The organism is Streptomyces sp. x-80 (assembly GCF_046549095.1).
Taxonomy (GTDB): Bacteria; Actinomycetota; Actinomycetes; order Streptomycetales; family Streptomycetaceae; genus Streptomyces; species Streptomyces celluloflavus.
This window is the reverse complement of record NZ_JAJPWM010000034.1, coordinates 1-56158: the sequence shown is the minus strand read 5'-3', so window position 1 is coordinate 56158 and position 56158 is coordinate 1. Positions and strand designations below refer to the sequence as shown.

The 56158-nt window shown below is 70.9% G+C and carries 45 protein-coding genes, 1 rRNA gene, 1 pseudogene and 1 riboswitch; of the genes and pseudogenes, 31 read left to right on the top strand and 16 right to left on the bottom strand.

What is annotated here, in order from left to right; genetic code table 11:
* The first annotated feature begins 3 nt into the window (after positions 1-3).
* The 11 genes from rrf (at position 4) to ACLJWH_RS39100 (ending at position 10371) form a co-directional block, all read left to right on the top strand.
* Positions 4-120 (top strand): 5S ribosomal RNA (gene rrf, locus ACLJWH_RS39150).
* Positions 121-269: 149 nt separating this feature from the next.
* Positions 270-878 (top strand): CDP-alcohol phosphatidyltransferase family protein, encoded by a 609-nt coding sequence (locus tag ACLJWH_RS39145; protein WP_411146584.1) that lies wholly within the window; start codon positions 270-272, stop codon positions 876-878.
* Positions 879-997: 119 nt separating this feature from the next.
* Positions 998-3493, top strand: a complete 2496-nt coding sequence (locus ACLJWH_RS39140) for a sugar phosphate nucleotidyltransferase (RefSeq protein WP_411146583.1) — start codon at positions 998-1000, stop codon at positions 3491-3493.
* Positions 3494-3567: 74 nt separating this feature from the next.
* Complete coding sequence (locus tag ACLJWH_RS39135) at positions 3568-4500, top strand: DUF881 domain-containing protein (protein WP_411146582.1); 933 nt, start codon at positions 3568-3570, stop codon at positions 4498-4500.
* Positions 4497-4829, top strand: coding sequence for a small basic family protein (locus ACLJWH_RS39130; RefSeq protein ID WP_052854423.1), 333 nt, complete (start codon positions 4497-4499; stop codon positions 4827-4829). Before ACLJWH_RS39135 ends, ACLJWH_RS39130 begins: the two co-directional genes overlap by 4 nt.
* A gap of 5 nt (positions 4830-4834) precedes the next feature.
* Positions 4835-5785, top strand: coding sequence for a DUF881 domain-containing protein (locus tag ACLJWH_RS39125; protein WP_411146581.1), 951 nt, complete (start codon positions 4835-4837; stop codon positions 5783-5785).
* A 118-nt stretch (positions 5786-5903) separates the two neighbouring features.
* Complete coding sequence (locus ACLJWH_RS39120) at positions 5904-6764, top strand: FHA domain-containing protein (protein ID WP_411146580.1); 861 nt, start codon at positions 5904-5906, stop codon at positions 6762-6764.
* 16 nt (positions 6765-6780) lie between these two features.
* On the top strand, positions 6781-7530 hold the full coding sequence (locus tag ACLJWH_RS39115; RefSeq protein WP_411146579.1) for a MerR family transcriptional regulator: 750 nt from the start codon (positions 6781-6783) through the stop codon (positions 7528-7530).
* 53 nt (positions 7531-7583) lie between these two features.
* Positions 7584-8057, top strand: a complete 474-nt coding sequence (locus ACLJWH_RS39110; RefSeq protein ID WP_006606439.1) for a bifunctional nuclease family protein — start codon at positions 7584-7586, stop codon at positions 8055-8057.
* Positions 8058-8242: 185 nt separating this feature from the next.
* Positions 8243-8848 (top strand): MerR family transcriptional regulator, encoded by a 606-nt coding sequence (locus tag ACLJWH_RS39105; RefSeq protein ID WP_052854417.1) that lies wholly within the window; start codon positions 8243-8245, stop codon positions 8846-8848.
* Positions 8849-8916: 68 nt separating this feature from the next.
* Complete coding sequence (locus ACLJWH_RS39100; protein WP_411146578.1) at positions 8917-10371, top strand: DNA polymerase IV; 1455 nt, start codon at positions 8917-8919, stop codon at positions 10369-10371.
* On the opposite strand, the gene ACLJWH_RS39095 is transcribed toward ACLJWH_RS39100, so the two are convergent.
* Positions 10275-10664, bottom strand: coding sequence for a PRC-barrel domain-containing protein (locus ACLJWH_RS39095; protein ID WP_411146577.1), 390 nt, complete (start codon positions 10662-10664; stop codon positions 10275-10277). The two genes, ACLJWH_RS39100 and ACLJWH_RS39095, sit on opposite strands and share 97 nt — an antisense overlap.
* A 114-nt stretch (positions 10665-10778) precedes the next feature.
* A riboswitch (glycine riboswitch) is annotated at positions 10779-10877 on the top strand.
* Between the two features lie 189 nt (positions 10878-11066).
* On the opposite strand from ACLJWH_RS39095, the gene gcvP reads away from it, so the two are divergent.
* Complete coding sequence (gene gcvP, locus ACLJWH_RS39090; RefSeq protein ID WP_411146576.1) at positions 11067-13952, top strand: aminomethyl-transferring glycine dehydrogenase; 2886 nt, start codon at positions 11067-11069, stop codon at positions 13950-13952.
* Positions 13953-14039: 87 nt separating this feature from the next.
* On the opposite strand, the gene ACLJWH_RS39085 is transcribed toward gcvP, so the two are convergent.
* The gene (locus tag ACLJWH_RS39085; protein WP_367429581.1) at positions 14040-14246 is read right to left on the bottom strand and encodes a DUF5999 family protein; all 207 of its coding nucleotides are present in this window, start codon (positions 14244-14246) and stop codon (positions 14040-14042) included.
* A gap of 312 nt (positions 14247-14558) precedes the next feature.
* Positions 14559-15170 (bottom strand): hypothetical protein, encoded by a 612-nt coding sequence (locus ACLJWH_RS39080; protein ID WP_411146575.1) that lies wholly within the window; start codon positions 15168-15170, stop codon positions 14559-14561.
* A 566-nt stretch (positions 15171-15736) separates the two neighbouring features.
* On the opposite strand from ACLJWH_RS39080, the gene ACLJWH_RS39075 reads away from it, so the two are divergent.
* Both ACLJWH_RS39075 and ACLJWH_RS39070 read left to right on the top strand, forming a co-directional pair.
* Positions 15737-17275, top strand: a complete 1539-nt coding sequence (locus tag ACLJWH_RS39075; protein WP_411146574.1) for a glutamate-cysteine ligase family protein — start codon at positions 15737-15739, stop codon at positions 17273-17275.
* Positions 17276-17728: 453 nt separating this feature from the next.
* Positions 17729-18547 carry a CPBP family intramembrane glutamic endopeptidase gene (locus tag ACLJWH_RS39070; RefSeq protein ID WP_411146573.1) on the top strand — a complete coding sequence of 273 codons (819 nt, stop codon included), beginning with the start codon at positions 17729-17731 and terminating at the stop codon, positions 18545-18547.
* A 159-nt stretch (positions 18548-18706) separates the two neighbouring features.
* Here ACLJWH_RS39070 and ACLJWH_RS39065 read toward each other — a convergent pair whose 3' ends face one another.
* Positions 18707-19528 (bottom strand): PhzF family phenazine biosynthesis protein, encoded by an 822-nt coding sequence (locus ACLJWH_RS39065; RefSeq protein WP_411146572.1) that lies wholly within the window; start codon positions 19526-19528, stop codon positions 18707-18709.
* Positions 19529-19685: 157 nt separating this feature from the next.
* Between ACLJWH_RS39065 and ACLJWH_RS39060 the strand changes: the two genes are divergently transcribed.
* The 4 genes from ACLJWH_RS39060 (at position 19686) to ACLJWH_RS39045 (ending at position 25230) form a co-directional block, all read left to right on the top strand.
* Complete coding sequence (locus ACLJWH_RS39060) at positions 19686-20444, top strand: TnsA-like heteromeric transposase endonuclease subunit (RefSeq protein WP_411146571.1); 759 nt, start codon at positions 19686-19688, stop codon at positions 20442-20444.
* Positions 20432-22513, top strand: coding sequence for a Mu transposase C-terminal domain-containing protein (locus ACLJWH_RS39055; protein ID WP_411146570.1), 2082 nt, complete (start codon positions 20432-20434; stop codon positions 22511-22513). The genes ACLJWH_RS39060 and ACLJWH_RS39055 overlap by 13 nt, the downstream gene beginning before the upstream one ends.
* Positions 22510-23532 carry a TniB family NTP-binding protein gene (locus ACLJWH_RS39050; RefSeq protein WP_411146569.1) on the top strand — a complete coding sequence of 341 codons (1023 nt, stop codon included), beginning with the start codon at positions 22510-22512 and terminating at the stop codon, positions 23530-23532. Before ACLJWH_RS39055 ends, ACLJWH_RS39050 begins: the two co-directional genes overlap by 4 nt.
* Positions 23533-24612: 1080 nt before the next feature.
* Positions 24613-25230 (top strand): PadR family transcriptional regulator, encoded by a 618-nt coding sequence (locus ACLJWH_RS39045; RefSeq protein WP_411146568.1) that lies wholly within the window; start codon positions 24613-24615, stop codon positions 25228-25230.
* 192 nt (positions 25231-25422) lie between these two features.
* Here the strand turns inward: ACLJWH_RS39045 and ACLJWH_RS39040 are convergent, their stop codons facing one another.
* A complete protein-coding gene (locus tag ACLJWH_RS39040) occupies positions 25423-25851 on the bottom strand; it encodes an SRPBCC family protein (RefSeq protein ID WP_411146567.1) in 429 nt (142 codons plus the stop codon).
* A 662-nt stretch (positions 25852-26513) separates the two neighbouring features.
* Between ACLJWH_RS39040 and ACLJWH_RS39035 the strand changes: the two genes are divergently transcribed.
* From ACLJWH_RS39035 to ACLJWH_RS39025, 3 genes are all read left to right on the top strand, one after another.
* Entirely contained in the window at positions 26514-27044 is a 531-nt protein-coding gene (locus tag ACLJWH_RS39035) for a Clp protease N-terminal domain-containing protein (RefSeq protein ID WP_411146566.1), read from the top strand.
* A gap of 49 nt (positions 27045-27093) precedes the next feature.
* On the top strand, positions 27094-28161 hold the full coding sequence (locus tag ACLJWH_RS39030; RefSeq protein ID WP_411146565.1) for an EamA family transporter: 1068 nt from the start codon (positions 27094-27096) through the stop codon (positions 28159-28161).
* 332 nt (positions 28162-28493) lie between these two features.
* Entirely contained in the window at positions 28494-29465 is a 972-nt protein-coding gene (locus tag ACLJWH_RS39025; RefSeq protein WP_411146564.1) for a DMT family transporter, read from the top strand.
* 240 nt (positions 29466-29705) lie between these two features.
* Here the strand turns inward: ACLJWH_RS39025 and ACLJWH_RS39020 are convergent, their stop codons facing one another.
* Both ACLJWH_RS39020 and ACLJWH_RS39015 read right to left on the bottom strand, forming a co-directional pair.
* On the bottom strand, positions 29706-30362 hold the full coding sequence (locus tag ACLJWH_RS39020) for an FMN-binding negative transcriptional regulator (RefSeq protein ID WP_411146563.1): 657 nt from the start codon (positions 30360-30362) through the stop codon (positions 29706-29708).
* 10 nt (positions 30363-30372) lie between these two features.
* Complete coding sequence (locus tag ACLJWH_RS39015) at positions 30373-31035, bottom strand: pyridoxamine 5'-phosphate oxidase family protein (RefSeq protein ID WP_411146562.1); 663 nt, start codon at positions 31033-31035, stop codon at positions 30373-30375.
* Positions 31036-31070: 35 nt separating this feature from the next.
* On the opposite strand from ACLJWH_RS39015, the gene ACLJWH_RS39010 reads away from it, so the two are divergent.
* Positions 31071-32402: an aminotransferase class I/II-fold pyridoxal phosphate-dependent enzyme gene (locus ACLJWH_RS39010; protein WP_411146561.1), complete on the top strand. Its 1332-nt coding sequence runs from the start codon at positions 31071-31073 to the stop codon at positions 32400-32402.
* A gap of 42 nt (positions 32403-32444) precedes the next feature.
* On the opposite strand, the gene ACLJWH_RS39005 is transcribed toward ACLJWH_RS39010, so the two are convergent.
* Positions 32445-33530 (bottom strand): DMT family transporter, encoded by a 1086-nt coding sequence (locus ACLJWH_RS39005; RefSeq protein WP_411146560.1) that lies wholly within the window; start codon positions 33528-33530, stop codon positions 32445-32447.
* A gap of 74 nt (positions 33531-33604) precedes the next feature.
* On the opposite strand from ACLJWH_RS39005, the gene ACLJWH_RS39000 reads away from it, so the two are divergent.
* On the top strand, positions 33605-34510 hold the full coding sequence (locus ACLJWH_RS39000; protein ID WP_411146559.1) for a LysR family transcriptional regulator: 906 nt from the start codon (positions 33605-33607) through the stop codon (positions 34508-34510).
* A 19-nt stretch (positions 34511-34529) separates the two neighbouring features.
* On the opposite strand, the gene ACLJWH_RS38995 is transcribed toward ACLJWH_RS39000, so the two are convergent.
* The 3 genes from ACLJWH_RS38995 to ACLJWH_RS38985 form a co-directional block, all read right to left on the bottom strand.
* Positions 34530-35912 (bottom strand): carboxyl transferase domain-containing protein, encoded by a 1383-nt coding sequence (locus ACLJWH_RS38995; protein ID WP_411146587.1) that lies wholly within the window; start codon positions 35910-35912, stop codon positions 34530-34532.
* Positions 35913-36072: 160 nt separating this feature from the next.
* The gene (locus ACLJWH_RS38990) at positions 36073-37533 is read right to left on the bottom strand and encodes an acyl-CoA synthetase (protein ID WP_411146558.1); all 1461 of its coding nucleotides are present in this window, start codon (positions 37531-37533) and stop codon (positions 36073-36075) included.
* Between the two features lie 662 nt (positions 37534-38195).
* On the bottom strand, positions 38196-39305 hold the full coding sequence (locus ACLJWH_RS38985; RefSeq protein ID WP_411146557.1) for an FAD-dependent oxidoreductase: 1110 nt from the start codon (positions 39303-39305) through the stop codon (positions 38196-38198).
* A 127-nt stretch (positions 39306-39432) separates the two neighbouring features.
* Between ACLJWH_RS38985 and ACLJWH_RS38980 the strand changes: the two genes are divergently transcribed.
* A complete protein-coding gene (locus ACLJWH_RS38980; protein WP_411146556.1) occupies positions 39433-40026 on the top strand; it encodes a TetR/AcrR family transcriptional regulator in 594 nt (197 codons plus the stop codon).
* Positions 40027-40707: 681 nt separating this feature from the next.
* Here the strand turns inward: ACLJWH_RS38980 and ACLJWH_RS38975 are convergent.
* Entirely contained in the window at positions 40708-41139 is a 432-nt protein-coding gene (locus ACLJWH_RS38975; RefSeq protein WP_411146555.1) for a pyridoxamine 5'-phosphate oxidase family protein, read from the bottom strand.
* 276 nt (positions 41140-41415) lie between these two features.
* Here ACLJWH_RS38975 and ACLJWH_RS38970 point away from each other — a divergent pair, with 276 nt between their 5' ends.
* Positions 41416-42060 (top strand): cysteine hydrolase, encoded by a 645-nt coding sequence (locus ACLJWH_RS38970; protein WP_411146554.1) that lies wholly within the window; start codon positions 41416-41418, stop codon positions 42058-42060.
* A 36-nt stretch (positions 42061-42096) separates the two neighbouring features.
* On the opposite strand, the gene ACLJWH_RS38965 is transcribed toward ACLJWH_RS38970, so the two are convergent.
* Complete coding sequence (locus ACLJWH_RS38965; RefSeq protein WP_411146553.1) at positions 42097-44259, bottom strand: prolyl oligopeptidase family serine peptidase; 2163 nt, start codon at positions 44257-44259, stop codon at positions 42097-42099.
* Between the two features lie 683 nt (positions 44260-44942).
* Positions 44943-46454 carry a glycoside hydrolase family 3 protein gene (locus ACLJWH_RS38960; RefSeq protein ID WP_411146586.1) on the bottom strand — a complete coding sequence of 504 codons (1512 nt, stop codon included), beginning with the start codon at positions 46452-46454 and terminating at the stop codon, positions 44943-44945.
* Positions 46455-47382: 928 nt separating this feature from the next.
* Here ACLJWH_RS38960 and ACLJWH_RS38955 point away from each other — a divergent pair.
* From ACLJWH_RS38955 to ACLJWH_RS38935, 5 genes are read left to right on the top strand one after another with little or no spacing between them, the layout of a single operon-like run.
* Positions 47383-48447 (top strand): YbiU family protein, encoded by a 1065-nt coding sequence (locus tag ACLJWH_RS38955; protein ID WP_411146585.1) that lies wholly within the window; start codon positions 47383-47385, stop codon positions 48445-48447.
* Positions 48429-49760 (top strand): DUF6271 family protein, encoded by a 1332-nt coding sequence (locus tag ACLJWH_RS38950; RefSeq protein ID WP_411146552.1) that lies wholly within the window; start codon positions 48429-48431, stop codon positions 49758-49760. The genes ACLJWH_RS38955 and ACLJWH_RS38950 overlap by 19 nt, the downstream gene beginning before the upstream one ends.
* A complete protein-coding gene (locus tag ACLJWH_RS38945; RefSeq protein WP_411146551.1) occupies positions 49757-51004 on the top strand; it encodes a type III PLP-dependent enzyme in 1248 nt (415 codons plus the stop codon). Before ACLJWH_RS38950 ends, ACLJWH_RS38945 begins: the two co-directional genes overlap by 4 nt.
* Positions 51001-51570 (top strand): GNAT family N-acetyltransferase, encoded by a 570-nt coding sequence (locus tag ACLJWH_RS38940; RefSeq protein WP_411146550.1) that lies wholly within the window; start codon positions 51001-51003, stop codon positions 51568-51570. Before ACLJWH_RS38945 ends, ACLJWH_RS38940 begins: the two co-directional genes overlap by 4 nt.
* Positions 51570-52742 (top strand): MFS transporter, encoded by a 1173-nt coding sequence (locus ACLJWH_RS38935; protein ID WP_411146549.1) that lies wholly within the window; start codon positions 51570-51572, stop codon positions 52740-52742. The genes ACLJWH_RS38940 and ACLJWH_RS38935 overlap by 1 nt, the downstream gene beginning before the upstream one ends.
* Positions 52743-53180: 438 nt before the next feature.
* Here ACLJWH_RS38935 and ACLJWH_RS38930 read toward each other — a convergent pair whose 3' ends face one another.
* Together ACLJWH_RS38930 and ACLJWH_RS38925 are read right to left on the bottom strand one after the other, a co-directional pair.
* The gene (locus tag ACLJWH_RS38930; RefSeq protein ID WP_411146548.1) at positions 53181-55181 is read right to left on the bottom strand and encodes a beta-N-acetylhexosaminidase family protein; all 2001 of its coding nucleotides are present in this window, start codon (positions 55179-55181) and stop codon (positions 53181-53183) included.
* Positions 55178-55612 (bottom strand): hypothetical protein, encoded by a 435-nt coding sequence (locus ACLJWH_RS38925; protein ID WP_411146547.1) that lies wholly within the window; start codon positions 55610-55612, stop codon positions 55178-55180. Before ACLJWH_RS38925 ends, ACLJWH_RS38930 begins: the two co-directional genes overlap by 4 nt.
* A 313-nt stretch (positions 55613-55925) precedes the next feature.
* Here ACLJWH_RS38925 and ACLJWH_RS38920 point away from each other — a divergent pair.
* Positions 55926-56158: pseudogene (locus ACLJWH_RS38920) on the top strand (hypothetical protein); the annotation flags it as partial.

Genomic DNA, 56158 nt, shown 5'->3' with positions numbered 1-56158 from the left:
TGTTTCGGTGGTTATTGCGTTAGGGAAACGCCCGGTTACATTTCGAACCCGGAAGCTAAGCCTTTCAGCGCCGATGGTACTGCAGAGGGGACTCTGTGGGAGAGTAGGACGCCGCCGAACAAATTTTGTTTGGAAGCCCCGTAGGGAACTCAGGTTCTCTGCGGGGCTTTCTTGCGTTTTGCGGAACCAGGACCCGCGGCGTGGCGCGGCCGGCGGTGCAGGTAAGGTCAGGGGGCATCGTCGGCATATTTCCCACAGGAGGCTTCCGCGTGGAGGTCCAGGAGACGCGGGTCCAGACGGATCGCGTCCTCACCATCCCGAACATTCTGAGCATGGCTCGCCTGATCGGCGTGCCGGTGTTCTTGTGGTTGATCCTGTGGCCGAAATTCGGTGGCCCCCAGGCAGATGGCTGGGCGCTGCTGGTCCTCGCGCTGAGCGGCGTCAGCGACTATCTGGACGGCAAGCTCGCTCGGCGCTGGAATCAGATCAGCAGCCTGGGGCGCATCCTCGACCCGGCGGCCGACCGGCTGTATATCCTCTCCACCCTCGTTGGCCTCACCTGGCGCGAGATCCTGCCGATCTGGCTCACCGCGGCACTGCTGGCCCGTGAACTGATGCTGCTGATCGCGGTCGGTTTCCTCGGACGCCACGGCTACGGCCCTCCCCAGGTGAACTTCCTGGGCAAAGCGGCTACGTTCAACTTGATGTATGCCTTCCCGTTGCTCCTCCTGAGTGACGGAAGTAGCTGGCTTCACACTCTCGCTGCTATTTTCGGATGGGCGTTCGCCGGATGGGGTACGGCGCTCTACTGGTGGGCAGGGATCCTCTACGTGGTCCAGGTCCGCCGGATCATCAGGGCGGACACCACGGCCGACTGAGCTCGCCGAACCAGCAGATTCATGCCAAGGCCCGGCGCCCGTACGTGAGAACAGTGGGCGATCTGGACGGGTGGTGAAGTCGGCAAGACCGTCGTCTCTTAGAGGAGGACGCTTCCGACATGAAGGCCGTTGTGATGGCCGGCGGCGAAGGCACACGCCTTCGCCCCATGACGTCCAGTATGCCCAAGCCGCTTCTCCCGGTGGCCAACAGGCCGATCATGGAGCACGTGCTGAGGCTGCTGAAACGGCATGGTCTCCATGAGACCGTCGTGACCGTGCAATTCCTTGCCTCGCTCGTTCGTAACTATTTCGGCGACGGGGAAGAGCTCGGAATGGAGCTCACGTACGCGAACGAAGAGAAGCCGCTGGGTACCGCAGGCAGCGTCAAGAATGCTGAGGAAGCGCTCAAGGACGACGCCTTCCTCGTCATCTCCGGTGATGCGCTCACCGACTTTGATCTGACCGATCTGATCCGATTCCACAAGGAAAAGGGCGCCCTCGTCACCGTCTGCCTCACGCGGGTTCCCAATCCGCTGGAGTTCGGCATCACCATCGTCGACGAGGGTGGCAAGGTCGAGCGGTTCCTGGAGAAGCCGACCTGGGGCCAGGTGTTCTCGGACACCGTCAACACCGGGATCTACGTGATGGAGCCCGAGGTCTTCGACTACGTCCAGCCGGATGTCTCGGTGGACTGGTCCGGTGATGTCTTCCCGCAGCTCATGAAGGAAGGCAAGCCGATCTACGGCTATATCGCCGAGGGCTACTGGGAAGACGTGGGCACGCACGAGAGCTATGTGAAGGCTCAGGCGGATGTGCTCGAAGGAAAGGTCGACGTCGATATAGACGGCTTCGAGATCTCGCCCGGAGTCTGGGTGGCCGAGGGCGCCGAGGTCCATCCGGACGCGGTACTACGCGGTCCGTTGTACATCGGTGACTACGCCAAGGTCGAAGCGGATGTGGAGATCCGCGAGCACACGGTCATCGGTTCCAACGTCGTAGTGAAGAGCGGTGCTTTTCTCCACAGAGCTGTGGTGCACGACAATGTGTACCTCGGGCAGCACAGCAATCTGCGCGGCTGTGTGATCGGCAAGAACACCGACATCATGCGGGCCGCCCGGATCGAGGACGGTGCCGTCATCGGCGACGAATGCCTCGTCGGTGAGGAGTCGATCGTCCAGGGCAATGTGCGGGTCTATCCGTTCAAGACCATCGAGGCCGGCGCGTTCGTCAACACCTCGGTGATCTGGGAGTCCCGGGGCCAGGCGCATCTGTTCGGCGCCCGCGGGGTGTCGGGAATCCTCAACGTCGAGATCACGCCGGAACTCGCTGTTCGGCTCGCGGGCGCATATGCCACCACGCTCAAGAAGGGCGCGACGGTCACCACGGCGCGCGACCACTCCCGTGGCGCGCGGGCGCTCAAGCGCGCGGTGATCTCCGCGCTACAGGCCAGTGCCATCGACGTACGCGACCTGGAGAACGTCCCGCTGCCCGTCGCCCGCCAGCAGACCGCCCGTGGCAGCGCCGGCGGGATCATGGTGCGGACGACCCCCGGGGTGCCGGACTCCGTCGACATCATGTTCTTCGACGAGCGCGGGGCGGACCTCTCCCAGGCCGGGCAGCGCAAGCTCGACCGGGTCTACGCGCGCCAGGAGTACCGGCGTGCCTTCCCCGGGGAGATCGGTGATCTGCACTTCCCGTCCAGCGTTTTCGACTCGTACACCGGGTCGCTGCTGCGGGCCGTGGACACCACCGGCATAGGCGAGGCCGGACTGAAGGTTGTCGTGGACGCGTCGAATGGCAGTGCCGGCTTGGTCCTGCCCAGTCTGCTGGGGCGGCTCGGCGTCGATTCCCTGACCATCAACCCCGGTCTCGACGAATCCCGGCCGACCGAGACCGCCGATGCCCGGCGCTCCGGGCTCGTCCGGCTCGGCGAGATCGTGGCCTCGGCGCGGGCCGCGTTCGGTGTGCGCTTCGACCCCGTCGGCGAGCGGCTGTCCCTGGTGGACGAGCGGGGCCGGATCATCGAGGACGACCGGGCGCTGCTGGTCATGCTGGATCTGGTGGCCGCCGAGCGGCGCTGCGGCCGGGTGGCGCTGCCGGTGACGACGACCCGGATCGCCGAGCAGGTCGCGGCGTACCACGGGACACAGGTGGAGTGGACGACCACGTCGCCCGACGATCTGACCAGGGTCGGACGGGCGGAGACCACGGTCTTCGGCGGCGACGGCCGGGGCGGCTTCATCGTCCCGGAGTTCAGCAGTGTCTTCGACGGTTCCGCCGCGTTCGTCCGGCTGATCGGGCTGGTGGCCCGTACGCAGCTCACGCTCAGCCAGATAGACGCGCGGATTCCACGGGCACATGTGCTGCGCCGGGATCTGGCGACGCCGTGGGCGGTCAAGGGCCTGGTCATGCGGCATGTGGTGGAGGCGGCGGGCGAACGGGAGGTGGACACCACCGACGGCGTGCGGGTCGTGGAGACCGACGGCCGCTGGGTGCTGGTGCTGCCCGACCCGGCCGAGGCGGTCACGCATCTGTGGGCGGAAGGGCCCGACGACGCCTCCGCCCAGCAGCTGCTGGACGAGTGGTCCGCGGTGGTCGACGGCGCCGGCCGCTGAGCCGGAACCCTCCGGCGTGCCCCGCGGGGTACGCCGGAGGGGCCGTTGGGAGAGTGTGCCGCCGACGTGCGACGATGTGCGGCATGTCGCAGCAGCCCCCCGATCGGAGCACTCTCAGGAAGCCGGCCGCGCGCCCCGATGCGTCCATGTCGCTGCTGACCAATGTGATGGACCACAGCCTCGACGACGGATACGCCGAGGCCGCCGCCCGCCAGTCGGAGGCGGGCGTGCGCGGTCTGCCGCGCACCTTGCGGGCGAAGTTGGGCCTGGCGGCCGGTCTGGTGCTGGCGGCGATCGTCGTCACGGTCGGCGCGGCGCAGGCGCGGGTGGCCGCCCCGACACTGGCCAAGGAGCGCGAAGAGCTGATCGACCGCATCCAGAAGGGCACCAGCGCGGCGGACAAGCAGCAGCAGCGGGTGGACGCGACGCGGGACGCCGTCGGCACGATGCAGCGCGACGCACTGGAGAAGCACGGCAATGACAAGGCCGAGCTGCTGGCGCTGCTGGCCGGTTCGACCCAAGTCACCGGGCCCGGTGTGAAACTCGTCGTGGACGACGCCAAGGAGGCCGGCAGCGGCAGTGGCGGACCGCGGGGGAGCAGCGGTTTCTCGGACACCGGCCGGGTCCGCGACCGGGATATGCAACGCATGGTCAACGGCCTCTGGGCGTCCGGCGCGGAGGCCATCTCCGTCAATGGGCAGCGGCTCACGTCACTCTCGGCGATCAGAGCCGCGGGAGACGCCATACTGGTCGACAACAAGCCGCTGGTGCCGCCCTATACGGTGCTGGCGGCGGGGGACGGGCAGCGGCTCAGCACCGCGTTCCAGGACAGCGCCGACGGTCAGTATCTGCACGTCTTGCAGGAGAACTACGGCGTACGCACCAAGATTTCCGTCGAGCACGAGGTCACACTGCCGCCCGCCCCCAGTTTGATCGTACGCACAGCAAAACCGCAGGCCGGTGCCGCGAAGGCGGACGGCACCGACACAGGGAAGGGCACTTCGTGATCGCCGTACTGGGCCTCATCGTGGGAGTCGTGGTCGGACTTGTGGTCCGACCCGTGGTGCCGACGGTGGTCGAGCCCTACTTGCCGATCGCTGTCATCGCGGCGCTGGACGCCGTGTTCGGCGGTCTGCGCGCGATGCTGGACGGCATCTTCGACGACAAGGTCTTCGTCGTCTCCTTCCTGTCGAACGTCGTCGTCGCCGCGCTCATCGTCTTCCTCGGAGACAAGTTGGGTGTCGGCGCCCAACTCTCCACCGGCGTCGTCGTGGTGCTCGGTATCCGGATCTTCTCCAACGCTGCCGCGATCCGCCGGCACGTCTTCAGGGCGTGAGGCGGATGGTGACGGACGGGAACCCGGAGCCGGAGAGGCAGCCGGAGCCACCACAGGGTCACGGCCCGGCCGGCCGCAGGCCGATGCCTCCCGAGAACCGGGCCGTCCCGGGACGGCCCGGACCGGGGGAGAGCGCACCCGCGTGGGGGCCGGTCGGCGAACCGGCGGTCGAGGCCCCGCCGTCGGGTGACCCCGCCCAGGGGGCAGCGGCGGACGACGGCACTCCGGGACGGGCGGAGACGGGGCGGCAGCGGCTGGTGGCGAGTCTGTGGCCGCCGCGGCTGACCCGGGCCCAACTGATCGTTGCGTTGCTCCTGTTCATTCTCGGCCTCGGCCTGGCGATTCAGGTACGTTCCACGAGTGACAGCAGTGCGCTGCGGGGTGCGCGCCAGGAGGACCTGGTGCGGATTCTGGACGAGCTGGACAACCGCTCGCAGCGGTTGACGGACGAACAGCGGCGCCTGGAAGGGCAGAAGACCGAGCTGGAGAACAGCTCGGACCAGGCCGAGGAGGCCCGTAAACAGACCGTGGAGAAGGAACAGCAGCTGGGCGTGCTGGCCGGGACCGTTGCGGCCCAAGGGCCCGGCATCAACCTGACCATCGACGACAGCGCGCATTCCGTCGAGGCGGACAAGCTCCTGGACACCATTCAGGAGCTGCGAGCGGCCGGCGCCGAGGCGATTCAGGTGAATGATGTACGGATCGTCGCGAACACCTACCTCTCGGATTCCGGGGGCGGGGTGGAGATCGACGGTAAGCGGGTCGGCCAGCCGTACCGTTTCAAGGTCATCGGTAAGCCGGAGGATCTGGAGCCGGCGCTGAACATCCCCGGCGGGGTGGTTCAGACACTGGAAAAGGAGCAGGCCAAGGTGTCTGTGACCCGTGAGGGGAAGATCATCGTGAATGCCTTGCGAGAGGCGAAGCGGCCTGACTACGCTCGGTCGTCGTCGCAGTGAGGCGTAAACGTATGGCGAAGGCCCAGGTAGGGCATGAGGTAGCGGGGGGTCGTCGCATCGTGCGTGTGGTGCGTGGTGGAAACTGTCTGGAGGCCACGGACGTTCACAGGATGTCCGGGTGGGCCGGTGTGTGCATCGAGGGTTCGTCCTGCCCCACGGGCGGGTCTGTTTCGTTCAAGGGGAATCGCCCGTGAAGTTGTTTGCAAAGCTGTTCGGCAAGAGCGCACGCCAGGAGGGCGGCAGCGGCTCGGCGCGGCACCGCGCCTCGCGCCAGCCCGAGGAGAGCGGTTCGAGCGAGGACCGTCCGCTCTTCCGTGACGAGGTCGGAGGTCCGTCCGGTGATCTTTCCGGGGGACGCGGCGCGGGTTCTGTTGACCCCTCCGGCTCCGGCCGCATAGGTTCCGAGGCACCATCAACCGCACGCATGGGCGGAGGATCGGCCTTGCCGGTTTGTACGAGGTGTGGGCACCGGAATCCCGAGGCGAGCCGGTTCTGCTCCAACTGTGGTGCGCCGCTGCGTCCGGGTGTCCAGGCGGAGCGCGCGTCCGAGACGACCTCGACCATCTCCATCTCGGGGCTGGAAGCCTATGACGCGGAGACGACGGGGCAGAATCTGACGCCGTCGCTCTCGCCCGAGGCGCAGGCGGCCGTCGACGCCCTCCCGCTGGGTTCGGCGCTGCTGGTCGTCCGCCGGGGTCCGAACTCCGGCAGCCGTTTCCTGCTGGACGGGGAGCTGACGACGGCGGGTCGTCATCCGCAGAGCGACATCTTCCTCGACGATGTGACGGTCTCGCGCCGCCATGTGGAGTTCCGCCGCGGTCAGGACGGTCTCTTCACGGTCGCCGACGTGGGCAGCCTCAACGGCACCTACGTCAACCGTGAGCGGATCGACTCGGTCGCGCTCGCCAACGGGGACGAGGTCCAGATCGGCAAGTACCGGCTGGTCTTCTACGCGAGCCAGCGAGGCGTCGGTATCTGACCGTCAGGGAAGGCTTATGCGCCACACACCGACAGGCGGTGCCGGTTCTGCCGGCGCCGCCTCCTCGGGCGGCAAGCCGGTGAGCATCGGTACGGTGCTCACCCAGCTGCGCGAGGAATTCCCCGAGGTCACCATCTCCAAGATCCGGTTCCTGGAGGCCGAGGGGCTTGTCGAGCCGAAGCGCACGCCCGCCGGATACCGCAAATTCACCGCGGAGGACGTCGAGCGGCTGGCGAGCGTCCTGCGGATGCAGCGGGACCACTATCTGCCGCTCAAGGTCATCCGGGAGCATCTGGACGCCCTGGAGCGCGGTGAGCAGGTGCAGCTGCCGGCTCCTGCCGCGCCCTCCCGGGATCTCGTCGAGGGTATGCACGGACCGGACGAGGAGCGGCCTACGGCGGCCCGGATCGGCCGGGCCGAGCTGCTGGTCGCCGCCGAGGTGGACGAGGCGGCACTCGCCGACTGGGAGTCGTACGGTCTCATCGTCCCCGATGCGGACGGCTCGTACGACATCGAGGCCGTCACGATCGCCCGGCTCGTCACGGATCTGGGCCGTTTCGGGCTCGAACCGCGGCATCTGCGCGCCGTGAAAGCGGCCGCGGAGCGTGAGGCCGGCCTGGTCGACCAGGTCGTGGCACCCCTTCGGCGGCACCGTAATCCGCAGACCAGGGCCCATGCCGAGGCCACCGCCAGGGAGCTGGCCACGCTGTCCGTGCGGCTCCATGCGGCACTGCTCCAGACCGCACTGCGGGTCCGCCTCCCATGAGCAAACGAGTGCCCGACTACCCAAACCGGCCGGGCACGTCCTAGGGTTGCTGTGTGAACGAGCTCGACGTCGTGGGTGTCCGGGTGGAAATGCCTTCCAGCCAACCGATCGTGCTCCTGCGGGAGGTGGGAGGCGATCGTTACTTGCCCATTTGGATCGGGCCGGGGGAGGCCACCGCCATCGCCTTCGCCCAGCAGGGCATGGTCCCTGCCAGGCCGCTGACGCACGACCTTTTCAAGGATGTGCTGGAGGCGGTGGGCCAGGAGCTGACGCAGGTCCGCATCACGGACCTGCGCGAGGGGGTGTTCTATGCCGAGCTGGTCTTCGCCAGCGGTGTGGAGGTCAGCGCGCGTCCGTCCGACGCCATAGCGCTGGCGCTGCGTACCGGAACACCGATCTTCGGTACGGACGGTGTGCTGGACGACGCGGGGATCGCGATCCCGGACGAGCAGGAGGACGAGGTGGAGAAGTTCCGTGAGTTCCTCGACCAGATCTCGCCCGAGGACTTCGGCACCAACAGCCAGTAACTCCGGCCAACGGAGCGTTTGGTTCCGGCCAACCTGGTACACCTTCCCCGTGCCGGGTCACGAGAAACCACTCGTAGGGTGATTATCACTCGGCGTGGCGAGCGCGGCGATCGTTGACGCACTCCGAGCGACTGCATACCGTCGATAGGCAGGTCCCGTCCGGGACGTGGAGGACGGAGGGCGGCGTGGCAATCACCGGCGACGGTAGGGCGGCGGAAGAGGCGTTGCCGTTCCACTCGGGTGCGGCGGCGAACCGTACACCGGCGCAGGTCGCCGCGGTGTCGGGGGATCGCGAGACGCAGACCATCGGCTACCGCGGCCCGACCGCGTGCGCGGCGGCGGGCATCACCTACCGGCAGCTCGACTACTGGGCGCGTACGGGCCTGGTGGAGCCGAGCGTCCGGCCGGCGTACGGCTCCGGAACCCAGCGGCTCTACAGCTTCCGGGACGTCGTCGTCCTGAAGATCGTCAAGCGGCTGCTGGACACCGGGGTGTCGTTGCAGAACATCCGCACCGCCGTGCAGCACCTGCGCACCCGCGAGCTCGCCGATCTGACGCGGATGACGCTCATGAGCGATGGCGCGACGGTCTACGAGTGCACCTCGCCGGACCAGGTCGTGAATCTGCTCCAGGGGGGTCAGGGCGTCTTCGGGATCGCCGTCGGCGTGGTGTGGCGGGACGTGGAGAACGCCCTGTCACAGCTGCACGGTGAGCGCGTGGACACCGGCGAGACGCTGATCGGGAAGAACCCGCACGACGAGCTGGCGCGGCGGCGCAACCGGGCGGTCTGAGCGCCTCCGAAGCGGTCCGTGGCCCGGCATCGGGCTCATTGTCAGTGGCATGCGGCAGCATCGGTGGTGTGAGACGTGCGCCGACGATCCTGCATCTGGACATGGATGCGTTCTTCGCGGCCGCCGAGCAGGCGGCCAAGCCGAGCCTGCGCGGGAAGCCCGTGGTGGTCGGCGGCGTCGGGCCGCGTGGGGTGGTCTCCACGGCGTCGTACGAGGCGCGGGTCTTCGGTGTCCGGTCGGCCATGCCGACGGCCCAGGCGCGCCGGCTGTGTCCCCACGCCGCCTACCTCAGCCCACGCTTCACCGTCTACCGCAAGGTGAGCGAGACCGTGATGGAGCTGCTGCACGCGCTGTCGCCGCTGGTGGAGCCGCTGAGCCTGGACGAGGCGTTCGTGGACCTGGAGGCGGGCGGGGTCGCGGCCGAGACCGCGGCGGTACGGGCCGTGGGGGAACAGTTGCGGCGCGATATCCGGCGCACCACGGGTCTGACGGGGTCGGTAGGGCTCGCGGGGGCCAAGATGCTGGCGAAGATCGCGTCGGAGGCGGCCAAGCCGGACGGGCTGGTGGTGATCGAGCCCGGTACCGAACGGGAGCTGCTGGGGCCGATGCCGACGCGGACGCTGCCCGGGGTGGGCCCCGCGACGGCCGAGGCGCTGCGCCGGGCCGGGATCACGACGGTCGCGGAGACGGCGGAGGCCGGCGAGGCCGAGCTGGTGCGGCTGCTGGGCAGGGCGCACGGCGCAGGGCTGTACGCGATGGCGCTGGGCCGGGACGACCGCCCGGTGGTGGCCGACCGGGATGCGAAATCCGTCTCGGTCGAGGACACCTTCGAGGTCGATCTGACCGACCGGACGCGGGTGCGGACCGAGGTGGTGCGGCTGGCCGACCGGTGTGTACAGCGGCTGCGGGCGGCCGGACGCTCCGGACGCACGGTGGTGATCAAGGTCCGTAACTACGATTTCTCGACGCTGACGCGCTCCGAGACGCTGCGCGGGCCCACCGACGACCCCGCGGTGGTGCGGGAGGCCGCCGCCCGGCTGCTGGAGACGGTGGACACCACCGGCGGGGTGCGGCTGCTGGGGGTCGGGGTGAGCGGGCTGGCCGACTTCACGCAGGAGGACCTGTTCGCCCAGCTGGCGACCGAGCGGGAGGCCGAGGAGACGGCGAAGGCGCCGCCGGTGCCGGTCGCCGGGAGCGGGGGCGAGCGAGCCGAGGAGGAGCGGCCGCGCCACTGGCATCCGGGAGCGGATGTCGTGCACGACGACTATGGCGCCGGGTGGGTGCAGGGGAGCGGGGTGGGGCGGGTGACCGTGCGTTTCGAACAGCCGTGGTCGGCGCCGGGGCGGGTGCGGACCTTCGCCGTCGAGGATCCGGAGCTGCGGCCGGGGGAGCCGCTGCCGCTGGTGGGCGGGGCGCCGTCGGAGGCTCAGTCCGGCGATCCGGCGACCCGGCCGAGGTCCTCGCCGGGGGAGGGGAAGGGGGAGTCGGAGTCGGACACCGGGGCGGAGATATCCAGCCGGTAGTGGTGGTAGAGCTGGAGCTCCTGTTCCGGCGAGAGATGCCGGCCCACGCCGAAGTCCGGGGCGTCCTTGATCAGCTTGCGGTCGTACGGGACGCGCAGACCCTCGTCGGCCAGTTCGCTCGGCTCCAGGGGGACGAACGCGTCCCGGCTGAAGAGGCCGGTGCGTACCGCCGCCCACTCCGGTTCCCCGGTGGCGTCGTCGAGGTACACCTCGTCCACGGTGCCGATCTTGGCGCCGTTCCGGTCGAATGCCTTGCGGCCGATCAGGCTCCGGGGATCGATATCGGTTTGCACGGTCCCTCCAACTGGTCGCAACTGCCGTGTGACAACTACCAAACGGCACATTTCATGCCCCGGCCACTCGAGGGATCGCCCAGATGGGGCGCTGGTAGGCTGGCGAATGGCTGTAGACCCCATGCGGGAGAGTCCTCCGTCGTCAGCGGCAGGGGGCGCCGAAGGAGCAAATCCTCCCCGGAATCTCTCAGGCACACGTACCGCATGGACGAGGTCACTCTGGAAAGCAGGGCGGGCCACGGGCGGACACCATGCCGGAACCCTTCCTCACCGACGGTGAAAGCCGGGTCGCCGCGGGCGGGCCGGTGAAGCTCTCAGGTTGAGATGACAGAGGGGGAGGCCGTCCGGGCACCAGCGCCTTGGTGCCCCTCGTAGGTCGCATTGACCAGGAGGCCCCCGCAGATGACCACCAATCGCATCTCCCTGCACGAGCTGGAGCGCGGTACCCCCTTCGAGCGCCGGCACATTGGTCCCGACCGCGAGGCGCAGGCGAAGATGCTCGCGCAGGTCGGATTCGGATCGCTGGACGAGCTCACCGACACCGCCGTACCGGACGTGATCAAGAGCGCGGAGGCGCTGGGCCTGCCGCAGGCGCGTTCCGAGGCCGAGGTCCTGGACGAGCTGCGTGGGCTCGCGGACCGCAACCAGGTCCTGTCCTCCATGATCGGACTCGGTTACTACGGCACGTTCACGCCGCCGGTGATCCTGCGCAACGTCATGGAGAACCCGTCCTGGTACACGGCGTACACGCCCTACCAGCCGGAGATCTCGCAGGGCCGCCTGGAGGCGCTGCTGAACTTCCAGACCATGGTCGCCGACCTGACCGGACTGCCCACCTCCGGCGCCTCCCTGCTCGACGAGGGCACCGCGGCGGCCGAGGCGATGGCGCTCGCCTGCCGCGTCGGCAAGGTCAAGCAGGGCGTCTTCCTGGTCGACGCGGACTGTCTGCCGCAGACCGTCGCGGTGCTCCGGACCCGCGCCGAGCCGACCGGCGTCGAGGTCGTCGTCACCGATCTGACGGACGGCATTCCCGCCGAGATCGCCGAGCGCGGGGTCTTCGGCGTGCTGCTCCAGTACCCCGGTGCCTCCGGATCGGTGCGCGACCCGCGCGCCGTCATCGCACAGGCCCATGAGCTGGGCGCGGTGGTCACCGTCGCCGCCGACCTGCTGGCGCTGACACTGCTGACCTCGCCCGGGGAGCTCGGCGCGGACATCGCCGTCGGAACCACCCAGCGCTTCGGCGTCCCGATGGGCTTCGGCGGACCGCACGCCGGGTTCATGGCCGTCCGCGAGTCGTTCGCCCGCAGCCTGCCGGGCCGCCTGGTGGGGGTCTCTGTCGACGCCGACGGCAACAGGGCGTACCGCCTGGCCCTCCAGACCCGGGAGCAGCACATCCGCCGGGAGAAGGCCACCAGCAACATCTGCACCGCGCAGGTGCTGCTCGCCGTCATGGCGGGCATGTACGCCGTCTATCACGGCCCCGACGGTCTCGCGGCCATCGCGCGGCGCACCCACCGCTACGCCACCGTCCTCGCCGAGGGACTGCGGGCCGGCGGTGTGGAGATCGTGCACGGTGCGTACTTCGACACGCTCACCGCACGGGTGCCGGGCCGGGCCGCCCAGGTCGTCGCCGCCGCCCGCGAGGCCGGCATCAACCTCCGGCAGGTCGACGCCGACCTGGTCGGCATCGCCTGCGACGAGACGACCGGACGGGCGCAGCTGGCCGGCGTCTGGCGCGCCTTCGGCGTCGAGGGCGATGTCGAGCAGCTGGACGGGGCCGCCGGCGAGGTGCTGCCGCAGGCGCTGCTGCGCACCGACGACTACCTCACGCACCCGGTCTTCCACCAGCACCGCTCGGAGACCGCGATGCTGCGCTATCTGCGCCGGCTCGCCGACCGGGACTACGCGCTGGACCGCGGCATGATCCCGCTCGGTTCCTGCACGATGAAGCTGAACGCCACCACGGAGATGGAGCCGGTCACCTGGCCAGAGTTCGGGCAGCTGCACCCGTTCGCGCCGGCCGGCCAGGCGCAGGGCTACCTGACGCTGATTCAGGAGCTGGAGGAGCGGCTGGCCACGGTCACCGGCTACGACAAGGTCTCCATTCAGCCGAACGCCGGCTCCCAGGGCGAGCTCGCGGGCCTGCTGGCCGTCCGCGCCTACCACCGGGCCAACGGCGACGACCAGCGCACCGTCTGCCTGATCCCGTCCTCCGCGCACGGCACCAACGCCGCCAGCGCCGTGATGGCCGGGATGAAGGTCGTCGTCGTCAAGACCGGTGAGAACGGTGAGGTCGACACCGACGATCTGCACGCCAAGATCGACAAGCACCGCGACGAGCTCGCGGTCCTCATGGTCACCTACCCCTCCACGCACGGCGTGTTCGAGGAGCACATCACCCAGATCTGCGCCACCGTGCACGACGCCGGTGGCCAGGTCTATGTCGACGGCGCGAACCTCAACGCGCTGGTCGGACTCGCCGAGCCGGGCAAGTTCGGCGGCGATGTCTCGCACCTGAACCTGCACAAGACCTTCTGCATCCCGCACGGCGGCGGCGGCCCCGGTGTCGGCCCGGTCGGTGTGCGCGCCCATCTGGCGCCGTACCTCCCCAACCACCCCCTCCAGCCCACCGCCGGGCCGGAGACGGGCATCGGCCCGGTCTCCGCCGCGCCCTGGGGCTCGGCCGGAATCCTGCCGATCTCCTGGGCGTACGTCCGTCTGATGGGCGGTGAGGGCCTCAAGCGCGCCAGTCAGGTCGCGGTGCTCAGCGCCAACTACATCGCCAAGCGGCTGGAGCCGCACTACCCGGTGCTCTACACCGGCCCCGGCGGTCTGGTCGCCCATGAGTGCATCATCGACGTCCGGCCGCTGACCAAGGCGACCGGTGTGAGCATCGACGATGTCGCCAAGCGGCTCATCGACTACGGCTTCCACGCGCCGACGATGTCCTTCCCGGTGGCCGGCACGCTGATGATCGAGCCGACCGAGAGCGAGGACCTGGACGAGCTGGACCGGTTCTGCGACGCGATGATCGCCATCCGTGCGGAGATCGAGAAGGTCGGCTCGGGGGAGTGGGACAAGGACGACAACCCGCTGCGCAACGCCCCGCACACCGCCGGCGCGCTCGGTGGCGAGTGGACGCACCCGTACACCCGCGAGGAGGCCGTCTTCCCGGCCGGTGTGGTGGCGGCGGAGAAGTACTGGCCGCCGGTGCGCCGTATCGACGGTGCCTTCGGCGACCGTAACCTCGTCTGCTCCTGCCCCCCGCTGACGGAGTACGACGGCTGACGTACCGTCACATATCGAGGGCCCTCGGCACGTATGCCGGGGGCCCTTTTGTCGTAGTGATCGTAGTTGTCGTACGTGGCGTCGCGGTCAGGCGGCGCTCCCTACCCGTACGGTGCCGAGCGGCCGGTGCGGGGCGATGACCTGCCCGTCCGGCAGGAGCTCACCGGTGTCCTCGAAGAGGAGGACGCCGTTGCACAGCAGGCTCCAGCCCTGCTCCGGGTGGTGTGCCACAGGGTGCGCGGCTTCCCGGTCGCTGGAGTCTGCTGACGGGCATGGCGGCTGGTGCTGACACATGGAAGTTGTCTTTCGCTGCGATGTGGTGAATGTCGGCATACGGCTCGATGAGGTGGTCATGGCCGCTCCCCCGTTTCCTGTCGGTCCCAGTGTTGCCCTACGGACGGCATTCCGCAGGGATTTCGCAGCAGCGGTACGCACTCGATAGGGACGCGTCACCCATGCGGGCGGTTGCTCCCAAATGCGCCACTTCGACAGGGGGTTGGGGGTGATAGCGGTGCTGGGTGCCGGTGGGTGCGCGCGGCGGAGCGCCCCGCGTCCGGAGGGGGTCGCGGGGCGTTCGGCGGTGCGACGGCGTGCGCCGCCGTGGTGCTACGGAGCCGGCGCCGGTGCGGACCGGGCCGGCGAACCGAGCAGCGGTGTGGCCGTCAGGCGCAGCGCGAGCCGCGGGAGCAGGTCGGCGACGCGCTGCGGGCGGTGGGCGGCGATGCCCGGCGGGGCGGGCGCCAGGGGCAGCAGCAGGTCACCGGGGGCGGGCGTGCCGTCGGCGCCGTCCGAGGTGAGGTCGTGATGCAGCCACAGCGTGAGCATGTACAGCTCCGGGACGGACAGCAGCCGCGGCTGGTAGGGGGTGGTGAGCAACTCGGCCTGGTGCAGTGCCTGTTCGGTCGCGTTGACGTAGGGGCCGCCGCAGAAGTGGGAGAACGTCCAGCCGTCGGCGGTCAGCCTCGCCTCGGCGGCCGCCACCGCCCGCTCCCCGCCGCGGACCAGGAAGCGCCAGCCGGCCGGCCGGGTGCGCAGCGGACCGCCCGCGCGGCTGACGTCGTCCCAGACATGGACGGGCAGCGGGTGGTCGGGGCTCAACGGGCCCTGATGGTCGCGCAAGGCGGAGGTGGGTGCCTCGCGGACGGCGGTGGGCGAGCCGAGGGCGGTGAGGACGCTGCGCAGGGCGGGCGCGGGCGCGGGGGGGACATGCAGCGGCATGGTGGGTCGCCTCTCACTTCGGAGACACGGTGGAGCTGGGAAGGTGCAAACGGCACTGTCTGCGTGCGGGGTCAGAGGTCGGCCGACCGGGGCTGCGGCCCGATGGGGTCAGCCGCTGTGCCTCAGCACCGGTGAGAACACCACAACACTGGGGGCCAACTCTCTGCCTCGTCACCGAAGTTTATACGACATATGTTCTGGTGGTGTTTCGGCTAGCGGCCTTGCGGATTTCCGGCAAGACGGATTTCGGACCCGTACCGGAGGTGATTTCCGCCTTTTTGTACAGGGCCTTTGCGGCGCCACCTCATATTCTCTCGCCGGCGCGGTAGGCCGGATCTCGTCGGCGTTTTCCACCAGAGAAATGCCTACGGAGAGAGCCTGCGGCGTATGCCCATGGAACGTGCCGGATTCTCCGTCCCTTCGAGCTTATCGGTACCGGCACGCCCTTGAGGCGTTATCGATCAGATTGCCGGGGCATCATCGACCGTAGCGCGTGCCCCGGCGGTGCCGGGGCGGCCCCAAGCAGCCCGTGGCCGCGGGCCGTTCACTCAGGGAAGGACCCTTCGATGGGGGAGAAGGTCGCCGCGGACGGGATCGGCCTGGCGGACCGGGAGCGTTATCGAAGAAAGCTCCACAGGTGTCTTGAGGCACTGGCGAGACTGCTGGAGGAGAAGCGGTTCGACCGGCCGAAGAATCTGATCGGTCTGGAGATAGAACTGAATCTCGCCGACGCCGACGGGCTGCCGCGCATGATGAACTCGCAGGTTCTCGAGCGTATCGCGAGCCGTGATTTCCAGACCGAACTCGCCCAGTGCAATCTGGAAGTCAACATCCTGCCGCACCGATTGCGCGGCCGCGTCCTGGACCAGCTCGCCGAGGAACTCCGTACCGGGCTCGCCTACGCCGACAGACAAGCGGGGGAGGTCGCCGCCCGGATCGTGATGATCGGCATTCTGCCGACCCTGAACGCCGCGGACCTCACGACCGCCAGCCTCTCCGAGATCGACCGCTATGTACTGCTCAACGACCAGATGCGGGCGGCCCGCGGTGAGGACTTCGCGATCGACATCCAGGGCATCGAGCGGCTGGTCTCCCGCTCGTCCTCGATCGCGCCGGAGGCCGCCTGTACGTCGGTTCAGCTGCACCTCCAGGTGACGCCCGGCCGGTTCGCCGCCGTCTGGAACGCCGCGCAGGCCATCGCCGCGGTACAGGTGGCCGTCGGCGCCAACTCGCCGTTCGTCTTCGGGCGCGAGCTGTGGCGTGAGTCGCGGCCGCCGGTCTTCCAGCAGGCCACCGACACTCGCGCACCCGAACTCCAGGCCCAAGGAGTGCGCCCCCGCACCTGGTTCGGCGAACGCTGGGTGGACTCCGCGTACGACCTGTTCGAGGAGAACCTGCGCTACTTCCCGCCACTGCTGCCGATCTACGGTCCCCAGGAGCCGCTGCGGGTCCTGGACGAGGGCGGTGTGCCCGACCTGGCCGAACTCGTGCTGCACAACGGCACCGTCTACCGCTGGAACCGGCCGGTCTACGCGGTGGCCGACGGCGTCGCGCACCTGCGGGTCGAGAACCGCGTACTGCCGGCCGGTCCCACGGTCGCCGATGTCATCGCCAACACGGCCTTCTACTACGGGCTGGTGCGGGCGCTGGCCGAGGAGCCGCGCCCCGTCTGGTCGCGGCTGCCGTTCGCAGCCGCGGCCGAGAATTTCGACACGGCCTGCCGGCACGGTATCGACGCCACCCTCAACTGGCCGCGGTCCGGGCGGGGCGGGGGCGTCGCCGAGATTCCGGTGGTCCGGCTCGTACGCCAGGAACTGCTGCCGCTGGCGGCGGCGGGGCTGGACGCCTGGGGCGTCGAACCGGCCGACCGGGACCACTATCTGGGCATCATCGAAGAGCGTTGTGCGCGCCGCGCGAACGGAGCGTCCTGGCAGGCCGCGGCCTATCGCCACGCGCTGCGGCAGGGCCTGGACCGGGAGGCCGCGCTCGCCGCGATGACCCGGCGCTACAGCGAGCTGATGCACACCGGGGAGCCGGTGCACACCTGGCCGGTCACCTGGGCGGTTGCGGAGCCGGGCGTACCGGGCGTGCGCCGGTCGGCCTAGGGCGTGTCGGCACAGCGCCGTCGTTCGCCCGGACGGCGGGGCCCGCGGTGTCCGGTGCGGCGCATCGCACGGCGGAGGGCCGCCCCGGCACCGGCGGGGTGATCCCGACAATGCCGCGAGGTGCCGTGCCCGGCGCCGCGGGGCAGGCGCCGCTGTGCCGACACGCCCTGGCTACCCGGCCCGGCCTGCGACGCGGCGGGCCCCCGTGCTCCGCGGTCCGGAGCCGTGGGGCAAAGTGTGACGTTCCATCGCGGTGTGCCTCTCCGGGTGTCCGTGGCGCGGCGGGTCCGTCGCCCGGCCGGGAGGCGACGGGGAGCGCGCCCCGTGGAGGGCGCCCGTACCCGGCCGGGCGCGCGCGATCCGCGGGCCCGTTGCCGGGAACCCGGCGGGGCGGTGGTGGCGGAGCGCGGTGGCGCGGAAGTGGAGGCAGCTGTGCAGTCGGACGCAGGTCCCGTGACCGATGACGTGCCGGGCCGGGGGTCCGGCACACGGCGGCGCGAAGGGGCGGTCGAGGGGCCCGCCCGAGGTGTCCTGCGGAGCGAGACGCTGATCGTGCTGGCCCTCTCGCTCGGCGCCAGCGGCGTGTCGGCGCTCATCAGCTTCATAGGATCGGTGACCAAGGCGGGCGGCCTCAAGGCCCAGGCGGCGACGCTCAACGGATCCCATGCGCCGGGCCGCCCGTGGCTGGACCTGGCCTGGCAGCTGTTCGGTATCGCCACCGCGCTCGTGCCCGTCGTGCTGGTCGCGCATCTGCTGCTGCGGGAACGGGCCGGCGGACTGCGCGCGCTCGGCTTCGACCGGCGTCGGCCCGGCGCCGACCTGGGCCGGGGCGTTCTGGTGGCGGCGGCCATCGGCGGCAGCGGGCTGCTGCTCTACCTGGGCGCGCGGGCGGCCGGATTCAATCTGACGGTGGTCCCGGAAGCACTGCCCGATGTGTGGTGGAAGATCCCGGTGCTGATCGCCTCCGCGGTGCAGAACGCCGTGCTGGAGGAGGTCATTGTCGTCGGGTATCTGCTGCGCAGGCTGGGGCAGCTGGGCTGGGGGCCGATGGCGGCACTGGCGGCGAGTTCGGTGCTGCGCGGTTCGTACCACCTCTACCAGGGCATCGGCGGATTCTTCGGCAACCTGGTGATGGGCGTGATCTTCGTGCTGCTGTACCGGCGGTGGGGGCGGGTCGGGCCGCTGGTCGCCGCCCATGCGCTGATCGACATCGTGGCGTTCGTCGGCTACGCACTGCTCGCGGGCCGGGTGGGGTGGTTGCCGACGGCATGAGGCGGGTGGGGTGCGGGGCTCCAGCGGCTCTGTGAACCCCCGGGGCACACCCCCCCGAGGCACGCCCCCGCAGAGTGCCCCCCGGGGACGTGCCCCCCTCGTCACCACCACGTCCGGCGCGCCTGTCCCCGCCTCACCCGGTGGCGCGCCGGCCCCGGCTCACCCGGTGGCGAGCAGTTCGCCGTCGATGACGGTGACCGCCGTACCGGTCAGCAGCGTGCGGTCGCCGCGCAGCTCGGTCCGTACGAAGCCGGTACGTGCGCCGCCCTGGAGGCCGACCAGCGCGGTGCGGCCCAGGCGCGCCGACCAGAAGGGGGCCAGCGCGGTGTGCGCGCTGCCCGTCACGGGGTCCTCCTCGATGCCCAGGGAGGGGAAGAAGCCGCGCGAGGCGAAGTCGTAGCCGCCGTCCGGGTTCTCGGCGCGGGCGGTGGCGACCACACCTCGCCCGCCGTGCCCGGCCAGCGCCCGGAAGTCCGGTGACAGGGACCGTACGGACCGCTCGTCGGCGAGTTCGACCAGCAGATCGCCGACCGAGGGGCCGGTGTCGTGCGCGGAGAGGATGTCGGCGCCCAGGGCCTCGGCGACGGCGCGGGGCACCTCGACGGGCGTCAGCGGGGCGGTCGGGAAGTCCATGGTGATCGACCCGCGGTCGTCCGCCGTCGTGGACAGCACGCCGCTGCGGGTGCTGAAGCGGACCGTTCCGGTGGCTGTCCCGGTGCTGTGCAGGACGTGTGCGGTGGCCAGGGTGGCGTGACCGCACAGATTCACCTCGGCGGCCGGGGTCAGCCAGCGCAGCGCCCAGTCGGCGTCGCCGCCCTCGGGCAGTGGATGCGCGAACGCGGTCTCGGAGAGGTTGACCTCGGTGGCGACCTGCTGGAGCCAGGCATCGTCGGGGAAGGTGCCGGAGTCGAGGAGGACGACTCCTGCCGGGTTGCCGGCGAACGGACGCTCACTGAAGGCGTCCACTATGCGAATCCTCATGGCCCGGAGCGTAGTGGCGCGGTAAAGGCGCAGGCCAAGGCCAATCTCGGGATGACCTGTGACAGCGATGTTGGGTGAGTTGTCATCGAAGTTGGGTCAACGCTACTTTGTGACATCGAAGTTGGATCTGTTCGATTCATGCCAGGTAGGAGATGTAGTGGGGGCTCCTGCCCGTGCGTTCGATCAGGCTGCGCTGACAGCTTTTGAGCTGGACTTCCAGGTTGATGGGGTTCGGCGTCGGCTGCCGTTGGGTGCGTGTTGGGACACGCGGTTCGAGGCGGCTGGGCCTGTACGCGAGTTCAGCTGGCGTAAGGAGGCTCGGGGGTTCGCGGGCTGGTACTACTCGGTGACCGCACGGGACCACGTGGGGTACGAGTCGTGGCTGGAGCGTGATCGGCTGGTCCTGTTGGACCGGGCCCCAGAGGTGGTGGCCGTCGCGTCACAGCCCTTCTGGCTGCACTGGCGCGACGGGACAAGGAGGCGCCGTCACGCTCCGGACTACTTCGTCCGGCTGGCCGACGGGCGAGGGCGGCTTGTTGACGTTCGTGCCGAGGACGAGTTGGACGAGGTCACGTGCGATGCCTTCGCCGCGACCGAGGACGCCTGCCGGGCGGTGGGCTGGGAGTTCGAGTGGGCGGGCCGGCCCGATCCGGTGTTCATGGCGAATGTCCGCTGGCTGGCCCGTTTTCGGCGAGCCCGGTGTGGTCGGCCCGACTGGGTGGCGGACCGGCTTGCGGAGGTCTTCCGTGACCCGAAGAGCTTGTGGGAAGGGGCCGGGCTGGTGGGCGACCGGCTGCAGGTGTTGCCGGTGCTCTTCCATCTGCTGTGGTCCGGCGTGTTGGGAACGGACTTGGTGGGCGGGCTGATGGAGAGGACCAGTCTCGTCTGGACGGAAGGAAGTGAATGGGCAGGCTGAAGCGGCCGTCGGCTCTTGCGGTCGGTCAGAGGGTTCAGTTCGACGGCCAGGTGAGGGCGGTTCTCGGGGTCACACCCCAGGTGGCGGTGCTGGAGGACGCGGAAGCGCCGCACCGGGTGGTCGCCTTGATCGAGTTGTTCGAGGCGGCGGACTTCGAGGTCCTGTTCCAGCCCGAGCGGATGCCGCTGCCTCCGGTCGGGTTGCTGGAGACGTTCCCGCCCGAGGCGGTGAAACAGGCTCTGTGGTGGGAGAAGCACATTCTTGAGGTCGTGCACGGGCTCTCGCCGGATGCCGAGCCGGGCTCTCCTCCGCGGCCTGGCTACGGGCCCGGAACCTCCATGACGTCTCGTGAGCGGGTCAAGGCGGAGGAACTGGTGGCTGTCGGCCACCGCGTCGCGGCGAAGACTGTCGGCAACTGGCGTCGCCGCTACCAGGAGAAGGGCCTGGTGGGGCTGGTCGATCTGCGCCCGGTCCGCAAGCGCAGGGAGTTCGGCTCGGTCCCCGATGCCGTTGTCGACGCGATGCGTCAGGCGATCGGCGAGGCCGCCGATACCTCGACCCGCAACGGGGCCTATCTGATCTGGCGGACCGGCGAGATTCTCCGCGAGGCCGATGGCGAGACGGTCGAGCTGCCGACAAAACGGACGCTCTACCGACTGCTGGCGAAGCTCACCGAGGGCACCCACACGACGGGGTCCGCGGTCACCCGCCGGTCGAAGGCCCACGGGGCCGGAGCACCCTTCGGGCAGCTGACGGTGACGGCACCGGGGGAGGTCATGCAGATCGACTCCACCCCCATGGACGTGATGGTCCGCCTCGACAACGGTGTCGTGGGCAAGGTCGAGCTGACCGGCATGATCGATGTCGCGACCAGGACACTATCGGCCGCGGTGCTGCGGCCCTCGACGAAGTCCGTGGACGCCAGCGTGCTGCTGGCCCGCACGGTCACCCCGGAACTGATGCGGCCGGGCTGGGTGGACGTGCTGAAGATGTCGAGGTCGGTGCTGCCGCACCGTCGTCTGCTGTCCCTGGACGAACGTCTGGAGCACGCTGCGGCCAAGCCGGTGATCGTTCCCGAGATGATCGTCTGCGACCACGGCAAGGTGTTCGTCTCGCACAACTTCCGGGCCTCCTGCCGGTTTCTGGAGATCGATTTCCAGCCCACGCACAAGGGTGCGCCTTTCGAGAAGGGCCACATCGAGAAGATGCTGGGTTCCGTCGCGACGCTGTTCACGCAATTCCTGCCGGGGCACACCGGACGCAACACCGATCACCGCGGCCGGCACCCGGAGCGCGAGAATCTGTGGTCGCTGCCCGAACTCCAGGACCTGCTCGACGAATGGATCGTCGCGCACTGGCAGAACCGCCCTCACGACGGACTGCGCGACCCTGATCACCCCGGCAAACTGTTCACGCCCAACCAGAAGTACGCGGCACTGGTGGAGGCGTCCGGCTATGTTCCGGTCGCGCTCGGCGGCCAGGACTACATCGAGCTGCTGCCCGGAGCCTGGCGGGCCGTCAATGCCTACGGCATCAGGATCAACAACCGCACCTACGACGCCCCTGAGCTCGGGCCGATGCGTCGGCGGAACTCCGGCGTCACCGCCAAACGCGGACTCTGGGAGGTCCACCGCGACCCCTACGACGTCTCCCGCGTCTGGGTACGCAACCACCGGGGAGATGGCGAATGGGTTCAGGCGACCTGGAAGTACCTGAACCGGGCTCCGGTCCCCTTCGGTGACCTGGCCTGGGACCACGTCAGCCACCAACTGCCCAAGGCCACCGAGGAAGAACTTGCCGAGGCGGTCGCGGCACTGATGACCCGCGCCCACGCCGGTCCCGACCGGCAGGCCCCGAAGAAGGGACGCAAGTCCAAGCAGGCCAAGGACGACCGTCGTGTCGCTGCCCGCACCAAGGCCACGGCACCGCCGACGGAAGCGGCACCATCGCCTTTGGAGCCGGAGAACGAGCCTTCACCGGAAGTGCCGGAGGAGGACGAGGAAGCGCTGGCCGAAGTGATCCCGCTGGGGCTCTTCGACCCGCTTGAAGATCCCTGGAGACGACCGTGAGCACGCCGCCGGACGACGATCTCGGCCGCTACCTGACGACCTTGCCCGGCTGGCGCGAGTTCGTCGCAACGGCGACCGGCGAGGCGATGGCCATGCTGACGCAGGCCGAATACGGCTCCCTGAGCAAAGAAGAGAAGTACGACTACGACGAGGACCGGCTCAACCACCATGCTCGTCTGCAGGTCGTCGCCACCTCCACCGTCCGGCACACCGTCACCTGCGGCCGCCGGCTGATCATCCTCAACCGCGGTGCCGTCAGCGCCCGCCGCGGCCTGATCGTCAGTGGGCCGGCCAACACCGGCAAGACGATCGCTTTGACTCAACTCGGCCTGGCCCATGAACTCCAGGACCGCCGCCGTCACCCTGGCCAGGACGAACGCATACCGGTCATCTACATCACCGTCCCACCCGCAGCGACCCCTCGAATGATCGCCGCCGAGTTCGCCCGCTTCCTCGGCCTTCCCGTCCTGCGAACCTCCAACATCACCGACCTCACCGAAGCCGTCGTCGGCGTCTGCACCAAGGCCCGCACCGGCCTCATCCTGGTCGACGAGATCCACAACATCTCCCTGCACACCCGCACGGGCGCCGAAGCGTCCGACACACTCAAGTACTTCTCCGAGCGCATCCCCGCGACCTTCGCCTACGCGGGCATCGACATCGAGGAAGGCGGCCTGCTGTCCGGCACCCGCGGCGACCAGATCGCCGCCCGCTTCACCTCGGTCGCCACCCATCCCTTCCCCTACAACGCGGAATGGAAAGCCCTGGTCGCGCAGATGGAAGCCACCCTTCTCCTGCACCAGCACAAGCGCCGCACCCTGTCCCGCCTGGACCGCTTCCTCCACACCCGCACCAGCGGCATGATCGGCTCGCTGTCCCATCAGCTCCGCGGAGCTGCCGTCGACGCCATCCTCACCGGCACTGAAAAGATCACCAAAGCTGGTCTCCTGGCCGTCGACCTGGACATCGCCTCCCATCGCAAACGCCCCGGCAGCCCGGACACGGACGCGAGCACGTGACACAACTCGGCACGGGCGGGCAACCGGTCGCGAGGCTTCCCTTCCAGGTCCGGCCGATCGCCGGTGAAGGCTCCTCCGCCTTCATCGGCCGCCTCGCCCGCGCCAACTGCCTCCCGCCCACCTACCTGCGTCGGTTCATCGCAAAAACGCCCGGAGTCCGTGGCGGCACATCGTGGGAACGGCTCGCCGCCATCACCGGCCGCGACGCCGACCAGCTACGGAAGACCCTCGACACAATCAGGTGCAAAGAGTGCGAGTCTCCGTTCCAGCTCAACCGGTCGTACGGCAACCTGCCCCGCTACTGCTCTACTCAATGCCGCACTGCCCGAGTCGTCAGATCACAACTCATGGAGCCCTGCCGGATCTGCCAGCAACCCATGAAGGTCCAGTTCGCACAGCGCTACCGCTACTGCTCTTCCGCCTGCCGACGAGCGGCCTACATCGAACGCCAACGCCGCAAGAAGGACGCCTCCAAGGAGGGCGAACCCCCCACCTGTGACGCCTGCGAGAAACCCCTGCCGCCCAACTCGCCGACCTCTGAGCGCACCTGCTCGAACAAGTGCAAAGACCAGGTCACCCGCTGGGACTGGATGATCGAGGACTACGGACTTCCTCTGCCCTCAGGAACATGCGCATTCTGCGGAAGCCCGATGGCGAGAAAGGCACCGGCAGACCCATATCGGCGCTGGTGCAGCCGCCGATGCCGCACATGGGCATCCCACGGCCACGACCCAATCACCTTCTTCAACCCGCTGATCTGCGCACAGTGCCAGAAGCCGTTCGAACGCCACACAGACGGCATTGACCGGCGTTGGTGCTCACGCACGTGCTACCGGCTGTCCCGAGGATGGTCTGCACAACCGAAGGCAAAGCAAACGAGTGACCCATCTTCGGTGTCACAAACAGAGGGGTAGCCCATCTTCGCTGACACGAACCAGCGTCGACTCGGCTTCAGTGACAACTGCCCCAAGATCGCTGTCACGCATCACGGGAAATTGGACCCGGAAGGGATTGCCAGGCGAACAGTCCCGATATATCGTTGAGGTATCACGACCGATCAACGATAGAAGGGACGTCATCATGCATCCCCACGAACACGGACATGAATTCGGACACGAGCACTGCGGACCCGGACGCCACGGCGGCCGGGGCGACTTCGGGGGACGGGGCGAGGGCCGTCGGGCCTTCGGGCCGTTCGGGCCGCCGTTCGGCGGGCCGCCCTTCGGTGGCGGCCGGGGCCGCGGCGGACCTCGCGGGCGGGCGCGCCGCGGCGATGTGCGCGCCTCGATCCTGGCGCTGCTCCGGGACCGGCCGATGCACGGCTACGAAATGATCCAGGAGATCGCCGAGCGCAGTGGCGGGGCGTGGAAGCCCAGCCCCGGCTCGGTCTACCCGACCCTCCAGCTCCTGGAGGACGAGGGCCTCATCAGCAACGCCAGCGAGGGCGGCAAGAAGCTCTTCTCGCTGACCGACGCCGGGCGGACCGAAGCCGAGAGCGGCTCGGACGCGCCCTGGGAGGACGCCGGCCGTGGCATCGACTGGGAGGCCATGAACGAGGTCCGCAAGGCGGGCGGCGGTCTGGTCGAGGCGTTCCGCCAGGTGTGGGCGACCGGCAGCCCCGAGCAGCGGGAGAAGGCCATGGCAGTGGTCAACAAGGCCCGCAAGGAGCTGTATCTGATCCTCGCCGAGGAGGACTGAGCGCTGCCGAGCGAGGGCGGTGGACGGCGCCGGCAAGGGCCGCCCACCGGTGAACAGGGCCGTGGCCGGAGCATTCCGGCCACGGCCCCTGCCTGTCGGGCCCCCGCGCATCGTGCCCCTGTGTGGCAGGGGTGCCGTGCGCGGGGGTTCTGCGTGGCGCGGCCCGTGTTACGGGCGGGCGGCCCGCCCGTCTCAGGTGACCAGGCCGCCGAGCCTGCGCAGTGACTCGTGGAGAGCGGCGCTCGCCGACTCCCTCAGCTTGCCCGCCATCAGCGAGACCGCGGCACCGGTGAACACCCCGTCGATCCGGACCGTCGTCGCCGCGCCGTCCGGTGTGAGCGCGTAGCGCATCCCCAGGGTGACGCCCATCGGCCCGCTCCCCGTGAGGTCGAGCAGCCGGCCCGGCTCCAGGGCCCGTACGGTCCACTTCACCTCGGCCGGGAAGCCCATCAGCTTCATGCTCTCCTCGTACCCGGCGCCCACCTTGAGCGTTTCCGGGCCGCCCCTGGGGAAGGCGGTGTGGGTGGCGTTCCACCGGCCGTACGAGTCGAAGTCGGTGAGCTGGTCCCAGATCCGCCCGGCCGGTGCCTCGATACGGGCCTGCGCGGTGACGTCGGCCATGCGACCACCCCTTCGGTGACTGTCCCTGAGGGCTGGCCCGTCATGCCTGGCGGGCGCGCGACGACAGCTACGGCACCTCGCCGCGTTGTCGGAACATCCACATACATCCAGCATGCGGACGCTCCTCCGCCGTGCGATGCACCGCATCTGACGCCGCGCGCTGATCCACCAGGCATGACGGGACAGCTCTTGGCTGCTGCCGCGGAAGGTAGCCGCGCGCGGGCGAAGGTTCAATGCTGATGAGCCGTCAGATTCTTGCGAGGGCGGGTCCGGGGCGGGCAACCGGTTCAGGCTGTGGCGGCGCAGTCCGCGCGCCGGGCCGACCGGAAGCGGCAGCGGGCCGCGCCGCCGGTGGCTGTGCCGTACGGGGCGCCGTTGCCGCGGTAGGCCGGCAGCCGCTCGTTCACGCAGCCGGCCGGCATGGTCCGCGGAGAGCCGCACGGTGTGGTGGAGCGGCTCGTGCGTGTGGGGAAACCGCGTCGGCGGGGCGCGCGGTACGGGCGGGTGCCCCGGGCCCGGGTGCGGCCCTGCCCGCCGTCACCGTTCCCCCTCTCTCCTCCGTAAGGATGAGATTGCGCGTGGGCATGCCCAACCACGGTGGGACGCGCAAATGCTTCCCGCCGGGGATGCTCCGGCCGCGGCGGGCTGGTGGGGTGGGGAGTGTGCAAAACCGTACCGCGTACAGCGGCGGCGACGGGCCCGCCCAGGAGGATCTCGACGCGCAGCTCTCCGTAGAGCTCGCGTCGGTGGTCTCCGCTGCCCGCAGACGGGCCACCCGGGACGGCGACCGGCAGGTCGACACCGCGCATCTGTTGCACGGCCTCCTGGAGTCGGATCCCGCGGTACGCGCCGCCTTCGACGGCGAGCCGCAGATCGCCCGGCTGCTCGGCTACCTCGTGCAGCGCAGCATCGGCTACGGACTCCAGTGGCACGGCACCGTCGAGGACTCCGGCGCGGTCCCCGTCGTCGCCGAGGGCGGCGTCCCCGGCTGGTCGCCCGCCGCGGCCGCCGCCATGGACGGCGCCCTCGACCGCGCCCACGCCCGTTACGCCGTCCGCGCCCACTGTCTCGATCTGCTCGCCGCCCTGGTGGACGATCCCGAGTCGCGGGCCGTCGAAGTGCTGCGCCGGGCCGCCGTCGACACCGACCGGCTCGCCGCCCGCCTGGACGGGGACCGCTCCGGCCAGGAATGACAGGAATGTGGGGGGTGACGCTGCTGACGGCGGCTGCCATGATGATCGGATGCATGCCTCTTCGGGGAGCCCGGCCGTTTCCACGACGGGTTCGAGCAGTGGAACTTCAGGGGTCGGCGGTACCCGGCCAGCGCGGCAGAACGCCGGGGCGGACCCCGGCGGCGCCCGGGGACGGCGCGCCGGGCTCGGCATCGCGCTGCTCTCCGCCTGCGCCTTCGGCGGCTCGGGTGTCGCCGCCAAACCTCTGATCGAAGCGGGCCTCGAACCGCTGCATGTCACCTGGCTGCGCGTCACCGGCGCCGCCCTGGTGCTGCTGCCGCTCGCCTGGCGCCACCGCGATCTGGTGCGCCGCCGGCCCGGCCTGCTGATGGGCTTCGGTCTGCTCGCCGTCGCCGGTGTGCAGGGCTGCTACTTCGCCTCGCTCTCCCGTATCCCCGTCGGCGTCGCGCTGCTCATCGAGTACCTGGCCCCCGCCCTGGTGCTGGGCTGGGTGCGCTTCGTCCAGAAACGGCCGGTCAGCCGTTCGGCGGCGGTCGGCGTCGTGCTCGCGCTCGGCGGCCTGGCCTGCGTCGTCCAGGTGTGGTCCGGGCTGACCTTCGACGCCCTCGGGCTCGTCCTCGCGCTCGGCGCGGCCTGCTGTCAGGTCGGCTACTTCGTGCTGTCCGACCACGGCACCGACGGCGACGACCCGGTGGACCCGCTGGGTGTGATCGCGTACGGCCTGCTGATCGGCGCCGTGGTGCTGACGGTGCTCGCCCGCCCGTGGGGCATGGACTGGTCGGTGCTCGGCGGCAGTGCGGAACTGAACGGCACCCAGGTGCCCGCCGCGCTGCTGCTCGGCTGGATCGTGCTGATCGCGACGGTGCTCGCCTATCTGACCGGAGTGGTGTCGATCCGTCGGCTCTCGCCACAGGTGGCCGGGGTGGTGTCGTGTCTGGAGGCGGTGATCGCGACCGTCCTGGCCTGGGTGCTGCTCGGCGAACATCTCGCCGCGCCGCAGCTCGTGGGGGGCGCGGTCGTACTGGTCGGCGCCTTCATCGCGCAGTCGGCGAAGCCGAAGCCGAAGACGGCGGCGGGGGACGCGGCGGAGCGGGACGCGTCGGCACGGGCGGCATAGCCGTCGGACGGGGCGGCGGAGGCCGCGGTGACGGGACGCTGCCGGTGCCGCTGCCGGTGTCGGGATGCCGACGGTACGGGAGCGGCCGCGTCCGGTGCGAGGGCAGCGGAGCGACCCAGGGGATGGCTTGTCGGCCGGGGCGCCTCCGGCATAGGGTGACGATCATGCATTCGACTGTGCTGCCCCCTCCCGCCGCCTAGCGCGGGCGGCGGCCTCCGAAGGAAACCCGGCTCGGGTGAGCTACCGGGCCGATAGTCGTTGCCTGCACACGGGACCACGCGACCATTCCACGGCGCACTGCGCCGTATCGGCTTTCCCGGAGTGCACCTCCTATGCATACCTCCCCTTCCTCCTCCCTGCCCGTGGGCCGGGGGCTCCTGTACGTGACCATCGCCGCGACCGCCTGGGGCACGGCGGGCGCAGCCGCCGCGCTCCTCTACCGCGGCAGCGGACTCGGTCCGGTCTCCCTCACCTTCTGGCGCACCTGCGGCGGCCTGGTGCTGCTGCTCGCCGTACGGGGGGTGCTGCGCCGTCGTGCCGGCAGCGGCACGGCCCGGCGCCCGGCCGAGCCGATGCGCCGCCGGGTGCTGCGGATCGCGGTGACCGGCATCGCCCTGGCCGTCTTCCAGGCCGCCTACTTCGCCGCCGTGGAAGCCACCGGACTGGCCGTGGCCACCGTCGTCACGATGGGGGCGGGACCCGTCCTGATCGCGATCGGCGGGCGCGTGACACTCGGCGAACGGCTCGGCGTGGGCGGTGTCCTGGCCGTCGCCGGGGCGCTGGCCGGGCTGCTGATCCTCGTCCTCGGCGGGACCGGCGTCGATGCGGTGCGTCCCGCCGGCATCGGCTACGCCCTGCTGTCCGCGGCCGGATGCGCCGCGATGACGCTCACCACGCGGTGGCTGGGCAAGGGCGGCGGCAGCGATCCGTACGCCGCGACGATCAGCGCGCTGGCCGTCGGCGCGCTGTGTCTGCTGCCGCTCGCGGCGGTGGAGGGCCTGTGGCCGCACGCGCACGACCTGGGGCGCAGCCTCTGGCTGCTGGGCTATATCGCGGCCGTGCCGACGGCGCTCGGGTACGGGCTGTACTTCGCGGGGCTGGCGGCCGTACGCGCGGCGACGGCGTCGGTGATCTCGCTGATCGAGCCGGTGTCCGCCGCGGCCATCGCGCTGCTCTTCCTCGGTGAGCGGCTCACGGCGGCCACGGCGATCGGAACCGGCGTACTGCTGGCGGCCGTTGCCGCCCTGGCGATGACCGAGGCCCGCGGCGCGGTCGCGGCCCGGTCCGCGGCGGCGGTGGGCTGAGGCGCCCGCCCGCCCGGTGCGGTACGCCGGGCGGGCGGTGCCGCCGTACGGACGCCCTCCCGTGGCGGGTCGTCTGCTGACACCGCCACGGGTACGTCGTTGTGCGTATACCGCCGTGGGGCCATCGGCGTGGGGGTGCCGTCGTGGGTACGCCGTCGTACGGCCCGAGGGGCGCCGCGGCCGTACGACGGACGGGGCGGGCCGCCGACCGGGGCGCGCGGTGGGGCGGCTCGGGCCCCGTCAGAGGCCGGGCGGGGTGGTGGGGGAGGCGGCCAGACGGCGCTGCTGGTGGACGCGGGCCGCCGCGTCGCCGGGGGCGTCCCGCACGGCGAGGCGCTCGGAGATCCGCTGCTGGACGGCCGTGCTCCGCTTGCCGCCGTACTTGAACTTGGCGCGGACCTCACGCACTTCGAGGCGCAGGCCGCGGATGCCGGACAGCTGTCTGCCGTACGGTTCCTCGCCCGCGGCGACCGGGGCCGAACCGCCCTCCGGCTGGAAGTGCGCCATCTGGCGCGCCAGCAGCGCGGCCTTGGCCGTGGGCTCGTCCACGATGTGGGCGGTGCAGGTCAGCTGCACGGCGGCGTAGAAGCTGGTGGGGACGCCGTGCTCGGGCGGCTGGTCCTCGGCAGCCTGCCAGGGGCCGGGGATGAAGGTGTAGTCGTCCACCACGCTCAGCAGGACCGTCGGGCGGTCCGCCAGCGCGCGCCAGAGGGGATGGGGGCGGGCGAGATGGGTGACGGCCTCGCGGCGCGCCGGGTCGTACGCGAAGTGCAGCGGTTGCAGCAAGGGCGCCTCGCCGGCCGGGCCGTTGGCGGCCAGCTGGCCGAAGTCGTGGGCGGCCAGCCACTCTTGCCACTCGGTGTCGTCGGTGGGGGCGTCCCAGGGGTGGATCAGCATCGGGGCCTCCTCAGCGGGCGGAGAGGTACGCGGGCTGCGGGATACCCGCAGCCAGATCGTCGGAGGGTACGGGGGCGCCGTACACCGGTGCCACCGGAAGGACTCCGCTCCAGTGGGGGAGCGCGAGGTCCTCGGGCTCGTCGTTCGGGCCGCCGGTGCGGATCTTGGCGGAGACCTCGCGCAGATCGAGGCGTATCACCGCGGTGGCCGCCAGTTCCCTGGCGTTGCCCGGCCGGGAGTCGGCGGCCCGGCCGGGCAGGACGTGGTCGACGAGTGCGTCGAGCGCGGCCGACTTCTCGGCCGGGTCGGTGACCTGACGGGCGGTGCCGTGGACCACGACGCAGCGGTAGTTGACGGAGTGGTGGAAGGCGGATCTGGCCAGCACCAGGCCGTCCACATGGGTGACGGTGACGCAGACCGGCAGGCCCTCGTCCGGCTCGCCGGCCATCCGCAGCGGACGGGAGCCGGTGGAGCCGTGGAGGTAGAGGCGGTCCCCGACGCGGCCGTAGAGCGTGGGGAGGACGACTGGTGCGCCGTCGCGTACGAAGCCCAGATGGCAGAGACAGCCCGCGTCGAGGATCGCGTGCACGGTCTCCTGGTCGTAGGTGGCGCGCTCGCGGGCGCGGGTGAGGGTGGTGCGTTCGGTCGGTTCGTACCGCTCGGCCAGAGACATTGCCATCTCCATTGCACTAGTGCATAATCATGTTTGTGCTAGGAGAGTATCGGATCGAAGGGCGGCGCGCATCGGAGATTGCCGCCAGTGTCGAGCGGGCCGTCGGTGCGGGCTCGCTCCAACCGGGCGAAGTGCTGCCCCCGCTACGGGAGTTGGCCGTGTTCCTGGAGGTCAATCCGAATACGGTCGCGGCCGCGTACCGCACGCTGCGTGACCGAGGGGTGATCGAGACCGCGGGCCGGCGTGGCAGCCGGGTGCGGCCGCGCCCTGCCAGCACCGCGCGGGAGGCGCTGCGGGTGGCGGTCCCGCCGGGCGTCCGGGACGCCTCGGACGGCAATCCCGATCCGGCCCTGCTGCCGCCGCTGGAGCGGGCGCTGGCCGAGGCCGCTGCGCGCAGCGCGCGGCGGCCGGTCCTCTACGGCGCACCGGCCGTCGACGTGGACCTCGCGGCGCTGGCCCGCTCGGCGTTCAGCCGTGACGGCGTGACCGAGGGGCCCGTCGCCGTCACCAGCGGCTCACTCGACGCCATGGAGCGGGTGCTGGCCGCGCATCTGCGGCCCGGCGACGCCGTGGCGGTGGAGGATCCGGGATGGGGGAGCCTGCTGGACCTCATTCCGGCGCTCGGACTGCGGGTGGCGCCGGTCGGGCTGGACGACGAAGGGCCGCTGCCCGCGCAGTTGGCGCGCGCGCTGGCGGGCGGCGCCCGAGCCGTCGTCCTCACGGACCGGGCGCAGAACCCCACGGGTGCCGTGATCGGCCGGGACCGCGCCGCGGAGCTCCGGACCCTGCTGGCGGACCACCCCGATGTGCTGCTCATCGAGGACGACCACGGCCACGGCATCGTCGATCTCCCGCTGCATCCGCTCTCCGGCGTCACCGACCACTGGGCGCTGGTGCGGTCGACGGCCAAGGCATACGGGCCGGACCTGCGGCTGGCGGTGCTGACCGGGGACGCCGTGACCGTGGACCGGGTGCGCGGCCGCCAGCGGCTGGGGCCCGGCTGGGTCAGCCATCTGCTCCAGGACGCCGTCGCGCATCTGTGGCGGACGTCCGCGATCGAGCCGACGGTGGTCGCCGGAGCGTACGACCGGCGGCGGGAGGCGCTGATACGGGCACTGGCCGAGCGGGGAGTGCCGGCGCACGGGCGCAGCGGGATGAACGTCTGGGTGCCGGTGCCGGACGAGACCGCTGCGGTGGCCCGTCTTCTGCACGCCGGGTGGGCGGTGGCCCCCGGAGCACGCTTTCGGATGCAGTCCCCGCCGGGCGTCCGGATCACCGTGTCCGGGCTGTCCGACGACGACATCGGCCCCGTGGCGGATGCTGTCGCATCGGCCACGGGGCCGGGTGAGCCCCGGCGGTACGAGTGACGGGCGCGGGCCGGGAGCGGTGCCGTGGCGGGGCGGGGTGTGTCAGGGCGAGGGGGCGGTGCGCCGGGGCCGGCTCTGGGTGAGGGCGGCGCCGGCGAGCACGATGAGGGCGCCGACCGGTGTGTTCCAGCTCAGCTGCTCGTCCAGGAGTGTCACACCGGCCGCCGTGCCGATCACCGGGATGAAGTAGGTGACCATCTGGGCGGTGGTGGGACCGACCTCCGCGACCAGGCCGTACTGGAGCAGGAAGGCGAACCCGGTGCCCAGCGCGCCGAGCGCGAAGACGGCGAGCAGCGGCACGACCGGGAAGGAGGTCGGCATGGGGGAGAACAGCGGTGTCAGGACGGCGAGTTGGGCGGTGGCGAGGAGCAGCTGGGTGCTGGTCATGGAGAGGTGGGAGTGCTTGGTGCCCGCCAGGGTGCGGCGGACGTAGATCCAGCCGATGGGGTAGCTGAGCGAGGCACCGAGGGCCATCGCGGTGCCGGTGAGATCCGTGCCGGAGAACCCCTGCCAGGCGCCGAGCACGGTGAGCACGCCCAGGAACCCGACGCCCAGCCCCGCGACCCGGCGCCGGGTGGGGCGGTCCTCGGAGAGCGCGACGAGCGAGAGCAGCATTCCCCACAACGGTGAGGTGGCATTGCAGATACCGGCCAGGGTGGAGGGGATCGTCAGCTCGGAGTAGGCGAAGAGCGAGAAGGGGAGCACATTGAGCAGCAGGGCGGCGACCGCCAGATGGCCCCAGATCCTGGCGGAGCGCGGCAGCCGCTCGCGTGTGATCAGCAGCATCGCCACCAGCACCAGCGCGCCGAAGCCCACGCGGCCCAGCGTGACCTGCAACGGCGCGAAACCGCGGTTGCCCACCTTGATGAAGAGAAAGCTGAAGCCCCAGACCAGGCAGAGAACGGCGAAGCGCAGCCGCCAGCGCATCGCGCGACGGGGGCCGGGGCCGGCGGCGGAGCCGGGGGAGTCCGGACCGGCCGCTCCGGCGGCCGTGGCCGCCGCGGGGGCTGCGGTGGTCGTCGCAGCGGGGGCTGCCGTCGCAGCGGCGGCGGGCGCGGCTGTGGTGGTCGCGGTCGAAGAACTCGTGGGGGGAGCGGAAGCGGTGGATCCGTCGGCGGTGGTGCTCATGACCACTACGATGCGATGCGTCATTCCGTAGCACAAGCGAGAATATCTGGCATGTACCGATTAGCATTGCTTACATGTTGAACCTTGATCGTCTGCGCACGCTGGGCGCGGTCGCCCGCCATGGCTCGGTGAGCGCGGCCGCCGACGGACTCCATGTGACGACCTCGGCCGTCTCGCAGCAGATCGCCAAACTGGAGCGGGAGACCGGCCAGCAACTGCTGGCGAAGAACGGACGAGGCGTACGGCTGACGGACGCGGGACGGCTGCTCGCCGACCACGCGACGCGCATCCTCTCCCAGGTCGAGCTGGCGCAGGCCGAACTGGAAGCGCACCGCGGCCAGGCGATGGGCGAACTGCGGCTGGGCGCGTTTCCCACCGCGGCGCGCGGCCTCTTCCCGGCCGCGCTCGCCACCCTCCGCGCCGCGTACCCCCAACTCCGCACGCGGCTCACCGAGCTGGACCCGGACGCATCCGTGCGGGGAGTGGTGCGCGGTGACCTCGATCTGGCCGTCGTCCTGGACTGGTACAACCGGCCCCTGCCGCTGGCCGAGGGGCTGGCCAAGACCCCGCTGCTCGACGATCCGGCGGATGTGGCGATGCCGTCGGACCACCCGCTCGCCCGCCGTCGGTCCGTGGAACTGGAGGACTTCACCGACGACGAGTGGATCTCCTGGCCGCAGGGCGAGTTCTGCCACGACTGGCTGACCTTCACGCTGCGCAGCAGAGGTTTCGAGCCGCGTATCGCGCACATGGCGGAGGAACACCACACCCAACTCGCCCTCATCGCGGCCGGGCTGGGCGTCGCGGTGGCCCCGCGCCTCGGCCGCGGGCCCGTACCGGACGGGGTGAGCGTGGTGCCCGTGGGCCACCGGATGTGCCGCCATGTCTACGCCATCTGGCGGGTGGACGCCGACCGCAGACCGTCGATCCGTGCCGCCGCCGATGCCCTCCGGGCGGCGGCACGGAGCGTGGCGGACTAGCTGACGGCCGGGCCGGCCGTCACGGGCGGGGCGGCGTCGGCCCGGCCGGTGGGACGATGCCCCGGATGACTCCCAGCTCCAGCAAGTCCTGTGGCCGGATGCGGAGTTGGCCGGCCGTCTGCCGGATCTGCCGGGGGTCGCGTTTGAGAATGGCCGCGGCCAGTTCCGGGGCGATCACGGAGAAGTAGCTGTCCGGCGTCGCCCAGAGCCGGCCGGGCGCGGCGAGGGCCAGTGCGCCGCCCGATCCGCCCTCGCCGATGAGCAGCGAGGTGACGGGGACACGGCACGAGGCCAGTGCGGCGAAGGTGTCGGCGATGGCCGCGCCGGCCCCGGCCCGCTCCGCCGCCGCGTCATTGGCGGCGCCCGGAGTGTCCACGAGGGTGAGGACCGGGATGCCGAGCCGGTCCGCGAGGCGCACCAGGCGGGCGGCGGTGCGGAACCCGGCCGGGCGGGTGGCCGTGCCGCACTGGGCCGCGAAGGCGACCGTCCGGCCGTCGCGACGGCCGAATCCGCAGCGCATACCGGTGTCGACGCCGCCGCAGCGGTCGCCGCTGATCTCCTCCAGGTCGTCGAAGTACGCGCGCAGATACGCCTCGGCGCGCGGCCGGCCGGCGGCGCGGGCGCGGACCACCGCATCCCAGCCGCTCTCCGGCAGATCGCGCACGCCGAGCGCGTACGGTGGCGGCGCCGCCTCGGGGACCGCCGCCGGCTCCCGGGTACCGGTGAGCAGCCGCAGCCAGCGCCGCAGGGTGGTCCGCAGACGGTCGGGCGGGACGACGGCGTCGAGTTGCCCGGCCGCGAACTGCCCCTCGGCGGAGTAGGCGTACGGATCGGCGTCCGCGGGGCGTACCCGGGAGCCCGCGAAGCCGACCTGGGCGCCGGGCAGCCCGAGGATCACATCGGCCCCCGCGCCGAGCGTCGCCCAGCCGCCCCCGGTCGTCGGGTCGCGCACCACGGCGATCTGTGGCAGCCCCGCGGCGCGGTTCAGCGCCGACTGCCCGGCCACCCGCTGGAGCTGGCTCAGCGCGCGCATCCCTTCCTGCATCCGGCTGCCGCCCGTGGCGATCAGCGACACGACCGGCAGGCCCCGCGCGCGGGCCTGGGTGTATGCGGCCTCCAGGCGGTCACCGGTGCGTTCACCGAGGGAGCCGCCGAGATAGCCGAACTCGAAGGCGAGCAGGACGACTTCGGTGCCGCCTATCGAGGCGAGGGCGGTGATCACCGACTCGTCCTCCCCGGTCCGGGCGCGGGCGCGCGCCCGGGAGGCGTCGTAGCCGAGCCAGCCGAGGGGGCCGTCCGGCTGCTCGGCCTCGCCGGGGGTACCGCGGGAAGGAGAGGTGCCGGGCACGGCCGGTCCGGCGTACAGGGCCGGTTCGTCGTAGGAGTCGGCCACCGCCGCGATGGCCTGACGAGCCGTGAGCCGGGCCGCCGCCGGGGGCCGTCCCCCGGCGGCCGTCCGGCCCGTCACGGGGCGGGGCGTGGCACCGGGCACGGCGGCGGCATCCGCCGCTGTGGCGTCGCCGTCCGCGGCCCCTGCCGCGCTACCGGTGCCGTCGCCGCCGTCACGCACGGAGTGCCCGTTTCAGGATCTTGCCCATGTCGTTGCGCGGCAGCGCGTCCAGGAAGTGGATGCTGCGCGGCCGTTTGTGCGGGGCGAGCTGGCTCGCGACATGGCCGGCGAGCTCCTCAGCGGTGGGCGGCGGCCCGGCGTCCGGGCCGGTCTCGGCCACGATCCAGGCGACGATCCGCTCGCCCAGATCCTCGTCCGGTTCGCCGGTGACCGCCGCCTCGGCGACCCCGGGGTGGGCCAGCAGGGCGTTCTCGATCTCGCCCGCGCCGATTTTGTAGCCACCGCTCTTGATCAGATCGGTGGCCTTGCGGCCGACGATGCGGTAGTTCCCGGCGGTGTCGCGCAGCGCCATGTCGCCGGTGCGGAACCACTCCCCGTCGAAGGCGGCCGCGGTCGCGTCGGGGCGGTTGAGGTATGCGGTGAAGAGGTTCGGGCCACGGACCTGGATCTCGCCCACTGTCTCGCCGTCGCTCGCCTCGACGACCCGTCCTGCCTCGTCCACCAGACGGACGAGGACCCCGGGCAGCGGCACGCCGACCGTCCCCGCGGCATCCGGGCCGTCCGCCCGCACGCTCGTGTTCATCAGCGTCTCGGTCATGCCGTAGCGCTCGATCACGCGCCGGCCGGAGGCCGCCGCGATCCGCTCCTGAACGGTCAGCGGCAGCGCGGCCGAACCGGAGACCAGCAGCCGGGCGCGGGCGAGCGCCTTGGCGAGGGCGGGGTCGCGCTCGGCCTCGGTGGCCAGCCGGTGGTACATCGTCGGCACCCCGAAGAGCATCGTGCCGTCCGCGGACAGTTCACGGGCGACCGCCTCCGTGGTGAAGCGCCCCAGGTGGTGGACGCTGCCGCCGCGGCGCAGCGGGCCCAGGATGCCGAGGATCAGGCCGTGCACATGGAAGAGCGGCAGGCCGTGCACGAGGACGTCGCCGGCGGTCCACTGCCAGGCGTCCGCCAGCGCGTCGAGGGTGCGGGCGATGGCGCGCCGGGGGAGCACGACACCCTTGGGCGGACCGGTCGTGCCGGAGGTGTAGACGATCAGCGCCGGTGCCTCGTCGCCCGGTTCGGCCGGGAACGGGGGCGGCTGCGCCCCCTCCGGTGGTGCGTCCGCCACGACAGCGACGCGGGGGAGGGCGGCGAGCGCGCCCGGCAGCACGGCGTCGGGCGCGGCCAGCACGAGCGACGGTGCGCTGTCGGCCACGATGTGCGCCAGCTCGCTCTCGCCGATCTTCGGGTTCACCGGTACGGCGGGCACCCCGGCGAGCAGCGCGGCGACGGCGCCGACCGCGGTCTCCAGAGTCGGGGTCGCCCAGAGCGCGACGCGGCTCGCGCCGCCGATCCGGTCGGCGAGCGGGCCCGCCACCGCCGCCAGTTGGCGATAGCTGAGCGCGCGGTCGCCGAAGCGCAATGCGGGTGCGGACGGAGCGTCGCGCAGCGCGGGGAAGAGTACGTTCACCGGATCTCCTTCGTCCTCGTCGGCATCCGGCCCGTCGAGGCCGGAGCCGTCCCGCTCCCGCACTTGTGGCGGTGGAGAACGGGCTGACCCACACCACTGTCGCAGAGGCCACTGACAGCGCCGCCACCGCATCGTCATCGCCCTGCCACCTGCGCTGGGTCGAGACAGTCGCCACCGGGGCGCGATATCTGCCACCGGCCGGACGCCCGGCGGCTGTTGACGTGCCGGAGCGCTTCACCTGGCGGGTGAGTGCCTGAGTTGGCGGGGCCGAGTGCTGCGGTCGGCGGGCAGGTGCGAGCGGTCGGGACAGGCGGCCCCTGTCACCCGGGCGGACCAGGGCAGCAGCACTGTTCAACAGCACTGTTCCGGCCGTGACGGTGGAGACCGAACGGTCGCTCCAGTTGACACCTGCACCGGCCTCGTCGGCGGACGAGCGACCGTGTCGGCTCTGTCCTCGCTGGTCAGCGGAGTGATCGTGCTCGCTTGAGACATCGCGCTCCAGTTGGCCGATTGCGCCTGACGGCGGGAGTGCAACTGCTGTCGCGGCAGGGCCGGTACGGGACCGGTTTCCGGAGTCGGTCCCGCACCGGCTCCGGGCGGTGTGGGATGCACGGACGGCGCGGTGGCGTGATCGCGGACCGGGGGGACGTGGTGGCGCCCGGTCAGGAGTCCGTCGCGGGAACGAGGTTGTCGAGCGCCTTGGCACACCCCAGGGCGGCCTCGGCCGAACGCGGCAGCATGAGGCTCTCGTAGGCGCGGACGGCGTCGTCGATGCCGGATTCGGTGATGAGGGCGTGGGCGAGGTCGGCGCCGTCGAGCATGGCGAGGTTGGCACCCAGTCCGACCGGGGGCATCAGGTGCGCGGCGTCGCCCAGCAGGGTGATGCCGGGGACGTGTTCCCAGGTGTGCGGGGCGGGCAGCACGAACAGGGGCCGGTTGACGAACCCGCCGTCGTGGTGCCGTAGGACGTAGCGCAGGCTCTCGTCCCAGCCGTCGAACATCTTCAGCAGGTGGGCGCGTACGGCCGCTGTGTCACCGAGTTCCACGTCGGCGGCCGGATGCCAGTCCTGCGGGGCGCGAAAGGCGAGGTAGGCGCGGATGTGGCCGTTGCTGTTGCGTTGGGCGAACAGGGCCTTGCCGTCGCCCTTCGCCAGCAGGGTGCCGTTGCCGACCAGGCGTGCGAGGGCGGGATGGCGGGCGTCGCAGTCGTCGAAGCCGGTCTCGACGAAGGTGACACCGGTGTAGCCGGGTGCGGCGTCCGACAGGGCCGGCCGGACGCGCGACCAGGCGCCGTCGGCGCCGACCACCAGGTCGGCGTCCTCGGTGGTGCCGTCGTCGAGGAGCAGGCGCCAGGTGCCGTCCCCGAGCGGGGTGACCCCGGTGACGGCGCGGCCCCACCGGACGGTGCCCTCGGCGAGGGATTCCAGGAGCAGGCCGCGCAGCTGGCCGCGGTCGATCTCCGGGCTGTCCTCGTCGTGGACGGGCCCCGGGAAGGGGAGGGCGGTGGCGGTGGCGGGGTCGAGCACGCGCCACTCCTGTCCTTCGGGGCGGGACAGGGTGCGGAACCGGTCGAGCAGACCCGCCGCGCGCAGGGCGGTCTGACCGGTGTCGGCATGGATGTCGAGGCTGCCGCCCTGGGAGCGGGCGCCGGTGGAAGCCTCACGTTCGAAGACGGTGACGGAGCGCCCGTGAAGCTGGAGGACACGGGCGCAGGCGAGGCCGCCGAGGCCGGCTCCGACGACCGCGATGCGGGGGGCAGGAGCGGAGTTCATGGGGCTGTCTCCTCGAATGGTGGGTGAGTTGCCGGGAGAACCGGCGCACGACCAAGAAAACATAGTCACTAAGAAAGTGCAATGACTTCACTTTCATAGTGGGTTCAGCTTGGGATATGGTGTGCCGGTGACCGAACCGACCGGGCGCCGCGAGCGCAAGAAGGCACGGACCCGCCAGTCCCTGGCCGATGCCGCACTCCAGCTCTTCCTCGACCGCGGCTACGACCAGGTCGGCGTCAAGGACGTCGCCGACGCCGCCGACGTGTCGGTGACCACCCTGTTCAAGTACTTCCCCAGCAAGGAAGCGCTGGTCTTCGACCAGGACGACGACCTGGAGGCGGCGCTCGTCGCCGCCGTACGGGAACGCGCCCCCGGCCGGTCGATCCCGCAAGCACTGCGTGAGCACATCCTGCTGGGGCAGACTCGGTTCGCCGTCCGCACCGCGGACCCGCGGTTCGCCGCCTTCACGCGCATGGTGGCGGACACCCCGGCGCTGCGCGACTACGCCCACCGCATGTGGACGCGTCACGAAGCGGCCCTGGCGCGGGTCATCGCCGCGGAGGCCGGTGCGCCCGAAGACGACGTCGCCTGCGCCGCCCTGGCCCGGTTCGCGCTGGAAGCCCGCGTCCTCGTCCAGCGGCACACCGACCCGCGGCGCGCCGCCGAGGAGTCCTTCGCCCTGCTCGAACACGGCTGGGCCGCCCTCCACCCCGACGGCTGACCCGCCCTCCCGGGTGGACGGACCGGGATACCCGCGTGGTCTCGGCGGGCCGAAGCGGCCGCCCAGCCGTCCGGCGTCGAGGCGCCGGTGCGGAGGAGAGGGAGTCGGGCAGCATCACCACCCGGCGCAGACAACTGCCGGTGTCCGGTCCGGCAGTTCGACCTCCGGGGCCGGCTCGGCTGCCGCGAGCCTAAGGGCTGTCCCGTCATACCTGGCGGGCGCGCGACGACAGCTACGGCACCTCGCCGCGTTGTCGGAACGTCCACATACAACCAGTATGCGGACGCTCCTCCGCCTTGCGATGCACCGCATCTGACGCCGCGCGCTGATCCACCAGGTATGACGGGACAGCCCTTGGGCGGCCGGCGGAACTCCATCCGGCCCAGCGGCATGCGCACCCCGGGCTCGTGCGCGATCGTGCCGAAGCCCGGCAGCAGAGCGGCGCACCGCGCGGTCGGCGGTGTGCGCCCGAGCAGGGCGTTGCCGGGGACGGTGACCACCTCCGCGGCGGGCAGCAGCCGGCGGCGGACCGCCGAGCCCACTCCGTCCGCCCCACGAGCAGATCGCCGACCGCGGTGCCGCCGTCGGAGAAGCGGGCCACGACCGTGCCGTCCCGCTGCTCGGCGTACCCGGCCAGTGCCTCGCCGCACTCGACCCGGTCGGCCGCCCCGCCCCCGCCCCTCACCCCGGGAGCTTGCGGAAGTCCCAGGAGACCGCGGACTCCGGGGTCAGCCGCAGCCAGGCATGCCGGCCGTCGTGCGGCATCTCGGCCGTGCCGAAGTACTTCGCCGCGAACAGCCGCTCCGGAACGGCCAGTTCGGGGCACGGCTCGCCGGTACGCGGCGCCTCGCCGACGAGGGTGGCGCGGCCGGTCAGTTCGACCCCGCGCAGTTCCCCGTACGCGTGCCCGTCGTCGACGACCACCGCGACCCGCGGGTCCGTGCGTACCTGGGCCCACCGCTTGCTGCGGGTGATCGAGTACAGCCACAGCGCCGTCCCGTCCCAGACGAACCACAGCGCACCGAGGTGGGGTGCGCCGTCCCTGCCGACCGTCGCGATCCGGCAGGTCCGCTGCGCCGCCAGGAACGCGTCGCGCTCGTCCCGCGTCATCATGATCCGGCGCCCGCGCCGCTGTGCACCGTCTCCGGGCCGTGTACCGGCCATCCGTCATCGCCTCCCGCTGTACGGGGGCCGCCGGCCGGCCCGGGAACGACTCACGCAGGCTCCCTCACCCGACCGCCGGCCGCCCTCGCCATCTGACCTGACTGAGTGTCAGAAAGCATGCGGGCTCTTCCTGTCGGGCGCAATGGCCGATAGCCTCGCGCACCTCCGGCAGCGCCGTGGACCGGTCCGGAACGGGGCCGCGAACGCGCCACAGAGGGGGATGCGATGCCTTCGGACGCCCGACCGGCCGGGCAGCTGGACCCGGCGTCGACGGTGCTGCTCACCGTCGAGTGCCAGCGCGGTGTGGTCGGCCCGGACAGCGCGCTGCCCGAACTCGCCGAGGAGGCCCGCGGATCGGGCGCGCTGGCGAACGTCGCCCGGCTCGTCGCGGCCGCCCACCACGCCGGGGTCCAGGTGCTGCACGCGGTCGCCGAGCGCCGCCCCGACGGCCGCGGCGCCAGCCGCAACGCCCGCCTCTTCAGGGCCGCCGGGCGCCTGCCGGTCCGGCAGACCACCGGATCCCCCGCGGTACGGATCGCCGACCCGATACCGGTCTCGGCCGACGACCTGGTGGTGCGCCGCCTCCACGGTCTCTCGCCGATCGCGGGCACCGAGGTGGACGCCCTGCTGCGCAACTTCGGCTGCCGGACGCTCGTCGTCACCGGGGTGTCGGCGAATGTGGCGATCCCCAACGCCGTGTTCGACGCGGTCAACCTCGGCTATACGGCCGTGGTGCCCGCGGATGCCATCGCCGGGGTGCCCGCCGACTACACCCCGGCGCTGGTCCGCCACACGCTCGCCCTGGTCGCCACCGTCACCCGCACCGATGACGTCCTGGCCTGCTGGCGACGACCGCCCGGCACCCGCTGACCGGGGCCGGGCCCCGCCTGCCGCTCCGGGCGCGCCTCACCCCTCGGCGGCGCGCTCCCTCAGGGCATCGAGCAGGAAGTCGCGCTGGAAGCGCAGCAGGTTCTCGTTGACCCTGTCGTCGGCCGGCAGATGTGTGGCGCCGGGCAGCGGCAGCACGGTGTGCGGTCTGCCCGCCGCGAGCAGTTCCGCCGAGAAGCGCAGGGTGTGCGCGACCGCGACGTTGTCGTCCGCCAGCCCGTGGACGAGCAGCAGCGGACGGCGCAGCAGATGGCCGTGCCCGGCCAGGGAGGAGCGCGTGTAGTTCTCCGGCTTCTCCTCCGGGTGGCCCAGAAAACGCTCCTTCCAGTGGGTGTCGTACAGCCGCTGGTCGGTGGGCGGGGCGCCGGCTACCGCGGCGTGGAAGACGTCCGGCCGGTGCAGCACCGCGGCCGCCGCCAGGAACCCGCCGAACGACCAGCCGCGGATCGCCACCCGCGTCCGGTCCAGGTCGGGGAACCGCTCCGCGGCCGCGTGCAGCGCGTCCACCTGATCCGTCAGCGCCGGCCCGAGCTGATCGCCCAGAATGGCCTTCTCCCAGGCCGGGCCGCGCCCAGGTGTCCCGCGCCCGTCCACCACGAGCACCGCGAACCCCTGCTCCGCGAACCACTGCGACACGCACGCGAACCAGCCCCGGGCCCGCACCGCGAGCTGCATGGACGGACCCCCGTACGGATCGAGCAGCACCGGCAGTCTGCCGGCGCCCTCCTCGTACCACGACGGAAGGTAGAGCGCACCGCGCAACTCCCGTTCGCCCAGCGTGAGATGGCGGGGGCGCGGGGCGACAGCCGGCTCCTCGGCGTGTGCGGCGATGACACCGTACGGCGCGGGGGCACCGGGCCCGGTGCCCGCCCCGGTGTCCCGCACCACGCTCACCTCGGTGCCCCGTGGCGTCATCCCGGCCAGTACGGCCGTGCCGCCGCGCGAAGTCCCCCCGTACACACCGGGATCGCGGGTCAGCCGGCGGTTGCCCCGGCCGGGTTCGTGGCGCCACACATGCGTCTGCGTCGGGTCCTCGCTCGCCGTGAACAGCACCCGCTCGCCCTCGACCCCCAGGACCTCGCGCAACTGGAGCCCGTCCGGTGTGACCCGCCGGCCGCCGACGGTCAGATACCGGGTGTCGCCCGCGTCCTCGGGCAGTACGAGAGCGCCGGAGGCGGTACGGGCCGGCGTACCGGGCACGATCTCCACCCACGCGGGATCGGTCCGCTCGTGCAGTACCTCGGTGGCGCCGGTCGCCGGGTCGACCGCGAGTGTGCGCAGGGTGCGCTGGTCGCGGCTCTGGACGGCGATGAGGGGCCCGTGCGCGTCCCAGCCGGCGTCGACCAGGTACTCGTACGCCTGCCGGTCCCAGGTCACCTCGGTGCGTTCCCCCTCCAGGGACAGCAGCTGCAAGGTGACCTCGGCGTTGGCGGTGCCCGCCGCCGGATAGCGGATGACCCGCGGCGGCTGCGCCGGGTCGGCCGGATCGCTCAGGTAACGCCGTTCCACCGGAGAGGTGTCGACCCGGGCCACCAGGAGGCGGCGACTGTCCGGCGCCCACCAGTAGCCGCGCGGCCGGCCCATCGACTCGGCGGCCGTGTACTCGGCGAGCCCGTAGGAGATCTCCGGCCCTTCGGCGCGGGCCAACTGCCGGTCGGCCCCGGCCGGCTCGACGACGTGGAACGAACGGCGGCTGACATACGCGATGTACCGGCCGTCGGGGGAGGGCCGGGGATCGACGACCGGCCCGGCCGCCGGGACGGAGAACGGCGCACCGCCGTCCGTACGCACCGCCCACAGCGCACCGGACAGGGCGAAGGCCACGAGGCGGGCCGCGGTGTCGGTCGCGTAGCTCACCACGCCCACGGACCGCTCGCGGGCCCGCTCCCGGCGCAGCCGCTCCTCCTCCGGAACGGCCGCAGGACCGTCCCCCACCAGGAGCGCAGGATCGGCCAGCAGATGTTCGGCACCGTCCGCGTACTGCCAGAGCCGGCCCACCGGGTCGGTGCCCGATCCGGTACGGACGAAGAGAATCCGGTGGCCGTCCGGGGAGACGGTGAAGTGCCGTGGCACCCCGAGGGAGAAGCGGCGGGTGCGCGCGAACTGGCGGGGGAAGTCCGCCGCGTTGACAGGATGGTGGTCCGTGGGGTGGTCGGTCGGGTGGTGCGTCGAGTGGTCCATGGCGCTGTCCTCCAGAATGCTGTCGTCCAGCGGCTGCCCGTACGGTACGCGGGCAGCACGAAGGGCCGGTACGTGACCGGGACAAAAGGCTGATACATGACCGGGTGAGAAACGACCGGGGAAGTGGCCGCCACCGCGTCGTCCGGGGGGCTGACGGTCCGGGTTCCCGTGGCGCGCTCCGGCATGCCTCGGATGAGAGCGGATCGTTCCCGGAAATCGTCGGGCCGACGAACCTGCGTACTTATATCATGAACGCGCCGGGCCGGGGTCGCCGAGTGGGGCTTTCGACGGATGGTGAGCGGGGCGGGCAAGGGAGCCGGCGCACGGTCACGGCCGGCAGACGGTCACGGCCGACGTGCGGTCATGGCTGGTATACGGCCCTGTACGTGGAGCGGGGCCGCGCGGTGCGGTGGGCGGGCGCTTCGGCCGGCCCGGCAGCGGAAAGGGAGCGGCCGAGCGGAGCGTGGCCGGTGCCACGGAGCTGGTGGCCGACGCCCACGAGGCCGCCGCCCCGATTCGGGCGACGGCCTGCGCGAGGCGGTCTTTTTCCTGGTGGCAACGGCGTTCCGTACGCCGCCGCGGTGGACGGCTCCGAAGTCTGCCGGCAGCCGGCGCGATCCGCATGCGCGATCCACTTGCGCGGGACGCCGTCGCCGGTGCGGACACCGGGGCGTGGTGACGGCCTATCGGGCGCCGACCAGGACCTCCGCGGCGGCGACACCGGCGGCCGCGGTGGCACCGTGGGTGAAGATCTGGACCGCTCCGAGGGCGGGGCCACCCGGCAGGCCCATCTCCACCACGATCGCGTCGGGGCGCGCCTTGGCGAGGTCGGCGAGGGCACGGCCCATCCAGGCGTGCCGGGAGGCGTCCCGGACGACGACGACCATCGGCCGTCCCGCGGCGGGGGCCAGCGCGTAGTCCTCCAGGACGGCGGAGCGAGCGGTCAGCTCCTGGTGGTGGACGCGCACGAAGGTGGTGCCGGGCAGGCGCTCGCGCAGTGGCGCGGCGACGCCCCACGGCGTCTCCTTGCCGATGGCCAGGTTGGTGGCGGGCACCAGCTCCACCACGTGCGGCGGGGCGGCCAGGGGGAGGGCGTCGTGCACGGAGCCGCTCAGCCGGACGGCGCGCCGGGCGGCGGTGAAGCCGATGTCGCCGCTGATGGGGTTGACCGGGACGGCCCGGCCCAGGTCGATCGACCAGTCGGCGAACGCCCGGACGCGGCCGGCCGCCTCCGCGAGCCGCGCTTCGGCGAGTTCTCCGCAGGACACGGCATCGACGAGGGCGCCGGCGAGGAGTTCGGCGGTCGCCTCTTCCGCGTTCTCCCCGCCGACGCAGATGGCGTCGGCGCCGGCGGCGATGGCCTGTACTGTGGCGCCGTCGATGCCGTAGCGGTGGGTGACGGCGCCCATCTCTATGGCGTCGGTGACGATCAGGCCGTCGAATCCGAGTTCTTCGCGGAGCAGGCCGTTGAGGATGCGGTGGCTGAGGGTGGCCGGCCGGTCCGGGTCGTAGGCCGGTACCAGGAGGTGGCCGCTCATGACCGCGCGCACGCCCGCGTCCAGGGCGGCCCGGAAGGGGGGCAGCGCCTGTGCGGCGATCTGGTCGAGACCGGCGTCGTAGCTGGGCAGGCCGTGGTGGGAGTCGACGGCGACGTCCCCGTGGCCGGGGAAGTGCTTGGCGCAGGCGGCGACACCGGCGGACTGGAGTCCCCGTACCCATGCGGTGGTGTGGCGGGACACCAGGGTGGAGTCGATGCCGAACGACCTGACCCCGATGATGGGGTTGTCGGGGTTGGAGTTGACGTCCACGCTGGGCGCGTAGTCAAGGCTCACCCCGGCGGCGTGCAGCTGACGGCCCAGGTCGCGGGCGACGGACTCGGTCAGCTCGGGGTCGTCGACGGCACCGAGGGCGAAGTTGCCGGGGCGGGTGGAGCCGGTCGCGGACTCGATCCGGGTGACATCGCCCGCCTCCTCGTCGATCGCGATGATCAACGCCGGGTTCTCGGCGCGGAGTTGCGTGGTCAGCCGGGCGAGCTGTTCGGGGGAGGCGATGTTGCGCGTGAAGAGCACGACGGACGACAGCCCGTCACGGATGGCGCGCAGTACCCACTCCGGTGCCTCGGTGCCCACGAAACCCGGTTGCAGGACGGAGAGCGCGAGTCGCCGCAACTCCTTGCTGTGCTTGCTGGAGGACATCGGCTGGGCCTTCCGGGTAGTGCGCACGCATTGATCACAGCGACGGGCATTGGTACAGGCCAACGAATATTGGCCTAGTCCAATCCGCAGTGTCAAGAGTGCCGTTCACCCCGCTTCGGTCCCGGGTGTCCGGGCCGGGCCGCCTTGTGGCGGAACGGGTGCGGGGTGCGGAGGGGTGTCGAGTGGGGCGCGGGAAACGCCGCGCGGGGAGCGTCGGATGGGGATGCTGTGCGGGGGTGCTGAGTGGGGAGCGCCGTGCGGGGGCGCGTGGGTGGTCTCTCCGGTCGGTGTTCCCGGCCGGTCCGGCGTCGTGCGCGAGGTGGCCGTTTCGCGCAGGGAAGTCGTCGGTCGTTCCGGATTTCGGTATTGACACCGGAAGTTGGTCTAGTCCATTTTAGTGGGGCGCAAGCGCAGCAAGTGATGGATGTTGCGTGCCGGCCCGCGGCGGGGGAATGCGGCCGGCCGACATCATGAGGACACTTCGTCCATGGCCCGTGAAGGGCACCACGTACACGGCGTAACGGTGCGGGAAGCTGGTGCTGTTTCGCCGAGAACCACGACTTCTGCGGAGCGGCCGGTCGGCGCGGTGGTGCGCGCCTTCCGGGTCTCGCCGCGCTGATCCTTTCTGCCCCCTGCTCATCCCTCTCCTGACCTTCCACCCCTGTCCTTTCCTGCCCGAAACGACTTCTTCCGCTGCGCGCGTCAACGTCCTCGCCGACGAACGGCGCCGGCCGCGCCGCGCGCTGCCGCGGCATTCGGCGCCGACGGCCGTACCGAGGCCGTTCTCGGCGCTGACTGTGTATACGACCGCGTATACGACCGGGTGGACGACCGCGTATACGCCACCCACCCGGCGTTTCCCGGCACGCGATCAGTCCGGGAGCGATCCGCTCGGCCATACGGAAAATTCAAGCCCTGGAGCGACTGCATGCTGACATCTGAACGCCATCTGTCCCGAGCCCCTTCGGACGTCCCCTATTTCAGCTCGGACGGCGACACGTATCTCGCGCAGACACCGCTGCGGGACCTCCGGAAATCGAGGCGGCTCCGCGTGCTGTCCGAGGAGGACTTCACTTTCTGGCAAACCTACGGTTACGTCGTGGTGAAGCAGGCGATACCCGCCTCGGCGGCGAAACGCCTGCTGGATTTCGCCTGGGACTTCCAGGGACTCGATCCGGAGCGGCCGGAGACGTGGTACGAGGACCGTGAGTTCCGGTCGGATCTGGACCGGGAACTGCATATCTACGGGTTTGTCGAGGCGTACCACCACCAGCTCCTCTGGGACAGTCGCCAGGCACAGCGGGTTTACGACGCATTCGTCGACGTATGGGACTGCGAAGAACTCTGGGTGACCCTGGACCGGCTCAACCTGAACCCGCCCAACATCAAGAACCGCGACCGCGCGCTCATCCCGGCCACGGAGCGCGGGTTCGACATCGAGCTCCACTGGGATATCGACACCTCGCTCGGCGTGCTGCCGCAGCGAGTTCAGGGGATCATCGCGCTGAACGCCACCCAGCCGGATCACGGCGGTTTCCAGTGCGCGCCCGAGCTGTTCCGTCGGTTCGACGGGTGGAAGGCCCTTCAGCCGGCGGACCGGGACCCGATCCGGCCCACGTTCGACCGGGCGGAGATGCCCGTGGTCCGGCCGGAACTCCAGGCCGGCGACCTGCTGATCTGGAATGGCGCGCTGGCGCACGGCGTGGCGCCCAACACCTCGGAGAACGGGGTGCGGGCCGTCCAGTACCTCTCCATGATGCCCGCGCTGGAGTCGCATGAGGAACTGCGGCGTTCCCGGGTCGACTCCTGGCGCCGGCTCAGTACACCGGACTGGAACAAGACGCTGCTCGGTGACGCCACACGGCATGAATCCCTGAGGTACGGCACCGCCAACCTGAACGAGCTGGGCGCCAGACTGCTGGGCCTCGAATCGTGGCACGGGCGGGAAAGCGAAGAGTCGACCGGGGAACGGGTATGCGCAAAATCTGTCTGACGCTGCCCACCAACAGGGAGTGCGCCGCGACGATAGCGGCCGTCAACGAGGAGGCCGTGTACGCGGCCGAGCATTTCGACGTCGAGGTTCATCTGCTGATCCTGGACTCCTCCGACACACCCGTGCTCGCCGGGCACGCGCGAGCCGTCCAGGAATTGCGCGGGGTGCCAGGGGTGGTCGTGCACCATCTCGGCGAAGCGGAGCAGCGGGACTTTCTGCAACGGGTCATCCACCGCGCCGACGTCATGAAGCCCGAACTGGTGCTTGATCTCATGCTCCCGGCCGATGTCTCCTACGGCGCCTGCACCAATCGTGCGTTCCTGATCGGTGCCGCGCTCGGCTGCCGGTCCATCCACCGCAGGGATTCGGACAGCCGCTACCAGGTCGTGAACGGGGCGCCCGTCTTTCCCGTCCACCACGAGCTCAGGTCCCTCGGAAAACGCGCGAGCGACGCGGTGCACGACGTGTCCGAGACCACGCTGGATCCGCGGCACGCGGACAAACCGGTGACGATGGCGGGCAGTTCCTTCGTGGGTGAGCTTTCCGTGGACATCGGCGAGATCTATCAGCTCGACCGTGACGTCTATACCGACATGGTCGGCCTATGGGCGCCCGCCGAATGGTCCGACGAGGAGAAAAAGCAGCTCGTCGACGAGTCCTTCCGGGGAGCCGGCTCCGAGCCGTTCACCCAGGACCACTCGGTCCTGGCCCTCGTCGATCCCATGCGGGTGGACATGTGCAACATCAGTTTCCATCAGGTGCACGAACGTGTGCCGCTGCCGCCCGCGACCGACACCATCGGCAGCGACTACTTCCTCATGCACCTGGTCCACGACGCCGCACTGCCCGGTGTGCTGCACAACCGCAACATCGAGAATTTCTACACCGGGGAGCGCAGAACCGGTCCGGGGTTCCTGGCGTACCAGATGCGGTTCGTGAAGTTCTTCCTGTCCATGCTCTACTTCAATTTCCTCTACGAGAGGATGGCGCAGGCCGGCGAGTCGCTGCTCGACGACCGGCATCAGGTGCGCGCCTCCGTGGTCGCCGAGATGGTCCGGGAAAGCACCGGGCTGGAGCGGGCGGAGAACGTCCGGCGGCTGGACGTCCTCGATGTCTCCTACCGGAAACTGGGCGGCAGATATGCCGAGTTCGCCGGCCTCCTGGCGTCGCGCCGCGAGCGGCTGCTCGACGAAGCCCGGCATGACATGGAGGACTTCGCCCTGCTCATCGAGGTGTGGGAAGCGATGATGAGCGCGAGCGGAGCCACCAGCCTCTACCACATCCCGAGGCAGCGAGGCCGCGACCGCCGATGAGGTACGAGAACACGTCCCTGTTCGCCGCCCTGGCGGCCGCCGCCGAGGACCGGATCATCTTCGATCTCGCCGGAATCGAGGACTGCTACGACACCCTGCTGAGGGAGCTGCCGGGATTATCCGTCCGCTTCGCGATGAAAGCCTGCCCGGTGGACGAGGTGCTCTCCTGTCTGGCGGACAAGGGCGCCGGGTTCGACGCGGCAAGCCCCCAGGAGATCGTGCAGGCGCTCCGGACCGGTGTGCCGGTCGAGAGAATCCACTACGGCAATACCGTGAAATCCGACCGGAACATCATCGAGGCATATCGCCTCGGCATCCGGGATTTCGCGACCGACAGCCTGGAGGACGTGACGGCGATCGCCCGCCACGCCCCCGGTGCCCGGGTGTTCTGCCGACTGGCCACCGAGGGGGACGGGGCGCTCTGGGGACTCGGCAACAAATTCGGCTGCTCGCCCGCGGATGCGGTGCGCGTGCTGGAAACGGCCCGCGAAACGGGGCTGACACCGTCGGGACTGTCCGTGCACGTCGGTTCGCAGCAGATGACGGCCGAAGCCTGGCGCAGCGCCGTCGAATGCCTGGCGGACGTCCTCGAAGCCCTGAACCGGCGAGGGATATCGCTGGACCATGTCAATCTCGGCGGTGGCCTGCCGGCTCTCGGATATCTCGACAAGCGGGGCAGACCGCTGGACCCGCCGACGGACAAGATATTCGCCGTGCTCCGAGAGGGCATGCAGCAGCTCAGGGAGATACCCGGGCACCAGCTGGATTTCCTTGCGGAACCGGGCCGTTATCTCGTCGCCGACCACGGTGCCATCCGGGCACATGTCTCCCGGCTCTCCGCGCGACAGAAACTGAACGGTGAACGTCAGTACTGGCTGTACCTGAGCTGCGGGAAGTTCAACGGTCTGTACGAGATGGACGAGTTGCAGTACCGGCTCGTCTTTCCCTCGCACCCGGATGCCGCTTCTGTGCCGGCCGTTGTCGCGGGCCCCACCTGCGACAGCGATGACGCCTATGCGCATGAGCACGGTCTCGTCCAGGTGCCCCGGGCGGCCGCCTCGGGAGATCCGGTCTGGGTGCTCTCCTGCGGCGCCTACGCCACCAGCTATATGACCCAGGGCTTCAACGGCTTCACTCCGCTTCCGTACACCTGCGTACCGGACGAGGGCGGTGGGCGACACGGCCCGCGGCACCATGGCCCGCAACCCGGTGCCGGCACTCCCCTGGAAGGCGCCCGTAAATGAGCCACGACGTGCGTATACGGCATATCTCCGACGGCGACTGGGGCGGCATCGTCGCACTGGAATCCCGTACCTATGCCGCCCTCGGGCTGTCGGAGGAGCGGGCCGTGCTGGAGTCCCGGGTTCACGCGTCGCCGTCCACATGCTTCGTGCTGGAAACCGGACAGCAGCTGGCGGGTTACCTGTTGGCCCTGCCCTATCCGGCGTTCCGGTATCCGGATCTGACCCGGACGGAAGAGTCCGTCTTCTCCTCGCGCAATCTGCATCTGCACGATCTCGTCATCGCGGAGAACCTCCGCGGCAGGGGGCTGGCACAGCATCTCCTGCACCACGTCACGGCGACGGCGGGCGCAGAGGGGTACGAGCAGATCTCCTTGGTCGCCGTCGCCGGCAGCGCGGCCTTCTGGGCGGCGAACGGATTCGTCGCCCATGACGAGGCCGTGCCCGCGGAAAGCTACGGCGCGAACGCCGTGTACATGTTCCGGGCGGTGCGGACCGGCCGGGCCGGGAACCCGGAGCCGGCCGGCCTGGTGCCGGGGGTTTCCTCATCGCAATTCGAAGTGGGCTGATGCACGTGTTCCGCGTTCACGATCCGTTCCGCAGAGCACAGTTGGCGATCGCCGCCCTGTTCTGTTCTCTCGGTTTCCAGTACGCCACCTGGGCGTCGCGACTCCCCACACTCAAGACGGACCTCGGCCTCACCGCGGCGGAAGTGGGCCTCCTGCTGATGGCCGCCGGTGTGGGCGCGGCAGTGTCCTTCCCGCTGGTGGCATTGCTGATGAAACGGCTGGGCTCCCGACGCCTCGCGTTGGTGTCGGCGCTCTGCCTGGCCGTACTGCTCCTCGCCCTGGCCGCGGCACCGAACTATCCGATCGCTCTGGTGATCATGTGTGCCGACGGAATCCTTGTGGGGTGCCTGAATGTCGCCATGAATGCCCAGGGCGCCGCGCTCGAAGTCAAGCACCGGCGAAACGCCATGGCGAAACTGCACGCGACGTTCAGTGGCGGGTCCCTGTGCGCCGCGGTCCTCGCGTCGGCCATGAACGCGGTCACCTCGACCGTGGCCGTGCATTTCGGCGTGGCGGCCATTCTTGTTCTGCTGCTGGTCGCCTGTGCCGGACCGGGACTGCTGACGGAGGACCAGCCGGCCGCGGAAAAGGAGAAGAAGAACCGCCGCGGCCGGACCATGCCGTCCCGCATGACGTTGTGGATGTGCTGCGCCATGGCGTTCGGCACCGTGACCGAAGGCGCCATGAACGACTGGTCGGCCCTCTATCTCAAAGACATCGCCGAGGCGTCGGCGGAACTGGCGCCCATGGGCATCGCCGTCGTCTCGGGAATGATGGTATTGGCCCGCCTTTTCGCCGACGGCTGGCGCAGCCGCTGGGGCGACGGGCGCATCGTCCTGGTCGGCAGCGTACTGGCCGGCGCGGGGCTGGCGCTCGCCCTGCTGAGCGGCGGCGTGGTACCGGCCCTGATCGGGTTCGCCTGCGTCGGTCTGGGGATCGCCGCCGTGACCCCGTGCGTCTACGTGGCCGCGGCGGGACAGGGCTCGGACGCGCTGACCCTGGTCGCCGCCATGGGCACCACGGGCCTGCTGGCCGGACCACCGGTCATCGGCTTCATAGCGAACGCCAGCAGCCTGGTGTGGGGCCTGGGCGCCGTCGCCGCCTCCGCGCTCGTCGTGGCCCTGTGCAGCACCCGCATCCGCTGGACGAGCCCGCAAACGGCGGACACCTGACGCGGCCGAGGCGCTCGCCGGGCAACTCGACCGCCGCGTGCCGGTACGTGACGGGGAACTGGGGGGCCCGGACCCCTGGCACGGTCCGACGTCGCTCTGCCGTGCGGCGGACGGGGCGCTGTCCGGGGTGTCGCGCTCGGCCGTCCGGCTCTGCTCGCCGCCGCTCTCGTCCTGGGCCCGGCCAGGCGCGAGCGAGCCGCTCGCCGTGGGGCCCGGTTGTTGCTGGTCACCGCCGACAGGTCCACGGGTGGACCGCCCCGGCGAACCTGGGGCGGTCCACTGACCAAGCCCTACTGGGCAAGAGCCCCGGGCAGCCTGTCGCATCACGGACTTGCGGGATCTTTCAGGCGCGCTCTTGGCGCCGGAGGCGGGAGAAGGGGTTCGTCGGCGAGGGCGGTGATGTCTGCGTGCCGGGGCCGGTCCGTGCGGTCGGCTGTCTCAGGTGAGTTGGGGGGCGCGGTGGATGAAGGTGTCGAGGACGCCGTCGGCGATCTTGACTGTTCCCTGTGGCCTGGTGGCACCGGGGATGGTGCGGATTTCGGATGCCTGGCGTGCGAGGTCGGCGGCGGCGGTGAAGGAGCGGGTCGCTCGGGTATGGTGGCCGTTGCTGCGGAATTCGAGTGCTTCGCAGGTGTGCCGGAGCGCTTGGGCCCACAGCGTGAGGGCATCCAGCCAGGGCTTGACCTCGGTGACGAAGCCGGGATCGGTGACTCCACTGCGGATCCGGTCGGGGGCCTGCGCGAGCGAATCGGCCTGTGCCCGCAGGGCGGTGACCGCTCGGTCCTTCCTGCCCGCTCGCCAGGAGAGTTCGACGGCGTCAAGCCGGGCTTCGAGGGCCGGGGCGGGTGGCTGCCACGGGGCGTCCGACCAGCTAGGTGCCAGGTGCTGGGTGTCGAGGAACACCAGCAGGGCCCGGGTGGCCTGCTGGTTGTTGCCGGTGAGATACGCGGCGGCCGCGTGCCAGGAATCGGCGGGGCGGTAGGCGCGGGGGTTCCAGGCGTAGTCGGCGCCGGTGAATTCGGCGATCTTGCTGGCCGATGCCTGGTTCATCGGGTTCAGGGCGAGGCCGCCGAGGTGCTTGCCGAGCTCGGGGGTGCGTTTGTCGTAGGGAGCGAGCAGGAGGCGTCCAGCGGCGCGGTCGTAGTCGTTGGTGGGGTAGTTGTCCCACAGCAGCACGTCATGGCCCCACACGTCGGCCCCCCGGCGTGCCTGGCCGCTGGTGAGGGAGGTGGGTACCACGTCGGCGCCGGTCCACCACACCTTCACCCGGCTGTCCAGGGTGCGGCGCAGGGTCTTCTTGTAGGGGGAGTCCGCGAGGTCGCTGTACTGGGTGGGGACGAACTGCAGTGGCCGTACGCCGGGATGGCGGTCGGCGAACTCGCGCTGGACGCGGTTGGTCAGGTCGCTCTGGGCGGCGGCGGCAGACTGTTCGGAGACGGTGCCGTAGCGGGCCAGGTCCGCGGCGCTGTTCCATACGGGGAGGGGATGGATGTCGTCGAAGGCGAGGGCGAAGTCCTTGATCCCGAGGTCGTACAGGAACTGGAGTTTGCCCGTCAGGGCCTTGCGGTCGCCGGCGTCGTTGTAGCCGATGGACTTGCCCGGGGAGAGGACGTACGTGAAGCGCACGTGATGGGCGGCCGCGTGGCGGGCGAGCCCGGCCAGCTCTCGTGCCTGGCGCGCGGGATAACGCTCGCGCCAGCGATCCCGTTCGTACGGGTCGTCCTTGGGCGCGTAGAGGTAGGTGTTGAGCTTGACGGAACCGAAGAACGCGATCTGGTCCTTGCGCTGCTGATGGGTCCAGGGTTTGCCGTAGAAGCCTTCCACGACACCGCGCAGGGGCATCGCGGGATGGTCGACGACCGTGGCACCCGCGATGCGGCGGTCGCCGGCCAGCTGGGCAAAAGTCTGGGCGGCGTAGAAGACGCCGTCACCGTCGGCCCCGGCCAGCAGGACTCCGGTGCGGCCGTCGAGGCTGCCGGCGGTGATCTGGTAACCCTCCGGTGGCAGGGACCTGGCGGTGAAGGCTCTGCTGCGCTGGAGCATGCCAGCTATGGGCGGGGCCGTGGCGTTGCCGAGGACGATGGTCAGCGGGCGAGGGGAGCGCGGGGCGGATCCTGCGGGGCTGATGCGGACGTCGGCGGCGCCTGCGCGTCGCAGTGCCTGACCGACGATGTCGGCACAGCGGGGGTCCGCCCCTTCAGCGGTGAGGACGTCCACCAGGCGGGGCACGGGCAGGTCCGGGCCGGTGCGGCGGATCTGCTGCGGGGTCGGCGACACCGCGGGCAGAGGTTTGCCGACAACCGCCTCCAGGGCGATCGACGGAGCCTTGGGAGTGCGGGGGACGGAACGGCCGACGGGGTCAGGTGCGTCGCGGGGTGCGCAGCCGGAGAGCAGCAGGCTCGTGCCGAGAAACGTGGTGACGGTCCTGCGGCTGATCATCGGCGCGTCCTCCTGTCACAGGCGCCGAGAAGTGTCCAGGCCGCCAGGAGCAGCAGCAGGAACCAGCTGCTGGGGACGAGGAGGAACAACGAGGTGGCGATGGCCGACAGCGGGTCGCCCAGGGGCAGGATGAGCCAGTACGTGGCGGCGCTGGTGACCGTCAGGCCCAGAGCGGTGACAGGCCATACCAGGACCCCTGCCGTTTTGGCGCGCACGCTCCATCCACGGGCCGGTATCCACAGGGCCAGGCCGAGCAGCCAGCCGACGACAGGCAGCAGAAATCCCCCGAAGACCAGCAGCAGCACGGCAGTTGTCTGCCGGGACGAGCAACCACGGACACGGGTACGGGAACACGCGGACGGCGAGGCGCCGTCGCCCGCGGCCGGTACCGGTTCGAAGGGGCCGGGGGCGGGGTGAGGAGTGGTGCGCATGGACTTCCCTCGGGATTGGGCATTCGGCGGTTCGCCCGTGGTCAAGGACAGCCGGAGTCCCCCATGGACGACGATTCGACTGATCGACGCCCAAAACGGAGTAAACAGTTCCACGCATACTGGCCGGCTGACCTTGCCCGGTGTAGCTGCTGCCGCCCGGCAAGCAGGCGGTTCGCTCGCGGTGGGGGCGTGGCGTCCCGGCCGGCTCAGTGCCGCAACTGCGAGGTGAGCAGCCGCTCCGACGCGCCACGGATGATCTCACCGAGCGGCGCCGGCGGCGCCGGCGGCACTCCCCGCCGGTACCCGTCCCGGCATGCGGACGAAGTCCGAGCGGTGGCCCAAGGCGCCGCAGGAGCGACGACTCGACAATGCCGTCGCGGTGAACACCTGGAACACCCGCACCTGGAAGCCTGCATTGGCCAAGGCCGGTGTCATCCCGGCGCGATCCGAGGGGGCGAAAGCCTGGCAGTGGGCGGCGGCCCCGAAGGACGGCTTCCATGTGCTGCGGCACACCTGTGCCTCGATCCAGCGGGAGGCTGGAGAGCC

What these genes read in the sequence shown, in the direction of transcription:
- ACLJWH_RS39140 (WP_411146583.1), top strand. Translation starts at nt 998, where the DNA reads ATGAAGGCCGTTGTGATGGCCGGCGGCGAAGGCACACGCCTTCGCCCC.
- ACLJWH_RS39085 (WP_367429581.1), bottom strand. Translation starts at nt 14,246, where the DNA reads ATGTGTCAGCACCAGCCGCCATGCCCGTCAGCAGACTCCAGCGACCGG.
- ACLJWH_RS38960 (WP_411146586.1), bottom strand. Translation starts at nt 46,454, where the DNA reads ATGTCCTCCAGCAAGCACAGCAAGGAGTTGCGGCGACTCGCGCTCTCC.
- ACLJWH_RS38925 (WP_411146547.1), bottom strand. Translation starts at nt 55,612, where the DNA reads ATGCGCACCACTCCTCACCCCGCCCCCGGCCCCTTCGAACCGGTACCG.
- ACLJWH_RS39030 (WP_411146565.1), top strand. Translation starts at nt 27,094, where the DNA reads ATGCATGCCTCTTCGGGGAGCCCGGCCGTTTCCACGACGGGTTCGAGC.
- ACLJWH_RS38985 (WP_411146557.1), bottom strand. Translation starts at nt 39,305, where the DNA reads ATGAACTCCGCTCCTGCCCCCCGCATCGCGGTCGTCGGAGCCGGCCTC.
- ACLJWH_RS38945 (WP_411146551.1), top strand. Translation starts at nt 49,757, where the DNA reads ATGAGGTACGAGAACACGTCCCTGTTCGCCGCCCTGGCGGCCGCCGCC.
- gcvP (WP_411146576.1), top strand. Translation starts at nt 11,067, where the DNA reads ATGACCACCAATCGCATCTCCCTGCACGAGCTGGAGCGCGGTACCCCC.
- ACLJWH_RS38970 (WP_411146554.1), top strand. Translation starts at nt 41,416, where the DNA reads ATGCCTTCGGACGCCCGACCGGCCGGGCAGCTGGACCCGGCGTCGACG.
- ACLJWH_RS39135 (WP_411146582.1), top strand. Translation starts at nt 3,568, where the DNA reads ATGTGCGGCATGTCGCAGCAGCCCCCCGATCGGAGCACTCTCAGGAAG.
- ACLJWH_RS38930 (WP_411146548.1), bottom strand. Translation starts at nt 55,181, where the DNA reads ATGATCAGCCGCAGGACCGTCACCACGTTTCTCGGCACGAGCCTGCTG.
- ACLJWH_RS39125 (WP_411146581.1), top strand. Translation starts at nt 4,835, where the DNA reads ATGGTGACGGACGGGAACCCGGAGCCGGAGAGGCAGCCGGAGCCACCA.
- ACLJWH_RS39075 (WP_411146574.1), top strand. Translation starts at nt 15,737, where the DNA reads ATGGGGGAGAAGGTCGCCGCGGACGGGATCGGCCTGGCGGACCGGGAG.
- ACLJWH_RS38940 (WP_411146550.1), top strand. Translation starts at nt 51,001, where the DNA reads ATGAGCCACGACGTGCGTATACGGCATATCTCCGACGGCGACTGGGGC.
- ACLJWH_RS38955 (WP_411146585.1), top strand. Translation starts at nt 47,383, where the DNA reads ATGCTGACATCTGAACGCCATCTGTCCCGAGCCCCTTCGGACGTCCCC.
- ACLJWH_RS39080 (WP_411146575.1), bottom strand. Translation starts at nt 15,170, where the DNA reads ATGCCGCTGCATGTCCCCCCCGCGCCCGCGCCCGCCCTGCGCAGCGTC.
- ACLJWH_RS39115 (WP_411146579.1), top strand. Translation starts at nt 6,781, where the DNA reads ATGCGCCACACACCGACAGGCGGTGCCGGTTCTGCCGGCGCCGCCTCC.
- ACLJWH_RS38950 (WP_411146552.1), top strand. Translation starts at nt 48,429, where the DNA reads ATGCGCAAAATCTGTCTGACGCTGCCCACCAACAGGGAGTGCGCCGCG.
- ACLJWH_RS39005 (WP_411146560.1), bottom strand. Translation starts at nt 33,530, where the DNA reads ATGAGCACCACCGCCGACGGATCCACCGCTTCCGCTCCCCCCACGAGT.
- ACLJWH_RS38975 (WP_411146555.1), bottom strand. Translation starts at nt 41,139, where the DNA reads ATGATGACGCGGGACGAGCGCGACGCGTTCCTGGCGGCGCAGCGGACC.
- ACLJWH_RS39000 (WP_411146559.1), top strand. Translation starts at nt 33,605, where the DNA reads ATGTTGAACCTTGATCGTCTGCGCACGCTGGGCGCGGTCGCCCGCCAT.
- ACLJWH_RS39015 (WP_411146562.1), bottom strand. Translation starts at nt 31,035, where the DNA reads ATGTCTCTGGCCGAGCGGTACGAACCGACCGAACGCACCACCCTCACC.
- ACLJWH_RS38965 (WP_411146553.1), bottom strand. Translation starts at nt 44,259, where the DNA reads ATGGACCACTCGACGCACCACCCGACCGACCACCCCACGGACCACCAT.
- ACLJWH_RS39025 (WP_411146564.1), top strand. Translation starts at nt 28,494, where the DNA reads ATGCATACCTCCCCTTCCTCCTCCCTGCCCGTGGGCCGGGGGCTCCTG.
- ACLJWH_RS39055 (WP_411146570.1), top strand. Translation starts at nt 20,432, where the DNA reads ATGGGCAGGCTGAAGCGGCCGTCGGCTCTTGCGGTCGGTCAGAGGGTT.
- ACLJWH_RS39045 (WP_411146568.1), top strand. Translation starts at nt 24,613, where the DNA reads ATGCATCCCCACGAACACGGACATGAATTCGGACACGAGCACTGCGGA.
- ACLJWH_RS39020 (WP_411146563.1), bottom strand. Translation starts at nt 30,362, where the DNA reads ATGCTGATCCACCCCTGGGACGCCCCCACCGACGACACCGAGTGGCAA.
- ACLJWH_RS39065 (WP_411146572.1), bottom strand. Translation starts at nt 19,528, where the DNA reads ATGAGGATTCGCATAGTGGACGCCTTCAGTGAGCGTCCGTTCGCCGGC.
- ACLJWH_RS38935 (WP_411146549.1), top strand. Translation starts at nt 51,570, where the DNA reads ATGCACGTGTTCCGCGTTCACGATCCGTTCCGCAGAGCACAGTTGGCG.
- ACLJWH_RS39040 (WP_411146567.1), bottom strand. Translation starts at nt 25,851, where the DNA reads ATGGCCGACGTCACCGCGCAGGCCCGTATCGAGGCACCGGCCGGGCGG.